Source organism: Actinomycetes bacterium (assembly GCA_036000965.1).
In the GTDB taxonomy this organism is placed as follows: Bacteria; Actinomycetota; CALGFH01; order CALGFH01; family CALGFH01; genus DASYUT01.
The window spans coordinates 1-57,240 of sequence record DASYUT010000166.1 but is presented as its reverse complement, the minus strand read 5'-3'; the positions used below and the strand labels follow the sequence as shown (position 1 = coordinate 57,240).

52 protein-coding genes and 3 pseudogenes (1 of these 55 only partly in view) are annotated in these 57,240 nt (G+C 73.3%); 43 read left to right on the top strand and 12 right to left on the bottom strand.

The annotated features are described in order from the left end of the window. The 10 genes from VG276_15270 to VG276_15225 form a co-directional block, all read left to right on the top strand. On the top strand, window positions 1–169 hold the final stretch of the coding sequence (locus tag VG276_15270; GenBank protein HEV8650718.1) for an aldehyde dehydrogenase family protein. It extends 1,301 nt beyond the left edge of the window; only the last 169 of its 1,470 coding nucleotides appear in the window; the start codon falls outside the window, past its left edge; it ends in the stop codon at window positions 167–169. A gap of 23 nt (window positions 170–192) precedes the next feature. After that, window positions 193–1,776 carry a GMC oxidoreductase gene (locus VG276_15265; GenBank protein HEV8650717.1) on the top strand — a complete coding sequence of 528 codons (1,584 nt, stop codon included), beginning with the start codon at window positions 193–195 and terminating at the stop codon, window positions 1,774–1,776. Further along, the gene (locus VG276_15260; protein HEV8650716.1) at window positions 1,764–2,960 is read left to right on the top strand and encodes a glycine betaine/L-proline ABC transporter ATP-binding protein; all 1,197 of its coding nucleotides are present in this window, start codon (window positions 1,764–1,766) and stop codon (window positions 2,958–2,960) included. Before VG276_15265 ends, VG276_15260 begins: the two co-directional genes overlap by 13 nt. Then, complete coding sequence (locus tag VG276_15255; GenBank protein HEV8650715.1) at window positions 2,957–4,912, top strand: ABC transporter permease subunit; 1,956 nt, start codon at window positions 2,957–2,959, stop codon at window positions 4,910–4,912. The genes VG276_15260 and VG276_15255 overlap by 4 nt, the downstream gene beginning before the upstream one ends. 62 nt (window positions 4,913–4,974) lie before the next feature. Continuing rightward, window positions 4,975–5,940, top strand: coding sequence for an ABC transporter substrate-binding protein (locus VG276_15250; GenBank protein HEV8650714.1), 966 nt, complete (start codon window positions 4,975–4,977; stop codon window positions 5,938–5,940). A gap of 173 nt (window positions 5,941–6,113) precedes the next feature. Beyond that, window positions 6,114–6,695, top strand: a complete 582-nt coding sequence (locus VG276_15245) for a hypothetical protein (GenBank protein ID HEV8650713.1) — start codon at window positions 6,114–6,116, stop codon at window positions 6,693–6,695. Window positions 6,696–6,934: 239 nt separating this feature from the next. Continuing rightward, the gene (gene gatC / locus VG276_15240; protein HEV8650712.1) at window positions 6,935–7,231 is read left to right on the top strand and encodes an Asp-tRNA(Asn)/Glu-tRNA(Gln) amidotransferase subunit GatC; all 297 of its coding nucleotides are present in this window, start codon (window positions 6,935–6,937) and stop codon (window positions 7,229–7,231) included. Continuing rightward, a complete protein-coding gene (gene gatA / locus VG276_15235; protein ID HEV8650711.1) occupies window positions 7,228–8,766 on the top strand; it encodes an Asp-tRNA(Asn)/Glu-tRNA(Gln) amidotransferase subunit GatA in 1,539 nt (512 codons plus the stop codon). The genes gatC and gatA overlap by 4 nt, the downstream gene beginning before the upstream one ends. Continuing rightward, window positions 8,763–10,256, top strand: coding sequence for an Asp-tRNA(Asn)/Glu-tRNA(Gln) amidotransferase subunit GatB (gene gatB / locus VG276_15230; protein HEV8650710.1), 1,494 nt, complete (start codon window positions 8,763–8,765; stop codon window positions 10,254–10,256). Before gatA ends, gatB begins: the two co-directional genes overlap by 4 nt. Window positions 10,257–10,267: 11 nt before the next feature. Next, window positions 10,268–11,581: a glycosyltransferase family 4 protein gene (locus tag VG276_15225; GenBank protein HEV8650709.1), complete on the top strand. Its 1,314-nt coding sequence runs from the start codon at window positions 10,268–10,270 to the stop codon at window positions 11,579–11,581. Window positions 11,582–11,657: 76 nt separating this feature from the next. On the opposite strand, the gene rsgA is transcribed toward VG276_15225, so the two are convergent. The 5 genes and pseudogenes from rsgA to VG276_15200 all read right to left on the bottom strand — a co-directional run bounded on the left by rsgA (window position 11,658) and on the right by VG276_15200 (window position 17,167). Beyond that, on the bottom strand, window positions 11,658–12,788 hold the full coding sequence (gene rsgA, locus VG276_15220) for a ribosome small subunit-dependent GTPase A (GenBank protein HEV8650708.1): 1,131 nt from the start codon (window positions 12,786–12,788) through the stop codon (window positions 11,658–11,660). Between the two features lie 1,206 nt (window positions 12,789–13,994). Beyond that, window positions 13,995–14,462 (bottom strand): DUF3592 domain-containing protein, encoded by a 468-nt coding sequence (locus VG276_15215; GenBank protein HEV8650707.1) that lies wholly within the window; start codon window positions 14,460–14,462, stop codon window positions 13,995–13,997. 364 nt (window positions 14,463–14,826) lie between these two features. Next, window positions 14,827–15,197 (bottom strand): annotated as a pseudogene (ssb, locus tag VG276_15210) (single-stranded DNA-binding protein). A gap of 311 nt (window positions 15,198–15,508) precedes the next feature. Continuing rightward, window positions 15,509–16,300 (bottom strand): methyltransferase domain-containing protein, encoded by a 792-nt coding sequence (locus tag VG276_15205; GenBank protein ID HEV8650706.1) that lies wholly within the window; start codon window positions 16,298–16,300, stop codon window positions 15,509–15,511. 12 nt (window positions 16,301–16,312) lie between these two features. After that, the gene (locus tag VG276_15200; GenBank protein ID HEV8650705.1) at window positions 16,313–17,167 is read right to left on the bottom strand and encodes a GntR family transcriptional regulator; all 855 of its coding nucleotides are present in this window, start codon (window positions 17,165–17,167) and stop codon (window positions 16,313–16,315) included. Between the two features lie 128 nt (window positions 17,168–17,295). Here VG276_15200 and VG276_15195 point away from each other — a divergent pair, with 128 nt between their 5' ends. From VG276_15195 to VG276_15155, 9 genes are all read left to right on the top strand, one after another. Next, the gene (locus VG276_15195) at window positions 17,296–17,619 is read left to right on the top strand and encodes a hypothetical protein (GenBank protein HEV8650704.1); all 324 of its coding nucleotides are present in this window, start codon (window positions 17,296–17,298) and stop codon (window positions 17,617–17,619) included. Between the two features lie 138 nt (window positions 17,620–17,757). Next, window positions 17,758–18,051, top strand: coding sequence for a hypothetical protein (locus tag VG276_15190; GenBank protein HEV8650703.1), 294 nt, complete (start codon window positions 17,758–17,760; stop codon window positions 18,049–18,051). Continuing rightward, on the top strand, window positions 18,048–19,475 hold the full coding sequence (locus VG276_15185; GenBank protein HEV8650702.1) for an FtsK/SpoIIIE domain-containing protein: 1,428 nt from the start codon (window positions 18,048–18,050) through the stop codon (window positions 19,473–19,475). Before VG276_15190 ends, VG276_15185 begins: the two co-directional genes overlap by 4 nt. Beyond that, a complete protein-coding gene (locus VG276_15180; protein HEV8650701.1) occupies window positions 19,472–20,944 on the top strand; it encodes a replication initiator in 1,473 nt (490 codons plus the stop codon). The genes VG276_15185 and VG276_15180 overlap by 4 nt, the downstream gene beginning before the upstream one ends. A gap of 30 nt (window positions 20,945–20,974) precedes the next feature. Further along, window positions 20,975–21,190 carry a helix-turn-helix domain-containing protein gene (locus tag VG276_15175; protein HEV8650700.1) on the top strand — a complete coding sequence of 72 codons (216 nt, stop codon included), beginning with the start codon at window positions 20,975–20,977 and terminating at the stop codon, window positions 21,188–21,190. A gap of 2 nt (window positions 21,191–21,192) precedes the next feature. Beyond that, on the top strand, window positions 21,193–22,377 hold the full coding sequence (locus VG276_15170; GenBank protein HEV8650699.1) for a tyrosine-type recombinase/integrase: 1,185 nt from the start codon (window positions 21,193–21,195) through the stop codon (window positions 22,375–22,377). A gap of 41 nt (window positions 22,378–22,418) precedes the next feature. Next, window positions 22,419–23,816 carry a 3' terminal RNA ribose 2'-O-methyltransferase Hen1 gene (locus VG276_15165; GenBank protein HEV8650698.1) on the top strand — a complete coding sequence of 466 codons (1,398 nt, stop codon included), beginning with the start codon at window positions 22,419–22,421 and terminating at the stop codon, window positions 23,814–23,816. A gap of 2 nt (window positions 23,817–23,818) precedes the next feature. After that, window positions 23,819–26,695 carry a polynucleotide kinase-phosphatase gene (locus tag VG276_15160; GenBank protein HEV8650697.1) on the top strand — a complete coding sequence of 959 codons (2,877 nt, stop codon included), beginning with the start codon at window positions 23,819–23,821 and terminating at the stop codon, window positions 26,693–26,695. 592 nt (window positions 26,696–27,287) lie between these two features. Beyond that, window positions 27,288–27,947 (top strand): DUF998 domain-containing protein, encoded by a 660-nt coding sequence (locus VG276_15155; GenBank protein HEV8650696.1) that lies wholly within the window; start codon window positions 27,288–27,290, stop codon window positions 27,945–27,947. Window positions 27,948–28,074: 127 nt separating this feature from the next. Here VG276_15155 and VG276_15150 read toward each other — a convergent pair whose 3' ends face one another. Further along, entirely contained in the window at window positions 28,075–28,314 is a 240-nt protein-coding gene (locus VG276_15150) for a VOC family protein (GenBank protein ID HEV8650695.1), read from the bottom strand. 297 nt (window positions 28,315–28,611) lie between these two features. Here VG276_15150 and VG276_15145 point away from each other — a divergent pair, with 297 nt between their 5' ends. The 3 genes and pseudogenes from VG276_15145 to VG276_15135 all read left to right on the top strand — a co-directional run bounded on the left by VG276_15145 (window position 28,612) and on the right by VG276_15135 (window position 31,456). Further along, the gene (locus VG276_15145) at window positions 28,612–29,973 is read left to right on the top strand and encodes a phosphoesterase (GenBank protein HEV8650694.1); all 1,362 of its coding nucleotides are present in this window, start codon (window positions 28,612–28,614) and stop codon (window positions 29,971–29,973) included. Between the two features lie 213 nt (window positions 29,974–30,186). Further along, a pseudogene (locus VG276_15140) lies at window positions 30,187–30,633 on the top strand (CoA transferase). 13 nt (window positions 30,634–30,646) lie between these two features. After that, window positions 30,647–31,456, top strand: a complete 810-nt coding sequence (locus VG276_15135; protein ID HEV8650693.1) for a CoA transferase — start codon at window positions 30,647–30,649, stop codon at window positions 31,454–31,456. Window positions 31,457–31,733: 277 nt separating this feature from the next. Here the strand turns inward: VG276_15135 and VG276_15130 are convergent, their stop codons facing one another. Continuing rightward, on the bottom strand, window positions 31,734–32,690 hold the full coding sequence (locus VG276_15130) for a zinc-binding dehydrogenase (GenBank protein HEV8650692.1): 957 nt from the start codon (window positions 32,688–32,690) through the stop codon (window positions 31,734–31,736). A 386-nt stretch (window positions 32,691–33,076) separates the two neighbouring features. Between VG276_15130 and VG276_15125 the strand changes: the two genes are divergently transcribed. From VG276_15125 to ilvA, 15 genes and pseudogenes are all read left to right on the top strand, one after another. Next, window positions 33,077–34,831, top strand: coding sequence for an acetolactate synthase large subunit (locus tag VG276_15125; protein HEV8650691.1), 1,755 nt, complete (start codon window positions 33,077–33,079; stop codon window positions 34,829–34,831). 120 nt (window positions 34,832–34,951) lie between these two features. Then, on the top strand, window positions 34,952–35,473 hold the full coding sequence (gene ilvN, locus VG276_15120) for an acetolactate synthase small subunit (GenBank protein HEV8650690.1): 522 nt from the start codon (window positions 34,952–34,954) through the stop codon (window positions 35,471–35,473). Between the two features lie 148 nt (window positions 35,474–35,621). Further along, window positions 35,622–36,680, top strand: coding sequence for a ketol-acid reductoisomerase (gene ilvC / locus VG276_15115; protein HEV8650689.1), 1,059 nt, complete (start codon window positions 35,622–35,624; stop codon window positions 36,678–36,680). Between the two features lie 9 nt (window positions 36,681–36,689). Then, window positions 36,690–38,315, top strand: coding sequence for a phosphoglycerate dehydrogenase (gene serA, locus VG276_15110; GenBank protein ID HEV8650688.1), 1,626 nt, complete (start codon window positions 36,690–36,692; stop codon window positions 38,313–38,315). 136 nt (window positions 38,316–38,451) lie between these two features. Next, a complete protein-coding gene (locus VG276_15105) occupies window positions 38,452–40,002 on the top strand; it encodes a 2-isopropylmalate synthase (protein HEV8650687.1) in 1,551 nt (516 codons plus the stop codon). After that, on the top strand, window positions 39,999–40,187 hold the full coding sequence (locus VG276_15100; GenBank protein ID HEV8650686.1) for a hypothetical protein: 189 nt from the start codon (window positions 39,999–40,001) through the stop codon (window positions 40,185–40,187). The genes VG276_15105 and VG276_15100 overlap by 4 nt, the downstream gene beginning before the upstream one ends. A gap of 68 nt (window positions 40,188–40,255) precedes the next feature. Beyond that, window positions 40,256–41,065 (top strand): annotated as a pseudogene (locus VG276_15095) (3-isopropylmalate dehydrogenase). Window positions 41,066–41,128: 63 nt separating this feature from the next. After that, window positions 41,129–41,521: an isocitrate/isopropylmalate family dehydrogenase gene (locus tag VG276_15090; protein ID HEV8650685.1), complete on the top strand. Its 393-nt coding sequence runs from the start codon at window positions 41,129–41,131 to the stop codon at window positions 41,519–41,521. A gap of 66 nt (window positions 41,522–41,587) precedes the next feature. Continuing rightward, entirely contained in the window at window positions 41,588–42,508 is a 921-nt protein-coding gene (locus VG276_15085) for a branched-chain amino acid transaminase (GenBank protein HEV8650684.1), read from the top strand. 238 nt (window positions 42,509–42,746) lie between these two features. After that, window positions 42,747–44,381 (top strand): citramalate synthase, encoded by a 1,635-nt coding sequence (cimA, locus tag VG276_15080; protein ID HEV8650683.1) that lies wholly within the window; start codon window positions 42,747–42,749, stop codon window positions 44,379–44,381. 73 nt (window positions 44,382–44,454) lie between these two features. Beyond that, on the top strand, window positions 44,455–44,658 hold the full coding sequence (locus VG276_15075; protein HEV8650682.1) for a type II toxin-antitoxin system HicA family toxin: 204 nt from the start codon (window positions 44,455–44,457) through the stop codon (window positions 44,656–44,658). Then, complete coding sequence (locus VG276_15070) at window positions 44,655–45,203, top strand: type II toxin-antitoxin system HicB family antitoxin (GenBank protein ID HEV8650681.1); 549 nt, start codon at window positions 44,655–44,657, stop codon at window positions 45,201–45,203. The genes VG276_15075 and VG276_15070 overlap by 4 nt, the downstream gene beginning before the upstream one ends. A 119-nt stretch (window positions 45,204–45,322) precedes the next feature. Continuing rightward, a complete protein-coding gene (locus VG276_15065; protein HEV8650680.1) occupies window positions 45,323–45,880 on the top strand; it encodes a hypothetical protein in 558 nt (185 codons plus the stop codon). A gap of 134 nt (window positions 45,881–46,014) precedes the next feature. After that, complete coding sequence (locus tag VG276_15060; GenBank protein HEV8650679.1) at window positions 46,015–46,644, top strand: OmpA family protein; 630 nt, start codon at window positions 46,015–46,017, stop codon at window positions 46,642–46,644. A 134-nt stretch (window positions 46,645–46,778) separates the two neighbouring features. After that, on the top strand, window positions 46,779–48,023 hold the full coding sequence (gene ilvA, locus VG276_15055) for a threonine ammonia-lyase (GenBank protein ID HEV8650678.1): 1,245 nt from the start codon (window positions 46,779–46,781) through the stop codon (window positions 48,021–48,023). Between the two features lie 209 nt (window positions 48,024–48,232). Here ilvA and VG276_15050 read toward each other — a convergent pair whose 3' ends face one another. The 3 genes from VG276_15050 to VG276_15040 form a co-directional block, all read right to left on the bottom strand. Then, window positions 48,233–48,868 (bottom strand): DUF1684 domain-containing protein, encoded by a 636-nt coding sequence (locus VG276_15050; protein HEV8650677.1) that lies wholly within the window; start codon window positions 48,866–48,868, stop codon window positions 48,233–48,235. 198 nt (window positions 48,869–49,066) lie between these two features. Continuing rightward, the gene (locus VG276_15045) at window positions 49,067–49,804 is read right to left on the bottom strand and encodes a methyltransferase domain-containing protein (protein ID HEV8650676.1); all 738 of its coding nucleotides are present in this window, start codon (window positions 49,802–49,804) and stop codon (window positions 49,067–49,069) included. 218 nt (window positions 49,805–50,022) lie between these two features. After that, on the bottom strand, window positions 50,023–50,694 hold the full coding sequence (locus VG276_15040) for an HAD family phosphatase (GenBank protein HEV8650675.1): 672 nt from the start codon (window positions 50,692–50,694) through the stop codon (window positions 50,023–50,025). 129 nt (window positions 50,695–50,823) lie between these two features. Here VG276_15040 and VG276_15035 point away from each other — a divergent pair, with 129 nt between their 5' ends. Then, entirely contained in the window at window positions 50,824–51,267 is a 444-nt protein-coding gene (locus VG276_15035; protein HEV8650674.1) for a hypothetical protein, read from the top strand. A gap of 94 nt (window positions 51,268–51,361) precedes the next feature. Here the strand turns inward: VG276_15035 and VG276_15030 are convergent, their stop codons facing one another. Then, entirely contained in the window at window positions 51,362–51,817 is a 456-nt protein-coding gene (locus tag VG276_15030; GenBank protein HEV8650673.1) for a DUF4383 domain-containing protein, read from the bottom strand. 402 nt (window positions 51,818–52,219) lie between these two features. Between VG276_15030 and VG276_15025 the strand changes: the two genes are divergently transcribed. The 5 genes from VG276_15025 to VG276_15005 all read left to right on the top strand — a co-directional run bounded on the left by VG276_15025 (window position 52,220) and on the right by VG276_15005 (window position 56,831). Beyond that, a complete protein-coding gene (locus tag VG276_15025) occupies window positions 52,220–53,404 on the top strand; it encodes an acyl-CoA dehydrogenase family protein (GenBank protein HEV8650672.1) in 1,185 nt (394 codons plus the stop codon). Further along, window positions 53,401–54,231: a bifunctional 2-polyprenyl-6-hydroxyphenol methylase/3-demethylubiquinol 3-O-methyltransferase UbiG gene (gene ubiG, locus VG276_15020; protein ID HEV8650671.1), complete on the top strand. Its 831-nt coding sequence runs from the start codon at window positions 53,401–53,403 to the stop codon at window positions 54,229–54,231. Before VG276_15025 ends, ubiG begins: the two co-directional genes overlap by 4 nt. Then, complete coding sequence (locus tag VG276_15015) at window positions 54,228–55,265, top strand: type III polyketide synthase (GenBank protein HEV8650670.1); 1,038 nt, start codon at window positions 54,228–54,230, stop codon at window positions 55,263–55,265. The genes ubiG and VG276_15015 overlap by 4 nt, the downstream gene beginning before the upstream one ends. A 30-nt stretch (window positions 55,266–55,295) precedes the next feature. After that, window positions 55,296–55,955 carry an HAD-IA family hydrolase gene (locus VG276_15010; protein ID HEV8650669.1) on the top strand — a complete coding sequence of 220 codons (660 nt, stop codon included), beginning with the start codon at window positions 55,296–55,298 and terminating at the stop codon, window positions 55,953–55,955. Between the two features lie 90 nt (window positions 55,956–56,045). Then, window positions 56,046–56,831, top strand: a complete 786-nt coding sequence (locus VG276_15005) for a fumarylacetoacetate hydrolase family protein (GenBank protein HEV8650668.1) — start codon at window positions 56,046–56,048, stop codon at window positions 56,829–56,831. A 135-nt stretch (window positions 56,832–56,966) separates the two neighbouring features. On the opposite strand, the gene VG276_15000 is transcribed toward VG276_15005, so the two are convergent. Continuing rightward, window positions 56,967–57,240 (bottom strand): glycosyltransferase (locus VG276_15000; GenBank protein HEV8650667.1); only part of this gene is annotated, 274 nt, incomplete at its 5' end.

The window sequence follows — 57,240 nt, the reverse complement described above, 5'->3', positions numbered from 1 at the left end:
CGTGTGGATCAACGACTACCACCCCTACCTGCCCCAGGCCGAGTGGGGCGGGTTCAAGCAGTCGGGCGTCGGGCGCGAGCTGGGGCTGACCGGTCTCGGGGAGTACCGGGACGCCAAGCACATCTACCAGAACATCGACCCGAAGCCGCTGCGCTGGTTCGCGGGCTGACCGCAGCCGCGAGGAGGCTCCTCATGGCAGACGACAGGGACGGGCCAGTCCCCGAGCACGACGTCGTGGTCGTGGGCGGGGGCACCGCGGGCGCGGTCGTGGCCGCCCGCTTGACCGAGGACCCGGACCTCACCGTCTGCCTGATCGAGGGCGGGCCGAGCGACGTCGGTGACGAGCGCGTGCTGCGGCTGCGCAACTGGATCAACCTGCTCGGCTCCGAGCTCGACTACGACTACCCGACCGTCCCGCAGCCCCGCGGCAACTCCCACATCCGCCATGCCCGGGCCCGCGTGCTCGGCGGCTGCTCCTCCCACAACACCATGATCAGCCTGCTGCCGCTGCCCGACGACCTCGACGAGTGGGAGGCGCTCGGCTGCACCGGCTGGGGCTACGACGCCGTGACCGGCCTCTGGGACCGGGTCGAGTGCCGCATCGCCCCGGTCGCCGAGCGGGACCGCAACCCCGTGGCCATGGACTTCGTGGCGGCTGCGAGCGCCGCCCTGGGCGTGCCGGTGGTCGACGACTTCAACGCCAAGCCGTTCGGCGCCGGCGCCGGCTTCCTGCCGGTCGGCTACGACCCGGACACCGGCCACCGCTCCTCGTCGTCGGTGGCCTACCTCCACCCCAACCTGGGCCGCCCCAACCTCACGCTGCTGCTCGAGACCTGGGCCTACCGCGTCCTGGTGGACGCCAGGGGCGACGCCCGTGGCGTGGCCGTGCGCCGGGCCGACGGGACCACGCAGGTGATCCGGGCCAGGCACGAGGTGGTGCTGTGCGCCGGCGCGGTGGACACCCCGCGGCTCCTGCTGCTCTCCGGCATCGGGCCGGCCGGCGACCTGCGCCGGCTCGGCATCGAGGTGGCGGCCGACGTCCCCGGGGTGGGGGAGCATCTGCTCGACCATCCCGAGTCGGTGATCGTCTGGGAGACCACGGGGCCGCTGCCGCCCATGTCGGCGATGGACTCCGACGCCGGCCTGTTCGTCCGCCGCGACACCGCCGATCCCCGGCCGGACCTGATGTTCCACTTCTACCAGGTGCCGTTCTGCGTCAACACCGAGCGGCTCGGCTACCCCGTGCCCGAGCACGGCGTCTGCCTGACCCCCAACGTCCCTCGCCCCCGCAGCGTGGGCCGGCTGTGGCTGCGCAGCGCGGACCCGGACGCCAAGCCCGCGCTCGACTTCGGCTACTTCACCGACCCGGGCGGCTACGACGAGCAGACGATCGTCGACGGCCTGCGCATCGCCCGCGAGGTCGCCGCGGCCGTGCCGCTCTCGCAGTGGCTCGTCCGCGAGGTGGCGCCCGGCCCGCACGTCACCAGCGACGAGGAGCTGTCGGCCTACGGACGGGCAGCCCACCACACGGTCTTCCATCCGGCGGGCACCTGCCGGATGGGCCCGGAGCGCGACCCGCTGGCCGTGGTCGACCCGCGCCTGCGCGTGCGCGGCGTCGGGCGCCTGCGGGTGGCCGACGCCGCGGTGTTCCCAGCAATGACCACGGTGAACCCCATGGTCACCGTGCTCCTGATCGGCGAGCGGGCCGCGCAGCTGGCCGCCGCCGACCTGTCCGCAGACGCCGAGCCCAGGAGGGCGGACGCATGGCCGACGTGATCGAGGACCGCCAGGCCGCTCTCGCCGCCGCCGAGGAGGGCGGCGGCGAGGCGACCATCTCGGTGCGGGGGCTCTGGAAGATCTTCGGCCCGCGCGAGCACCGCATCATCGGCACCCCCGACGCCGAGCTGGACCGGGCCGAGCTGCGCCGCCGGACCGGCTGCACCGCCGCCGTGCGCGACGTCAGCTTCGACGTGCGCCCCGGCGAGGTGTTCGTGGTCATGGGGCTGTCAGGCAGCGGCAAGTCCACCCTGGTGCGCTGCCTCAGCCGGCTGGTCGAGCCCACCAGCGGCGAGATCCGCATCGACGGCGAGGACGTGCGCAGCGCCAGCCCGCGGCGGCTCCGCGACCTGCGCAGGCACAAGATCGCCATGGTGTTCCAGCACTTCGGCCTGCTGCCGCACCGCCACGTGATCGACAACGTCGCCTACGGCCTGGAGATCCAGGGCATCGGCAGGGCCGAGCGGCACGCCCGGGCCCGCGAGATCCTCTCGCTGGTTGGCCTCGAGGGCTACGACGAGGCCTATCCCGACCAGCTCTCCGGTGGCATGCAGCAGCGCGTCGGCCTGGCCAGGGCGCTCGCCGTCAACCCCGGGCTGTTGCTGTTCGACGAGCCGTTCAGCGCGCTCGACCCGCTCATCCGGCGGGACATGCAGAACGAGGTGATCCGGCTGCACCACGAGGTCGGCAAGACGATGCTGTTCATCACCCACGACCTGGCCGAGGCGCTCAAGCTCGGCGACCGGATCGCCATCATGCGCGACGGCGAGGTGGTCCAGCTCGGCCGTCCCGAGGAGCTGGTCGGTGCGCCGGCCGACGACTACGTGGCCGACTTCGTGGCCGACGTGCCCAAGGGCAACGTCCTCACCCTGCGCTGGGCGGCCAGGGCGCCGGCGCCCGGGGAGCCGCTCGACGGGCCCGAGCTGCCGCCGGGCACGGTGATCCGGGACGCGGTGCAGACCGCCCTCGGCACCGACAAGCCGATCAGGGTCGTGGAGGGCGGCCGCCTGCTCGGCGTCGTGGACCGCACCCAGCTCCTCTCCGTGCTGGCCGGCCAGCAGGAGGCTGAGGGGACATCGCCAGCTCCGGAGCCCGAGGCGGCGCCGGCTCCTGAGCCTGGGGGGACGCCGCCGGCTCCGGAGTCTGGGGGGACGGCGCCGGCTCCTGAGAGGGTTTTTCCGTGAGCGCGGTCCCGGTCGCCGTCGGCCGGCGGTTCGCGTGGCCGTGGCAGCGGGTCGCGGCCGCGGCCACGGTCCTCGGCGTCGCCGTGTTGTACCTCGCCTTCCGCGGGCAGTACGTGCTGCCCCACGACGACGACGCCGGCGTGTTCCGGGCGTTGAACACCGTGCGCGACTGGGTGGACGACAACCGCAACTCGAGCCCGGTGTTCCTGTTCTTCGTCAACCAGATCCGGCTCGGCGTCGCCGTGCTCTTCGACACCTTGCAGGCGGTCCTGCAGGGCATCGGCTGGCTCGGCGTCACCGGGGCCGTCGGCGCGCTCGCGCTGGTGCTCGCCGGCTGGCGCACCGCGCTCCTGGCCGTGGCCGGCTTCCTCGCCTTCGGCATCCTCGGCCTGTGGGAGGAGAGCATCGACACCCTGGCCCTGACCCTTACCGCGGTGCTGCTCTCGCTGGCCATCGGCGTGCCGCTCGGGATCCTCGCCGGCCGCTCGGCCCGGTTCCGGCGGCTGATCACCCCGGTGCTCGACGTCATGCAGATCATGCCGACGTTCGCCTACCTGGCCCCGATGGCGTTGTTCTTCCTCATCGGGGCTCCCGCGGCGGCGATCGCCACGCTCATCTATGCGATCCCGCCGGCGATCCGGATCACCGCGCTCGGCATCCGGGAGGTGCCCCACGCCTCGGTCGAGGCGGCCACGTCGATGGGCTCGACCCGCTGGCAGCTGCTGCGCAAGGTCCAGCTCCCGATGGCCAAGCGCACGATCGTGCTCGCGGTCAACCAGACCATCATGATGGCGCTGGCCATGGTCGTCATCACCGCGCTGATCGACGCCCCCGGGCTGGGAGAGCCCATCATCCAGGCGCTCGAGCGGGTCAACGTCGGCGGCGCGTTCGACGCCGGCCTCGCCATCGTGATCATGGCGATCGTGCTTGACCGGCTGACCGTGCGGGCCAGCCAGCGGGTCGACACGCGCAATCAGGAGGGACGAAGCTCGTCGGTGACGCGCCGCCGGGCGCTGGTGCTGGGCGCCACGGCCGGGGCCGGCCTCGCCATCGCCGCCGGCGCGGCCACCCCGCAGGGCCGGGACTTCCCCGAGTCGTGGTTCTTCTCGTTCGCGCAGCCGGTCAACACCGTGGTCGACTGGGTCGAGACCAACCTGTTCGCGGTGACCGACGCGGTCAAGAACGCGCTCACCGCGTGGCTGCTCAACCCGATGCAGCACCTGCTCACGACCGCCCCTTGGTGGCTCGTGGTCGCGGTCGTCTTCGGCCTGGGGCTGCGGGTGAGCGGGCTGGGGCCGGCCTTGACCGCCGCTGCCTGCCTGACCGCGGTGGCCGCGCTCGGCCTGTGGCAGCACGGCATGGAGACGCTCACCACCGTACTGGTCGCCGCCGCGATCACCCTTGCCGTCGGGATCGTCCTCGGCGTCGTCGCGGGCCGGTCCTCCCGGTACGCCGCGGTCCAGCGCCCGTTCCTGGACGCGGCCCAGACCATGCCGTCGTTCGTCTACCTGCTGCCGGCGGTCGCGCTGTTCGGCGCCACCCGGTTCACCGCGATCGTCGCATCGGTGATCTACGCGGCGCCGCCCGTGATCCGGCTGGTCGAGGAAGGCATCCGCGGGGTGCCGCCCACGGTGGTCGAGGCGGCCACCGCCGCCGGCTCGACAAAGGGCCAGCTGCTGTGGAAGGTGCAGCTCCCCATGGCCCGGCATGCGCTGCTGCTCGCGGCCAACCAGGGCATCATCATGGTCCTCGCGATGGTGGTGGTGGGTGGGCTGGTGGGCGCGGGTGCGCTCGGCTACGACGTCGTGGCCGGCTTCGCGCAGCGCGAGGACTTCGGCAAGGGCCTTGCCGCGGGCATCGCGATCGTGCTGCTCGGGGTCATGCTCGACCGGATCACGCAGGGCGCCGGTGGGCGCTCCGCGGCCGAGCAGGCCGCGCGGCACACCGGGTGAGGTGCAGGTGGCCCGTTGCCCCTCTGGCGGCGGGCCGGTCACGAAGGAGAGGGAGGGATGGGATGAAGGGCAGCACCAGGGCACGCGTCGTCGCGGGCATGGCCGCGCTGGGCCTGCTCCTCGCCGCGTGCAGCGGGGCGAAGACCGAGACCGGCGGTGGCGGGTCGGCCGGGGGTGCCAAGGGCACGGTCAAGATCGCCATCAACCCGTGGGTGGGGTACGAGGCGAACGCCGCCGTGGTCGGCTACCTCCTAGAGAAGGAGCTCGGCTACAAGGTCGAGAACAAGAACCTCAAGGAGGAGGTCTCCTGGCAGGGCTTCGAGACCGGCGAGGTCGACGTGATCCTCGAGAACTGGGGCCACGACGACCTCAAGAAGAAGTACATCGAGGAGAAGAAGGTCGCCGTCGAGGTGGGGCCGACCGGCAACCAGGGCATCATCGGCTGGTACGTGCCCGGCTGGATGGCCGAGCAGTACCCCGACATCACCAAGTGGCAGAGCCTCAACAAGTACGCCGACCTGTTCAAGACCTCGGAGTCGAGCGGCAAGGGCCAGCTCCTGGACGGCGACCCGTCGTTCGTCACCAACGACCAGGCGATCGTCAACAACCTCAGCCTGAAGTACAAGGTCGTGTACTCGGGTGGCGAGGCCGCGTCGATCAAGACCGCCGAGCAGGCCGCCAGGCAGCGCAAGCCGCTGCTGTTCTACTTCTGGGAGCCGCACTGGATCCACTCGCAGGAGAAGTTCGTCAAGATCGACCTGCCCGCCTACAAGACCGGGTGTGACGCCGACCCCAAGAAGGTCGCCTGCGACTACCCGCCGTACGTGCTCGACAAGATCGCCAGCAAGAAGTTCGCCGACACCGGCGGGAAGGCCTACCAGCTGATCAAGAACTTCAAGTGGACGAACGAGAACCAGAACGAAGTCGCCAACGCCATGACCAACGACAAGCTCCCGGCCGAGCAGGCGGCCAAGAAGTGGGTCGACGCCCACAAGGACGTCTGGCAAGCCTGGATCCCCACGAGCTGAGCCACCCTGCGGCGACGCGTCCCGGGCCCGCCCAGCTGCGGGTCCGGGACCGGGCCGGCCTCCCAGCTGCGGGCCCAGGGTCGCGCCCGGCCCACAACGGCGGATCCGGCCTCCAGCTGCGGGTCCGGGGTCGCGCCCGGCCTCCGGGTCCGGCCGTGCTACCGTCGATCGAGATGACGCAGTTCCTGGATCCCTGGGACCCGGAGGGTTTCCGCCCGCCCGGCGCGGCAGGGGACGAGCAGGGGCCCGACCCCGAGCCGATCGTGCGCTCGGTCCGGGTCGGCTTCCTGCTCGCCGGGGTGATGGTGGCCGCCATGGTCAACGCCGGGCTGCACGGGGTCCGTGGCGATGCGGGCCTGGGGCCGAGCCTGATCGTGACCGGGATCGCCGGTGCGGTCGTGCTGGCGGCCATGGGCGTTGCGGTGTGGGCGCTGCGCCCGGCCCGCCTGCTGGTGGTGGGCAAGCGCGCCCTGGACGCGCCAGACCCGCGGGAGCGGCGGCCCCGGGCCGAACGGGCCCGGGCCATGGGCTTCCGTGGGCTCGCGATGACCTGGGCCGGCCAGGCCATGGTGCTCGGCTTCCTGCCGGTCGTGGTGGGCCTGATCCTCGAGTCGCTGCACGGCCACAGCTGGGAGCTGCTCGCGTTCGCCGGGATGAGCCTGCTCTCGGGGTTCGTGTTCCAGCGCGAGGTGAGCGACGCGGTTCGCCTGGCCGTGGACGACCCGGAGCTGCGGGCCACCTACGGTCCGAGGTGACCGGCCATCAGGCGTGACGCCAGTGTCATGAGGCGTGCCGGCCGGCCGACCACCATGACCCACCCTTTGACGTCCGGGCACCGGCAAGGTCGCAAATGCGGAGGCGAACGCCCGTCCGGCTTGGGTAGACTCGGCTGTCCGCCGAACCGCTCGCCAGGTGCCGCCCGCACCCTGGCCGCCCCGCACCGGGCGCCGGGAACACCCGAGGCCGTGCCGGGCGGCATCCCCGAAGGAGCAGCATGCCGATCAGCCGCGCCGACGTGCAGCACGTCGCCCGCCTCGCCCGCCTCGCCCTCACCGACGAGGAGCTCGACCGCTTCCAGCCCCAGCTCTCGGTGATCCTCGACGAGGCCGAGAAGGTGAAGCGGCTGCCCACCGAGGGCGTGCCGCCCACCTCGCATCCGCTGCCGCGGGTGAACGTGTGGCGCGACGACACGGTGGGGGAGTGCCTCAGCCGGGAGGACGCGCTGTCCACGGCACCCGAGGTGGAGCAGGACCGCTTCATGGTGCCCCGCATCATCGAGGAGGGGCCATGACCACGGTGCCGCTGCCCGGCCTCACCGCGAGCGAGCTGGCCGGGCGGCTCGCCCGCGGCGAGACCACCGCGGTCGAGGTGACCGAGGCCGCACTGGATCGTATCCGGGCGACCGACGACTTCCTGCACGCCTTCCTCACCGTCACCGACGAGCAGGCCCTGGCCGACGCCCGCTCGGTCGACGAGGCGCGGCGGCGCGGCGAGCCGCTCGGGCCGCTGGCCGGCGTGCCCCTGGCCCTCAAGGACGTGCTGGTCACCAAGGGGGTGCGGACGACCGCCGGGTCCCGCATCCTCGAGGAGTTCCGGCCGCCCTACGACGCGACCGTGGTGGCCCGGCTGCGCCGAGCCGGCGTGATCGTGCTCGGCAAGACCAACATGGACGAGTTCGCCATGGGCTCGTCCACCGAGAACTCCGGGTTCGGGCCGACCCGCAACCCGTGGGACCCGACGCGGGTGCCCGGCGGTTCCAGCGGAGGGTCGGCCGCGGCCGTCGCGGCCGGGCAAGCCGTGCTCGGGATCGGCACCGACACCGGCGGCTCGATCCGCCAGCCGGCCGCGCTGTGCGGCCTCGTCGGCGTGAAGCCGACCTACGGGCTGGTCAGCCGGTACGGGCTGATCGCGTTCGCGTCCTCCCTCGACCAGGTCGGGCCGTTCGCCCGCGACGTGCGCGGCGCCGCCACCCTGCTCGAGGCCGTCGCCGGCCACGACCCGCTCGACTCGACCTCCATCCCGGACGCCCCCAGCGACGTCACCTCCGGGCTCGAGCGGGGGATCGAGGGGATGCGGATCGGCCGGGTGGCCGAGCTGTTCCCGTCCGAGGGCACCGAGCCGGGGGTGCTCGCCCGGGTCGGCGAGGGCGTCGACCGCCTCGAGCGGCTCGGCGCCCGGGTCGAGGAGTGCTCGCTGCCGTCGTTCGAGTACGCCTTGAGCGCCTACTACCTGATCGCCCCGGCCGAGGCGTCGTCGAACCTGGCCCGCTACGACGGCGTGCGCTGGGGCCTGCGGGTCAAGGACGCCACCGACGTGGTCGACATGATGCAGCGCACCCGCGAGGCCGGCTTCGGGGCAGAGGTGAAGAGACGCATCATGCTCGGCACCTACGCGCTCTCCGCCGGCTACTACGACGCCTACTACGGCCAGGCCCAGAAGGTCCGCACGCTGGTGCTGCGCGACCTCGAGCGGGCCTTCGAGCGCTTCGACCTGCTGGTCGGCCCGACCACGCCGACGGTGGCGTTCCCGCTCGGGGCTCGCGTCGACGACCCGCTCGCGATGTACCTGTCGGACGTGTTCACCGTCCCGGTCAACCTGGCCGGGAACGCGGCCGTGTCGGTGCCGGCAGGCCTGTCCGACGGCCTGCCGGTCGGGCTCCAGCTCATCGCGCCCCCGCTCGGCGAGGCCACCATGCTCCGTGCCGCCTGGGCGTTCGAGCAGGACCTCGGCTTCGCCGAGCGGCCCCGCGAGATCATCATCGACGACCGGGTCCAGATCGCCCCCAACGGCGACAGCCCCGACGCCATCAGGGAGGTGCGGCCGTGACGTCCTCCGTGGCCGAGGAGACCACCGCCCGTCACTACGAGACCGTCATCGGGATCGAGACCCACTGCGAGCTGGCCACCGCCACCAAGATGTTCTGCGCCTGCCCGACCGCGTTCGGGGCCGGGCCGAACACCCAGGTCTGCCCGGTCTGCCTGGGCGAGCCGGGCTCGCTGCCGGTGGTGAACGGGCGGGCCGTCGAGTTCGCCGCCCGCATCGGCCTAGCCCTGAACTGCCGCATCGCCGAGCGCTCCCAGTTCCACCGCAAGAACTACTTCTATCCCGACATGCCCAAGAACTACCAGATCAGCCAGTACGACGAGCCGTTGTGCACCGGCGGGCACCTCGATGTGGAAGTCGACGGCGAGCTGCGGCGGATCGGCATCACCCGCGTGCACCTCGAGGAGGACACCGGCAAGACCCTGCACGTCGGCACCACCGGCCGCATCCACGGGGCCGACTACTCGCTGGTCGACTACAACCGGGCCGGCATCCCGCTGGTCGAGATCGTCTCCGAGCCGGACCTGCGCAGCGCCGAGGAGGCCCGCGCCTACGCCGAGGAGCTGCGGGCGGTGCTGCTCGCCCTCGAGGTCTCGGACGCCAAGCTCGAAGAGGGCTCGATGCGCTTCGACGTCAACATCTCGCTGCGGCCGGTCGGGCACGCCCAGCTCGGCACCAAGGTCGAGCTGAAGAACCTCAACTCCCTCCGCAGCCTGTACCGCGCGGTCGGCTACGAGGCCGAGCGGCAGCGCCGGGTCCTGGCCGACGGCGGCCGGCTGGTGCAGGAGACCCGGCACTGGGACGAGGGCACGGGCCGCACCGAGCCGATGCGCTCCAAGGAGTTCGCCACCGACTACCGCTACTTCCCAGAGCCCGACCTGGTGCCGGTCGAGGCGACCGCCGACTGGGTCGACGGGATCCGCGAGATCCTGCCCGAGCTGCCCGCCGAGCGCCGGCGCCGCCTGGCCGAGGCGACCGGCCTCGGCCCCAAGGAGGTCGGCTGGCTGGCCCGCGACACCGAGGTGCTCACCTACTTCGAGCGGGTGGCCAAGGGGAGGGACCCGGGGGTGGTGGCCGCCTGGGTGATGGGAGAGCTGCAACGCAACCTGCGCGAGTTCGAGCGGGCCATGGCCGACAACCCGGTGGGCCCGGAGCGCCTCGGCGAGCTGCTCGACCTGGTCGCGGCGGGGACGGTCTCGGCCACCGCGGCCAAGGAGGTGCTGGCCGAGATGTTCACCTCCGAGGCCGGCCCGGCGACCATCGTCGAGCGCAAGGGCCTGGCCCAGATCTCCGACACCGGCGAGCTGGAGGCGGCCGTCGCGGCGGTGGTGGCGGCCAACCCCGACCTGGCCGAGAGGTACCGGGGCGGCAAGCAGGGCGTGCTCGGCGCGCTGGTCGGGCAGGTCATGCGCGAGACCCGGGGCCGGGCGAACCCCAAGCTGGCCAACGAGCTGCTGCGGCGCGCCATCACCACGACGGGGGAGCGGCCATAGCCGTCGTCGGGATGGTGTCGACCCGGTTCGCCGGGACCGACGGCGTCACCCTGGAGGCGGCCAAGCTGGCCGAGGTGCTGGAGGCGGCCGGTCACCGGGTCGCCTGGTTCGCGGGCGAGCTGGGCGAGCGCTTCCAGCCTGGCCTGCTGCACCCGCCGGCGCACTTCGAGACGCCCGCCAACCGGGCCCTCGAAGCTGCCTGCTTCGGGGTGCGCACCCGCTCGCCGGCAACCACGGCCACGATCCGCGAGCGCACCGAGGACCTCAAGACGGCCCTGCGGGCGTTCCTGGCCGGCCACGGGGTCGAGGTGGTAGTCGCCCAGAACGTCCTCTGCCTGCCGATGCAGCTCCCGCTCGGACTCGCCCTGACCGAGGTGCTGGTCGAGCAGGACATGCCGGCGCTCGCCCACCACCACGACTTCTGGTGGGAGCGGGAGCGGTTCGCGCCCAACGCCGCCGCCGACGTCCTCGGGGCCGCGTTCCCGCCCATCCTGCCCGGCATGGAGCACCTGGTCATCAACTCGCTGGCAGCGGCCGAGCTGACCCGGCGGCGCGGGGTGGCCGCCACCGTGCTCCCGAACGTCATGGACTTCGAGCGCGGCCCGGAACGCCCGGGCGACCCCGACCGCTTCCGCCGGGCGGCCGGCCTGGCCGGCGACGACGTGCTGCTCCTGCAGCCGACCAGGGTGGTGCCCCGCAAGGGCATCGAGACCACCATCGACCTGGCCGCCGCCCTGGACGGCCCGGTCAGGGTGGTGGTGACCCACGCCGAGGGCGACGAGGGAGTCGAGTACGGCGCCCGGCTCCGGGAGCAGGCCGAGCGGCTCGGGGTCGACCTCCGCTTCGTCCCCGTCGAGGCTGGGGGCGCAGACGGGCCTGCCCCGGAGCCCCGGTCGGCGCCCCGGTCAAGGACCCAGGTCGCGCGGCTGTCCGGCTCCCTGCCGGCCCGGCGTGCTCGACCGCGACGCCAATACCTGACCAGCGCTCTGGCCGGCGCCTACGCCGCCGCCGACCTGGTCTGCTACCCCTCGACCTGGGAGGGGTTCGGCAACGCGCTGCTCGAGGCGTTCTTCCACCGGCGGCCGGTGCTGGTCAACCGCTACGCGGTCTACGTCGCCGACATCGCCCCGGCCGGCGTGCGCTGCATCGAGCTGGACGGCGGCCTGACGCCCGAGACGGTCGGGCGGGTGCGGAGGCTACTGGCCGACCCGCAGCGCTGGCGTGAGACGGTCGAGGCCAACTACGAGGCCTGCCAGCGCCACTTCTCCTACGCGACCGTGCGCGAGCGGGTGCTCCCCCTGCTCGACCGGGTCGCCGCCACCTGAGCAGGGGATCCGAGGCTCAGGCGGCGGGAGCGGTGCCAACGGCTCGGCCGCCGCTCGACTTGCTGGGGCGGGTCGCCTACTGGGTCCGCTTGGCGTGGTCCCGCATGGCCTTGTTCACCACCCGCCAGCGGCGGCGCTGCTCGGCCCGGGCCCGCTGGTCGTGGCGGATCTCCAGGGCGCGCAGCTCGCGCTGCAGCTTGTGCCAGCCGGCGAGCCGGTCGGCGGGCAGCTCGCCGTCCTCGACCGCCCGGCGCACCGCGCAGCCCGGCTCGGCCTCGTGCCGGCAGTCTGAGAAGCGGCAGCCGGCGGCCAGGGTGTCGATGTCGTCGAACGCCTCCCGGGCGCCCTCCTCCGCCGACCAGAGCTGCAGCTCGCGCATGCCAGGGGTGTCGACGAGCATGCCGCCGCCGGGCAGGCGGAACAGCTCGCGGTGGGTGGTGGTGTGCCTGCCCCTTCCGTCCGCTCTGACCTCCGCGGTGGCCAGCACCTCCCGTCCGAGGAAGTGGTTGACCAGCGTCGACTTGCCCACGCCGGACGAGCCGAGCAGGGCGACGGTCTGGCCGCCCTCGAGGTGGCCGGCCAGCTCGTCGAGACCCTGGCCGGTGACCGCGCTGACGGCGTGGACGTCGACGCCGGGGGCGACCTGGGCCGCCTCGGTCAGCTGCTCGTCGACCGCGTCGCTCAGGTCGGCCTTGGTCAGGACCACCACCGGGGTGGCGCCGCTCTCCCAGGCCATCGTGAGGTACCGCTCGAGCCAGCGCGGCTTCAGGTCGCCGGTGAGCGCGACGACCAGGAACACGACGTCCACGTTGGCGGCCACCACCTGCTCCTGGGTGGCCTTGCCGGCCTGGTGGCGCGAGAACGCGGACCGGCGGGGGAGCACGGCCACGACCGAGGCCCGGCCGCCGTCCGCGCCGCCCTGCAGGCAGACCCAGTCGCCCACGGCGGGGAGGTCGGCCGGCCCGGCCGCCTGGTGGCGGAGCCGGCCGGTGACCGCGGCGGTCACCTCGCCGTCCCCGATGGCAACCACGTAGGCGCCCCGGTGGGCGGCGACGACCCGGCCGGGCCGGTGTCCCTCGCGAGCGTACGGCTCGAAGCTGGTCGCGAAGAACGGGCCCCAACCGAGCGCCTCAAGTCCTGGCGTGAAGTTCCTCCTGTGCCGCTGCGTGATCCCCGCCAGTGTGGCCGCCACGGTGGCCGGGCGCATGCGATTTTCCACGCGCCCACGTCGTCCGGGTCCGGTCGTCCGGGTCCGGTCGGCCGGGTCCGGTCGTCCGGGTCCGCTCGGCCAGGGTCTGCAGCGTGACGCGGGTGGCGCGCTCGGCGGCCTCCCCCCGGACAGCGGCCGCTCGCTCCACGACCGTGATGAAGCCTTCATAGTCCATGGCGGGCTCTTGGCTGGCTCGTCGCTGTCCCACACTGTACGCCCCGCTGTTCGACGGCCCGGACAGCGCCGGTCATACCGCGGCCGCCTGGCGCTCGGGCACCGGTGGGACCGCAAATCGCGTTGCCAGCGTGCTTGGCAGGGCTAGGATCAGGCCAAATGCTGCTCACCCTCACGACGACCCATCGGCCGGCGACCGACCTCGGCTACCTGCTGCACAAGCACCCCGGAGGAGGGAGATGACCTTGGGGAGATCGTGGGATGACCAGCTCAGGCGGCGTCCCGGTGACCGCCGTTGTCCGTGACGGACTGCTGAAGGCTGCTGCGACTGGCACGCCGATGGCACGGCCAGCGAGAACACGAACGTGCCTCGGGCCCCGGCAGCGTTGGGTATCCGGTCCCGTCCGGGCGCGGACGCCTCTTGGCGCTCCGGTCCTCCGCGACCAGGGACCGGATCGGCCGGCCGGGCACGGCAAGGCCGATCAAAGCCCGGAGAACCACGAGCTTGGGAAGCACTGTCGGGCTGCCCATCAGCGGCCGGCGGCGAAGCTCAGCGGGCCGAACGGCTGACCGCGGTTGACCGTCGGTGACCGTTGCGAACCGCTGCTTGGGGGCACGCCAAGGGCACGGCCGGCGAGGACGAACGTGGCTCGGACCTGGTAGCGATGGTCACCAGCTCGCGTGGCGGTGGGGTTCGTCCTGGCGACCACTGCCTCGTTTGGCAAGCCGCCGGAGGTGGCGCGGCAGCCCGGACCTCATCCTTATCAGGTGTGTTCCGGTCATGCGGTCAATGCTGCGAGAGCGGGTGAGGCCAGCTCAGCGGTGGGGCGGATGTGACCGTGGTTGTCCGCTCGATACCAGGTTTGCCCGTCCGTTGTGGCACGCGGGTGGCACGGCCGGCGAGGACGAACGTGGTTCGGGCCTGTCGGCGGCAGCATCAGCTCGCGTGCGGGGCGAGGCCCGCCGAGGGCGACCACCTGCCTTGTTGGCGATCTGCCGAAGGCTGCAGCAGTTGGGTAGGTGCCCTACTTACCAAGGGCGTAACAGCAGATATACCGCGCCACTCATGACGAGTATCCCGAGTCCGGCACCCCACAAGGCGAGAGGTCCGGCCCAGCGGTTGCCCCACTTGTCCAGTCGCGCATGTCGCGGGTTGGCCGGGTCGTAGACGACGTTGACTGAATCGCCGACTCGGAGCGAGCCGTCGTCGGCCTGGAATCGCGCGACTTGCTCGTAGGCGGTGCGGAACTCGACGATCGGAAAGCGCCGAGTCACATCGACCCAGCGGGCGTTGTCGCCTGACCCCCTCCGCTCGCTTACAACGGCTTCGTCGACCCTGACAACGACGCCCTTTGCGGGTTCGGCGGTTGCCAGGAAGCGCCGGGTATCGGCCCACATCTTGAAGCCGAAGCCCACCAGGACCACACCAAGCAGCATCATCGCGATCAGGACGACCCGCAGCACGCTCAGGTCGCCCCACCTCACCCGCGGCTTCATGGTGATCCTTCCTCAGCCGCCCCGCCAGCACCGCCCAAGGGTCGGGCCGGCTGCTTGCCTTACAGGATCTCACCCCCCATACTCGCGCCACCACCCCGACGTTGATCCTGACGACAGGCGCGCGGTCCGGATGAAGCGCCGGCCAGCCCCTGCGGCGCAGATGGCAGGAGGGCAGGTCGCAGCTCCCGTCGCTGTGCTGCCGGCCGAGGACGGCCGCCGCAGGCGGCCGCCCGCAGGGCCGGCCTTGAGGGGGTAGAGAAAGTACTCACAGCCACCCTCACCAGCACGGACACGACGGAGCGGGACGCCGGCATGCTGCTCGCCCACCAGCGTCCCTGCTCCGCCGCATCGCTGCTCGACGTGGCTACCTGCTCGTGCTCCTCGTCGCCCTGGTCATGGTCGCCGTCGCCCACCGCAGGCTCGGCCCCAGCTCCTCGGCCACGACCTCGACCACCGACCGGGCGCTGCGGTCCTCGGCCTGCCACGACCGCTGCACCAGCCGGCCCACGACCACGACCCGGCTGCCCCTGCCAGCGACTCGGCCGCATGCTCGGCCTGCTCACGCCACACAACGACCGCGTAGGACGACGGCTCCCCGTCCTTCCACCTATCACCGTCGCGGACCTGGCCAGTCACCGCCACCCGGAACGTCGCCTTGGCCGTGCCGCTGGGGGTGTACCGCAGCTCGGGATCGTCGGTCAGGTTGCCGGCAAGCGCCACGCTCGTCTCGGCCATGCTGTGCCTCCTCTGTGCTCCTGGCCGGGCGGTGCTGCCCTGCCCTTGGAACGGGGGCACGGTGGCTACCGAGGCATGCCGAAGGCCGCCAGGGGCAAGCCGCGGAGCGAACGAACCCGGCCCGCTCGATCGAGGCTGCCGGCCCGTGGCCGCTCGGGTGCCGGGTTGGTTCGGGGAGCGGCTTGCGGCTGGCGGGTCGGGCATGCCATCTATCGTCCGGCCAGATCCCTCCACCCTGGGCGCGGTGGGAGATCGAGGCTCACATCGCGAGAGCCGCTCGCGGCCCGTCCCAGGCGCCGTGCTGGATGCGGCTACCGGCTTGCGAGGAACAGGTAGCGGTTGAGGCTGAAGAAGTACCGCCCTTCCCACCCGAGCCAGTGGAGGTCCTGGGTCCAGGCGTCGGCTTCGTCGCGGGTGAGGCTGCCCCGGGCGACGGCGAAGTCGGCCATGATTTCGCCGTTGGCCACGCTGTAGGTGTTGGGGTCGTACTCGGGGTTGAGCAGCACCAGCACCTCGGGGTGGTCGACCTGGAACCCGGCGTCACGGAGCCGGCGGGCCAGGGTACGGGGCAGGTGCGGGTCGGCGAACCGCTCCATCCACGCAGCCAGGAGCCGCCCCATCCGCTCGGCGTCGGTGGCGTGCCAGACGATGGAGTCCCAGTCGGTGTCGAGGATCAGCGCCCGCCCCCCAGGCCGCAGCACCCGATGAAGCTCGGCCAGCGCCGTGGGCAGGTCGCCGACGTACTCGTAGACCTGGGTGGACACCGCCACGTCGAAGGTCGCATCGCCAAATGGCAGGGCGGTGGCGTCGGCCTTGACGAAGCTCACCCGCCCGGCCCCAGCCAGGTCGGCGCTGCGGCGTTGTCCGAGGGCGAGCATGGCATCGCTGACATCGAGGCCGGTGACGTTCCCGGCCGGGCCGACCTCCTGGGCCATCTCGGTGGCCAGCAGGCCCGGCCCGGAGCCGACATCGAGGACGCGCTCGCCTGGCCGCAGCGCCAGCGCCCGCAGGGTCGCGCGTCGCTGCTCGACCACGTCCGGAGTCAGGTAGGCGGCTTCGAGCTTGCGGGAGGCGGTGGCATCGAACACGGACTCGGCGGTCATGGCGGCTCCCTCTCACACGCCGGCAGCCGTGGCGGCACCAGACACGCCGGCAGGCTCGTCGTCGTCGCCGTCCGACCCTTCGTAGGTCTCGAACACGATCACGTTACCGGTGGCCGGCCGGACGCTGACCAGGGCCTCCAGCGCTTCGTCCTGGGCGCCGTAGGTACCGTGCGTGATCTCGATGACGACCCGGCCGTCAAGCGGTTGCAGGCCCGGGTCGGGGCCGAAGGCGCGCAGCTCCTCGTCGGCGGCCAGGCGCGAGCGGGCCTCGTTGTAGGTCCGCAGCACGCGATAGCCGGCGCCTTCCAGGACGCCCACCACCCCACCAGGCGGGAAGTCGCCTGGCGCCATCAGGGCGGTGCCCTCGGCGACGGCGGCCGGGAAGTAGCTGATGCTCAGCTCGGCGACCCGGCCGTCGATCAGCAGCTCCCGCGCCCGCGCCCAGACCCGGTCGCCTGGGTCCAGGCGTAGCAGCGCCGCGACCGGCTCGGGCGCGCCGGTCCAGCCGGCATGGACGGTTCGCTTGAGGACCTGGCGGCCTTGCATGTCGCCGCCGAACACTAGGCCGCGGGCCTCGCGGGCGCGGGCGTAGCGGCGGTTCATGGGCCAGCGGTCCGGACGCTGGGCGCGGGGCACGACCACCGGGCGTAGGCCGGGTCGGCCGATCACAAGCCCTTCGCTGATGAGCTGTTGGACGGCACGGGCGGCGGTCTTGTCGCTGACGCCGTACTGGCTGCCGAGTTCGGTGGCGCCGGGTAGCTCGTCGCGGGTGGGGTCGTCGGGGCTGGGCTCGTAGGCGCCAGCGAGGATGTCGGCGCGGATGGCATCGGCGATCTGGCCGTAGGCCGTCTGCCGGGAAAAGGGCACGAAGTCGCCTCCCAAGGGAGTTCAAAGCGGGACCGGCTCGGGCGTGATCCTAGCGGGTTCGGAACCTGGTGGACAGGAACGTAGGAACGTAGTACCGTGCCTCCACCCTACCTGAGAGGAGGAGCCTCGTGAAGCTCCCCGTGGACACCTCGGCGATCGCGTTCCTGTGCGCGATGCCGCCCGAGCCGGTGATCGACTTCGAGACCAAGCGCCCAAGGGCCGACGACAACGGCGAACCCCTGTTCGCCGTGCAGCTGGTCGCCCTGGCCGAGGGCTCGGCCGAGATCATCGCGGTCAAGACCGCCGGGACCGCCCCAGCGGTGCGCCAGGGCCAGCCGGTCAAGGTCGTGGGGCTGGTCGCCCAGCCCTGGACGATGGGCGACCGCTCCGGCGTGGCGTTCCGCGCCCAGCGCGTCGAGCCCGTCGCCGCCCAGGCCGCACGCGCGAGCTGACCAGAAGGGAGGGATGCCCTAGACGCTTCGCGCGAGGGAGGGGACCGGCGACACCGCGTGGACACGGCCCGGTCCCCTCCACCCACACACAGCCGGGCGCTGCTAACGCCCGGCCTTCGCATCAAGGAGTGGAGCCCCATGACGCCCGCCCATCCTCGCCGACCCTCGGCGCTGCACGCCACCCTCCTCGCCCAGCCCGGCACCGACTACCAGCCCGACGCCTGGCCGGCCCACGATGGGACCTGGCAGGGCTCGGTCCGCTACGACGCCGGCCCGCTGTATGTCACCGTGCAAGGTCCCTCGGCTGCGCTGCGGGAGCTGGCCGCCGCCCTGGTGGCTGCCGCCGACCAGGCCGACCAGCACACCGCCACCCCTCCTGCTGCGCCCGCGACCGACGACCCGGACCCGATGCCCGAGGGGGTGGCATCGTGACCTGGGGCCACCCCAACGACCGCTATCGGCATCCGGTGGGCTGGGGCGCCTGGACCGAGACACCCCCGGTCATCACCGAACCGGTCATCCGCCACCGCCCGGCGGACTGGCTGTTCACCGGCCTGGCGCGCCCCGCCTGGGCCTATCGGGTCGAGCTGACCCTGATCGGCCTGCTCGCGGTCGCCTACTTCTGGCTGGTCGGCCGCGTCGGCTGGGCCGCCGACGCGATCATCCTGGCCGCCGCCGTCATCGTGGCGGCCGTGCCGTGGACGCGGGAGCACCTGGCCCGGCTGCTGTACCGCGCCCACCTGCGCCGCCGCTGGGCGCTGGCCTGCCGCCACGCCGACCTCGCTACCCGCAACGACCGCGTCCCCCGCGTCACCGGCTGCACGCTCACCCGCGCCGGCGAGCAGCTCCGCGTCCGCATCCCCGCCGGCAGCCAGGTCCCCGACGTGGAGCAGGCCGCCGAGCGGATCGCGGCGTTCCTGTCGGTGCGGGAGGTCCGGGTCACCCGGGCGCCGGAGAGCGCCCGCTACGCCCGGGTGGTGGTGCTGCGCCGCGACCCGCTCGCCGACCCCCGCCCGATCCCCTGGCCCTGGACGGCTCGCGAGTCGTGCTCGCTGTGGGCGCCGGTCCCGGTCGGGCTGGACGAGGACGGCACCCAGGTCACCGTCACCCTGCCCTACCGCAACCTGCTCCTCGGCGGGGAGCCCGACGCCGGCAAGTCCTCCATCCTCCAACTCCTGATCGCGGTCGGCGCGCTGGACCCTGGCGTGCGGCTGACGCTGTTTGACCCGAAGCTCGTGGAGCTGGCGGTGTGGCAGGGCTGCACCGCCCGGCTGGTGGGGCCCAACGTCGACGAGGCGATCGACGTGCTGCGCGCGCTGCTGGCCGAGCTGGACGACCGCTACCTGACCTTGCTCGCCAACCAGGCGCGCAAGGTCACCGAGGGCGACGGGCTGGCGCTGCACCTGGTCGGGGTGGAGGAGCTGGCCTTCTACACCAACGGCCCCAACCGCAAGGCCAACGCGGAGTTCTCGGTCCTGCTGCGCGACTTCGTGGCCCGGGGCCGCGCCGGCGGCATGGTCGCGGTGGCGACGACGCAGAAGCCCTCGGCGGATGTGGTGCCGAGCTACCTGCGGGACCTGTTCGGGTTCCGCTGGGCGCTGCGCTGCTCGACCCCCGACGCCTCCGACACCATCCTCGGGCGCGGCTGGGCGAGCCAGGGCTACTCGGCGGCGACGATCGACCCGGCGATCCGCGGGGTGGGCTACCTGCTGCAGGAGGGCGGCGTGCCGACCCGGCTGCGGGCCTGCTACCTCGACGACGAGCAGCTCGCCACCATCGCCCGCCGCGCCGAAGCCCTCCGCGCGCCTCGGCCGGCGGAGCGGCCGACGCTGCGGATCGTGGACGAGCCCGCATGACCGAGCCGGTCGCGATGGGCGAGGTCCTGCCTGGGGTGCTCGCTGAGGTCATCGACCGGGCCGGGCCGGGCTACCAGCGGTGGGCCGAGCTGGTCGCCCAGGCCGGCTACTGCTCGCATCCCATCCGCCTGGCCGGCCGGGTCGAGCACGCCGACCAGCAGACCGGCGAGGTCCGCCAGGTCTACTCCACCGATGCCGAGCCGGACGGGGTGCTGCTCAAGGCGTGCGGGAACCGGCTCGCCTCCCGCTGCCCCTCCTGCTCGGCGGTCCATCAGGCCGACACCTACCACCTGGTGAGCGCCGGCCTGGCCGGCGGCAAGGGCGTCCCCGCCACCGTCGCGGCGCATCCCCGGCTGTTCGTGACCTTCACCGCCCCCAGCTTCGGGCGGGTCCACACCCGGCAGACCCAGGGCCGGCTCGTACTGCCCTGCCACCCCTACCGGCAGGGCCGGGTCTGCGCCCACGGCCGGCGGGCGGGCTGCTGGCACCGTCACGAGGCCGAGGACCAGGCCCTCGGCGAGCCGATCTGCCCGCAGTGCTACGACGGGGAGGGGCAGGTGCTGTGGAACGCGCTCGCCCCGGAGCTGTGGCGGCGCACCACCGAGTACCTCCGCCGCGCCCTGGCCCAGCTCGCGGGGCTCACCCTGGCTGAGTGCAACGCCACCGTCCGACCGGCGTTCGTGAAGGTGGCCGAGTTCCAGCGCCGCGGGGCGATCCACCTGCACGCCGTCATCCGCCTGGACGCCGCGCCCCCGGAGGACGACCCCGGGCGGGTCGCCCCACCCCCACCCGGATTCACCGCCGACCTGCTCGAGCAGGCCGTCAGGCAGGCCGCCGCGCGGGTGTTCGCGCCTGTGCCGCCCCTCGGCGATGACTCCGCCACCCCCATGCGGGCGGCCGTGTGGGGCGACCAGCTCGACCTCCGGCGGCTACCCGCGCCGAAGCCGGGGGAGACCAGCGCCGAGACGGTCGCCGGCTACCTCGCCAAGTACGTCACCAAGAGCACCGAGGCCCTCGGCGCCCGCCTAGACCGCCGCCTCGGCCCCGACGACCTCGACCGCCTCGACGCGCCCGCCCACGTCGCCGAGCTCGTCCACGCCGCCTGGCGCCTCGGCGACCGCCCCGGCCTGGCGAAGCTCCGCCTTCGCCAGTGGGCGCACCTGCTCGGCTTCGGCGGCCACTTCGCGACCAAGAGCCGCCGCTACTCCACCACGATGACCGCCATCCGCCGCGCCCGCGTTGCCTACGCGCTCCGCCGGCGCCGGCGCGACCTCACCCCCCTCGGCGACCACGACCAGGACGCCGCCGAGGATGCCGCCGTGGTGGTGCTGGCGACCTGGGCCTACGTCGGTGCGGGCTACGCCACCGAAGGCGAGACCTGGCTCGCCCTGTCGGCCGCCGCCCGCGCCAGGGAGCGGCGCCGCATCGCCCGCGAGGAGCTGTACACCACCACGCCGACCGCCGCCTGACCGTTCGCCCGCCGGGGGAGGACACCGAAGTTGGACACGCTGTTGACCGTCGAGCAGGCCGCCGAGCGCCTGGGGACCTCGACGCGCTTCGTCCGCCGCCTGATCTTTGAGCGGCGCATCGCCTACGCCAAGCTCGGCCGCCACGTCCGCATCGCCGAGCACGACCTCATCAACTACGTCGCCGCCGGCCGCGTTGAGCGGATGGTGCTGCCAGCGCCGGCCCGCTCCTGGCGTCGGGGAGCCTAGCAATGGCCGCCAAGCGCGAGCGCCGAGTGTTCGGCTCGGTCCGCCGGCTGGCCTCCGGGCGCTGGCAGGTCCGCTACCGCGACCTGCACGGCACGCCGCATACCGGCCCGAACACGTTCACCACCAAGGCCGACGCCACCCGCTACCTTGCGCTGGTCGAGGCTGACCTGACCCGGGGCGCCTGGGCCGACCCGAAGCTCGGCCGGGTCACCTTCGCCGAGTGGGCCGAACGGTGGGAGCAGACCATCACCACGCTGCGCCCGACCACCCGCGACCTGTACGCCTACCTGCTGCGTCGCTTCCTGCTACCCACGTTCGGGGCGACATCGCTGGCCAGCATCGACCTGATGGCGGTCCAGACCTGGCTGGCCGAGCTGCGGGTCGCCGGCAAGTTGAGCCCCAACACAATCGCCAAGGCGTACCGGCTGCTGAGCCGCATCCTCGCAAGCGCGGTGCAGGGCGGGTATCTCCCGCACAACCCCTGTGTCATCAGGGGCGCGGGCAGCGAGCGCGCTCCGGAGATGAAGTTCGCCACGGTGGCGCAGGTGGCGAAGCTGGCTGACGTGGTTGCTCCGCGCTTCCGGGCGCTGGTCCTGCTGGCTGCCTACGGCGGGCTCCGCTGGGGCGAGCTGGTCGGCCTGCGTGTCCAGCGCGCCGACCTGCTGCACCGGACCGTCACCGTGGCCGAGCAGGTCACCGAGGTCAACGGCCATTTCATCGTCGGTCCGCCGAAGACCCAGGCCGGCAGGCGCACCGTGACCCTGCCCGACGTGGCCGCCGCCGCCCTCGCCGAGCACCTTGACCACCACGCCCAGCCGAATCCTGACGGGCTCGTGTTCACGAACTCCACCGGCGGGTTCCTCGATCACAGCCACTTCTACAACCGGGTCTGGATGCCCGCGACGCTGGCGGCCGGCGTGCCGGGGCTGCGCTTCCACGATCTCCGCCACACCGCCGCGACGCTCGCGATCGCCGCTGGGGCGAACACCCGGGAGCTGATGGAGCGCATGGGTCACACGTCGGTCACCGTGGCCCTGCGCTACCAGCATGTGATGGGCGGTCGGGACGCGGCCATCGCGGCAGCCCTGGATCGGTTGGTCGAGGCGGCTGCGCTCGGCCCAGAGGATCCGGCGGCCGGGCGTAGTGGCACGGGGGTGGCACGACGGCGACGTGGGCGGAGCGCGTAATCTCGTTGCCAGCGTGCTTGGCAGGGCTAGGATCAGGCCAAATGCTGCTCACCCTCACGACGACCCATCGGCCGGCGACCGACCTCGGCTACCTGCTGCACAAGAACCCGGCCAGGGTGCAGTCGGTCGAGCTGTCCTTCGGCGCCGCCCACGTGTTCTACCCGGAGGCGGAGCCCGGGCGGTGCACGGCCGCGCTCCTGCTCGACGTCGACCCGGTCGGCCTGGTGCGGGACCGGACCGGGCCGGCAGGCAACGACCTGCTGCTGGCCAGGTACGTCAACGACCGGCCCTACGTGGCCTCGTCGTTCATGAGCGTCGCGCTCGCGCGGGCGTTCGGCACCGCCATGGGTGGGCGCAGCAAGGAGCGCCCGGAGCTGGCCGCCACCCCCATCCCGCTCCGGGCCGAGCTGCCCGTGGTGCCCTGCCGGGGCGGCGAAGGCCTGGTGCGCCGCTTGTTCGAGCCGCTCGGCTACGCCGTCAGCGCCAAGCCGCTCCCACTCGACCCGCGCTTCCCGGCCTGGGGTGCGAGCAGCTACGTGCGCCTGGCCTGCCAGGCCACGGTCCGCCTGGCCGACCTGCTCGCCCACCTGTACGTGCTGCTGCCGGTGCTCGACGACGACAAGCACTACTGGGTCGGCGCGGACGAGATCGACAAGCTGCAGCGGCGGGGTGGCGAGTGGCTCGCCGCCCACCCGGAGCGCGACCTGGTGGTGCGGCGCTACCTCGTCCACGACCGGCGCCTGACCCGGGAGGCCCTGGCCCGCATCACCGACGAGGACCAGGCCGACCCGGACCGGGTCGAGGCCCAGCACGACCGCGCCGAGGAGGAGGTCGAGGAGCGCATCAGCCTGGCCGAGCAGCGGCTCGGCAGCGTCGTGGCCGTGCTCAGGGCCGCCGGCGCCCACCGGATCCTCGACCTCGGCTGCGGCTCGGGCAAGCTGCTGGCCGCGCTGCTCCGCGACGGGCAGTTCACCGAGGTCCTCGGCGTCGACGTGTCGTTCAGGGCGCTCGAGGCGGCCGCCAGGCGCCTGCACCTGGACCGGATGGCGCCAGCCCAGCGGGCGCGGGTCCGGCTCGAGCAAGGCTCGCTCACCTACCAGGACGAGCGGCTGGCCGGCTGGGACGCCGCCGCCGTGGTCGAGGTCGTCGAGCACCTCGACCCGGGCCGGCTCGCCACCTTCGAGCAGGTCCTGTTCGGCGCCGCCCGGCCACCCACCGTGGTCGTGACCACCCCCAACGTCGAGTACAACCCCCGCTTCGGGCTGCCAGCCGGCACCCTGCGCCACCGCGACCACCGCTTCGAGTGGACCAGGGCGGAGTTCCGCGCCTGGGCCGAGGCCGTCGCCGCCGGGCACGGCTACGCGGTCCGCTTCCTGCCCGTCGGTCCCGAGGACCCGGAGGCCGGCCCGCCCACCCAGATGGGGGTGTTCCAGCGGTGAGGATCGCCGTGCCCGAGCTGTCGCTCGTACTGCTGGTGGGCGCCTCCGGGTCCGGGAAGTCGACCTTTGCGGCGCGGCACTTCAAGCCCACCGAGGTGCTCTCCTCCGACGCCTGCCGGGCGCTCGTGGCCGACGACCAGAACGACCAGGCCGCCACCCCGGACGCGTTCGACGTGCTCCACTACGTCGCAGGCAAGCGGCTGGCCGGCGGCCGGCTCACCGTGGTGGACGCCACCAACGTCGAGCCCGAGGCGCGCCGCTCGCTGGTCAGGCTCGCGCGCGAGCACCACGTCCTGCCCGTCGCGATCGTCTTCGACCTCCCCGAGCGGGTGTGCGTGGAGCGCAACGCGGCCCGGCCCGACCGCGACCTGCCGGCCCGGGTGATCCGCCGGCAGCGGGCCGTGCTGCGCCGCTCCCTCGGCTCCCTCCAGCGGGAGGGCATCCGGCGGGTGTTCGTGCTCCGCAGCCCCGAGGACGCCGAGCAGGCCGTGGTCGAGCGGGAACGGTCCTGGAGCGACCGGCGAGACGAGCGCGGGCCGTTCGACCTCATCGGCGACGTGCACGGGTGCGTCGGAGAGCTCGCCGCCCTGCTCGCCAAGCTCGGCTACGAGCTGGCCGCCGGGCCCGGCGGCGCAGCGACCGGCGCCAGCCACCCGCATGGCCGCCGTGCGGTGTTCCTCGGCGACCTGGTCGACCGCGGCCCCGACACGCCGGGGGTGCTCCGGCTGGTCATGGGCATGGTCGCCGCCGGCGACGCCCTGTGTGTGCCCGGCAACCACGAGAGCAAGCTGCTGCGCGCCCTGCAGGGCCGGGACGTGCAGAAGACCCACGGCCTGGCCGAGTCCCTGGCCCAGCTCGAGGCCGAGCCGCCGGAGTTCGTCGAGCAGGTCAAGGCGTTCCTTGACGGGCTGGTCAGCCACCTCGTGCTGGACGGCGGCAGCCTGGTCGCCGCCCACGCAGGCATGCGTGCGGAGATGCAGGGCCGGGCATCGGCCGCGGTCCGCTCGTTCGCCCTCTACGGCGAGACCACCGGGGAGACCGACGAGTACGGCCTGCCCGTCCGCTACCCGTGGGCTGACGACTACCGCGGCCGGGCGCTCGTCGCCTACGGCCACACCCCGGTCCCCGAGGCCCGGTTCCACAACAACACGATCTGCCTGGACACCGGCTGCGTATTCGGTGGCCGGCTGACCGCCCTGCGCTGGCCCGAGCGCGAGCTGGTCGACGTCCCGGCCGCCCGCACCTGGTACGAGCCGGTCCGGCCGCTGCTCCCGCCCGGAGTGGCGGACCCGGGCGACCCCCGGGCGGTCGCGCCGGAGCCGGCCTGGCGCGCTTCAAGCAGCCCGGCCTCCGGCGCTTCCGGCAGCCCAGTCTCCCGCGCTTCCGGCAGCGTGGCCTCGCGCGCTTCCGGCAGCCCGGCCTCCGGCGATGCCGGCGGGCCGGCCTGGCGCGCTTCAGGCAGCGTGAGCGCCGGCCCCCTGCTCCGGCTCGGGGACGTGCTCGGCAAGCGGATCGTGACCACCCGCCTGATCAGCTCGGTGACCGTCCGGGAGGAGCACGCCCGCGCCGCCCTGGAGGTGATGAGCCGCTTCGCCGCCGACCCGCGCTGGCTCGTCTACCTGCCGCCGACCATGGCCCCGACCGCCACCAGCCAGGCTCCCGGGCTGCTCGAGCACCCGGCCCAGGCGTTCGCCGCCTACCGGCACGACGGGGTGGCCAAGGTGGTGTGCGAGGAGAAGCACATGGGCTCGCGGGCCGTGGTCGTCTGCTGCCGGGACCCCGAGGCCGCCCGCCGCCGCTTCGGGGTCGCCGGGCCTCCCGCGCTTCAGGCAAGCGGGCCTCCCGCGCTTCAGCCAGACGGGCCTCCCGCGCTTCAGGCGGAGTGGGACCGGGCCGGCATCGTCCACACCCGCACGGGTCGCCCGTTCTTCGCCGACCAGGCGCTCGAGGCCGCGCTGCTCGAACGGGTCCGGGCCGCGCTCACTGCGAGCGGCCTGTGGGACGAGCTCAGCACCGACTGGGTCTGCCTGGACGCGGAGCTGATGCCGTGGTCGGTCAAGGCCGAGGAGCTGCTCCGCCGCCAGTACGCTGCGGTCGGAGCCGCCGCCACGGCCGGCCTCGCAGCCAGCGTCGAGGCGCTCGAGGCGACGGCGGACCGGCTCGCGACCGCCTCACGGGACGAGCCCGCGGCGGAACGGCGCGCGAGCGCCCCACGGGACGGGCCGCCGGGCCCGGTCGCCGGGCCGGAGGCCGAGGCGGTCGCCGGGCTGCTCGGCCGCCAGCGCGAGCGGGTGGCCCTGGCCGGGCGCTTCGTGGACGCGTACGGCCGGTACTGCTGGCCGGTGGCGTCAGTGGACGACCTGCGGCTTGCGCCGTTCCAAGTCCTGGCCGGCGAGGGCCGGCTCCACGCCCAGCGCGACCACGGCTGGCACCTCGACGTGCTTGGCCGTCTCGCCGCCGCGGACGGGCGGGTCGTGGTGCCCACCCGCGCGCTCGTGGTCGACACCACCGACCCGTCGTCGCAGTCCCGAGGCGTCGCGTTCTGGGAGGAGCTGACCGCGGCGGGCGGCGAGGGCATGGTGGTCAAGCCGTTCGACGGCATCGTCCGCGGTCGCCGCGGCCTCGCGCAGCCCGGCGTGAAGTGCCGCGGGCCCGAGTACCTGCGGATCGTCTACGGCCCCGAGTACTCGGTGCCTGCCAACCTCGACCGCCTCCGGGCCCGCAGCCTCGGCCACAAGCGCTCCCTGGCCCTGCGCGAGTTCGCCCTGGGTATCGAGGCCCTCGAGCGCTTCGTGCGCCACGAGCCCCTCCACCGGGTCCACGAGTGCGTCTTCGGCGTCCTCGCCCTCGAGAGCGAGCCGGTCGACCCGCGCCTCTAGCCCTGCATCCTGGCCGCAGCCAGGGACCCCGCCGGTCGGTCTGCGACGCCGACAGGTCCTGGGCGTCAGTGGTGGAGGGTGCAGGACGCTTCAAAAAGCGATCATAGGCCGGGCACAAGTCTCTCGACGCTACCTCACTCGGCTGCTGCAGGTGGGCGGGTGCCGGTCACGAACCGATCATAGGCCGGGGCGTGGGCCTCTCGACGTTGCCTCACCCGGTCCTGCAGGTAGGGCGGGTGCCGGCCGGCCGGATGACTCCCGTTGGACATGAATCTGGGAGGGCCGACGTCTTCAAGTGCCGAGGCGGTCGCCCGCGGCGCTGCGCCGAACATGGATCAAGTGGCGCAGGAAGAACCACAGCAAGCTCTTGACAGGCGAGATTGCTCCGTTCAGGCTCGGTTGTCCAGCTCTGGGCGGGTGTGACCGAACAGGGTGTCATCGGACAGGGTGTGCCGAGGCGGCCGCGTCGGCATCCAGCCAGCGCGTCAGGGGTTCGAGTCCCCGCACCCTGACCAGGCCGCGGGCGCGTGCCGCGCCCGCGGCGGCATCCCGCGCCCGCGGCGGCATCCCGGTCCCGCGGTAGCATCCCGGTATGGACGCCGCCGGGTTCCGCCTCCGAGCCGCCTGCGGGATCGCCGGGCCGGTGGCCTTCACCGCGGCCTGGGTCACCAGCACGCTCCGTCAGAGTGGCTACTCCATCGCCGGGGAGCACCTGAGCGGGCTGGCCGCGCCCGACGCCCGTGACCCGGAGATCATGCTTGCCGGCTTCCTCGCCCTCGGCGCCTGCACGACCGCATTCGGCTCCGCCCTCGCGGAGGCGCTCGGCGGGCCCGGGCGGTCCGGGCCCGGACCTTGGCTGGTCCGCTGCGCCGGGCTGGGCACGGTCGCGGCCGGGCTGCTGCGCCGGGACCGCATGCTGCTCCACCCGCCCGGCGCCGCCGCCGGGCAGTCCTGGCACAACCACGGGCACGACCTGGCCAGCGGGATCGTGTACGCGGCGCTCCTGGCCGCCCCGCTGCTGCTGGCCAGACGCTTCGCCGGCGACCCGGACTGGTCGCATCTTCGCGGCCCGGCGGTGGCCGCCTCGCTGGCCACCGCCGCGCTGCTGGCCGTGTTCTGGTCGGAGGTGCTCGAGCCCTGGAACGGCATCGTGCAGCGGGTCGCGGTGACCGTGCCGTTGGTGTTCACGGCCGTCCTGGCCGGGCGGCTGCTGGCCAGACCCTCGGCGCCGCCGGCCAAGACACCGGCCTGACCCGCGGCCGATCAGCGCCGCCGCGTGCGGCAGCCCGGGAAGCTCGCGGTCCAGGATCGGCCGCACCGCCGCCTCGTAGGTCGCCCTGGCCAGCGCAGTCCCGGGAAGGAAGCTCGGCATCGCCCAGTCAGCTCCGGTCGTGGTGGACAGCCTCGACGTTGTTGCCGTCGGGGTCGAGCACGAAGGCGGCGTAGTAGCCCGGGTGGTACTCGGGGCGCAGGCCGGGCGGGCCGTTGTCGCGGCCGCCGTTGGCCAGGGCTGCCGCGTAGAAGGCGTCGACCGCGTCCCGGCCGGGGGCGGCGAAGGCCACGTGCGCGCGCTGGTGCCGGACGTGGCCGTGCCCGGTCGCATGACACCCAATCGTGATCGTTGAGCTGTTTGGGGCCGTAACCGTCCAGGGGGTAGGGTTGCGGCTGCAGCAGTCGTTCGACTGCAAGAGTATGGGTTCCTGCGGGAGCCGTCCCGCAGACGTCGATCAGCAGTGCAAGGAGGTTGAGTAGCAACCGAGCGTCGGTTGCCCCGGTCCTACTCCCATCCGGCTGGCAACGCCTGCCGGCACGACCTGAAGCGGCCCTGCCGCCACCCGTGCGGCCAAGCCGCCTTCCTTGCCCCGCCCGCGTCGCGCGGGCGGCCTTGGCGTTGCCGCTCCTCGAAGGAGCTGACGATGAGCCGAACCACGGTCGTGGCATGGAACCGTGCTGCCCTGCGCGCGATCCGCGCCACCCGGCCCGGCCCGCCGATCGCCGCCCGCGCCCTCGCCATCCTGCACACGGCCATCTACGACGCCTGGGCCTGCTACGACGACGTCGCGGTGGGCACCCGCCTGGGGGGCTTGCTGCGTCGGCCCGACGCGGAGCGGACCGACGCCAGCCGCGAGCAGGCGCTCAGCTTCGCCGCCCACCGCGTCCTGGTCGACCTGTTCCCGTCCGAGGCGCCAACCTTCGACGAGCTGATGGCCCGGCTCGGCCACGACCCGGCCCAGGTCGACGACGACACCACGCCGAGCGGCATCGGCGACTTGGCGGCGCGCACGGTGCTCGGCTTCCGCCACGGCGACGGCACCAACCAGCTCGGCGACCTGCACCCTGAGCCGTACGGCGACTGGACCGGCTACCGGCCGGTCAACGACCCGGACGTCGTCCGTGACCCCAACCGGTGGCAGCCGCTCCGGGTGAGCGACGGACGGGGCGGGATCGTGGTGCAACGCCACCTCGCTCCCCACTGGGCCCTGATCACCCCGTTCGCGCTCGCCTCGGGCGCCGAGCTCCGCCCACGGCTCGGCCCCAAGCAGCATCCTGGTCCCGGCTTCCTCCGCCAGGCCGAGCAGATCCTGGCCGACAGCGCGGAGCTCCACGACGAGACCAAGGTGATCGCCGAGTACTGGGCGGACGGTCCCGGCTCCGAGCTGCCGCCCGGGCACTGGTGCCTGTTCGCCCAGTACGTGTCGGAGCGGGACGGGCACGGGCTCGGCGACGACGTGGTGTTGTTCTTCTCGCTCACCGGCGCGCTCCTCGACGCCGGCATCGCGGCCTGGGACGCCAAGCGGAGGTTCGACTCCGTCCGCCCGATCACCGCCGTGCAGTTCCTGTTCGCGGGAGAGAAGGTGGCCGCCTGGGCCGGTCCCGGCCAGGGCACCCGGCTGGTCAAGGGCGAGGAGTGGCAGCCCTACCTGGACACGCCCCCGTTCGCCGAGTACGTGTCCGGGCATAGCACCTACAGCGCGGCCGGAGCCGAGATCCTGGCCAGGTTCACTGGCCGCGACGTGTTCGACGCGTCGGTGACGGTCCTGGCCGGCAGCTCCCGGGTCGAGCCCGGCCTGGTGCCGGCCGCCCCCGTCACCCTGTCCTGGCCCACCTTCACCGACGCCGCCGACCAGGCCGGACGGTCACGCCGTTACGGCGGCATCCACTTCCGGGACGGCGACCTCGTCGGCAGGGTGCTCGGCCGCCTGGTGGCCGCCCGAGCCTGGCGGGCGGCCTCGTCCTACGTCAACGGGATACCTCGGGAGCGACAGCGCGTACGGTGACGCCGCCGGGCTGGCGGAGGCCAGCCCGGCGGGCCGAGGACCGATCGGCACCGCGGGACAAGGGCTGCCCGCCGGCAGGCCGGTCCTGTCCGCCGGCAGGCCGTCCCGTCCGCTGGCGGCCCGGTCCCGTCCGCCGGCAGGCCGTCCCGTCCGCTGGCGGCCCGGTCCCGTCCGCCCGGCAGGCCGGTCCCGTCCGACCACAGGAGGATCACCGTGAGCGACGAGCGTCCCGCCTGGCCGGCGCCGCCGCCAGCACCGCCGGCGGCACCCCGGGCGCTCGACGGGGTGCGCGTGCTCGACTTGTCCCGGGTGCTGGCCGGGCCGTACGCAACGATGGTGCTCGCCGACCTCGGTGCCGACGTCATCAAGGTCGAACGGCCCGGGACCGGTGACGACACCCGCAGGTGGGGGCCGCCGTTCCGGGGCGACGACGCCGCCTACTTCCTCAGCGTCAACCGCGGCCGGCGGTCGGTCGTGCTCGACCTTGGCCGACCCGACCACCGGGAGGCGCTCGACCGCTTGCTGGCCGGCGCCGACGTGGTGGTCGAGAACTTCCTGCCCCGCCACCTCGAGCGGCTCGGGCTCGACCCGGACGTGGCCCTCGAGCGGCACCCCGGCCTGGTCTGGGCGTCGATCCGCGGCGCGGGGTCGGGCGGGCCGAGCGCCGACCTAGGTGCCGCTGCTGGAGACCACCATCGCCCTGCTCGCCAACCAGGCCGCCAACTACCTGATCGGCGGCTCGGTACCGGAGCCGATGGGCAACCACCATCCCAACATCGCCCCGTACGGCGCCTACGCGTGCGCCGACGGGGCGATGATGATCGGCGCCGGCAACGACGCCCAGTTCCGCCGCCTCTGCGCCGTGCTCGGTCGGGACGACCTGGCCGACGACCCGCGCTTCGCCGACAATGCGAGCAGGGTCGGCCACGCCGTCCAGCTCACCCGAGCGCTCGAGGAGGCCCTCGCGGCAGAGCCGGCGGCGCACTGGCAGGCCGAGCTCGAGCGCCAAGGCGTGCCCGTGGCCCCGGTCAACACCGTCGACCAGGTCTTCGCCGACGCCCACGTCCGCGAGGTCGGGCTGGTCGCCGAGGTCGACCACCCGACCGGCCCGCTGCCCCTGGTTCGCTCCCCGGTCACGCTGTCGGCCACCCCGGCCGCCCTGGGGCTGCCGCCGCCCTGCTCGGCGAGCACACCGAGGCCGTGCTGGCCGAGCTCGGCTACACCGGGGACCGGCTCGCCCGCATGCTCGAGCGCGGGCCGGGACGCGGCGACCCTGAGCCGGGACGGGGCGGCACCACCGAGCCGGGACGGGGCAGCCCGTCTGGCACCGCTGCGGGGCCGTCGCCCTCCTGACCGCGGCCTGCAACCGATCCCGCCCGGCACGTGTTCCTGGGGCGAGGGACGCTCGGGTGGTCCGGCGCCATGGCAGCGCAATGGAGGAGGCCTCCCCGTAGCTTCCAGCGCAAATCCACGATTGGCCTAGCCGGCGGTGAGAGGGCGGGGCGGTGAGCGCGTCCGTTCGGGGATCCCTGTGCGTACGGATTCAACTCCTTCTGGCGAATGACAGGTCGCATGCGGCGAGGGCTCGGCGAAGTTGCTCAATGGCCTTCGGGCCTACGCGAAACGGCCGCTGCACGAGGAGGGGGCTCGCTGGACCCGGATTGACCAGCTGCAAGGCTTGCCACCGCTGGTGAGCGACGGCGGCAGGACGGCGACCGTCTGGACCTCGGAGCCTGCAGGTCGGCGACGCCGAGCTACCCTCACATGGACGGAGGACTGCCGGTTGAGGGGTTTCCGGTGATGACCACCTTGCCGGTCACCTTGCGGTCGTAGAGGTCGCGTACCAGACCGAGCGCGTCGGCCAGCGGCGCGGTCGCCTGCACGCGCACGTCGAGCTTGCCGGCGACCACCTGGTCGGCCAGGTTGGCCAGGTCCCGCACGGCCTGGTCGGGCGCGACGCTGGCGAAGATCCGGAAGCCGGAGATCACGACCCCCTTGCCGTAGAAGTCCTCGACCCGGAAGGTGGACTCGGCGTCGGCTGAGTTGCCGTAGACCACCACCCGACCCCTGGGCGCGGTCGCGCGCAGCAGCGGGCCGAGCATCGGCCCGCCGATGCCGTCGAGCACGACGTCGAACTGGCCGTCCACGTCCGACCCGTCGCCCGGGTGGACGAGCGTCTCGGCGCCGGCCTTGCGGACCGCCGCGGCGCGCTCCTCGCTCCCGGCCTGGCCGGTGACGGTCGCCTTGGCCTCGCGGGCGAGTTGTACGGCGAGCTGACCGACTCCGCCGGCCGCGCCGGTGATCAGCACCCGGTCGCCGGCGTGCACACGGGCCAGGCGGAGGATGCCTACGGCGGTGATTCCGGCCACCGGCAGGGTCGACGCGAGCACCGGGTCGCACGCGTCGGGTAGCGGCGCGGTCCACTCGGCGGGGAGCGGGACGAGCTCAGCGAACGCGCCGCCACGCTCGTTGAGGCCGACGACCCGCTGGCCGACGTCGAACTCGCGCACGCCTTCGCCGAGCGCGGCCACCGTCCCGGCCACGTCCCAGCCGATCACGGTGCCGGGCGGCTGCCGGCGGGCGCTGCGGATCTCGCCCCGGTTGATCGAGGCGGCCTCCATCCTGACCAGGACCTGGCCCGGGCCCGGGGACGGCTCGGGCACGTCGTCGAGCTTGAGCGCGGGGGAGGCGGAGGGATCGGCGACCAGTGCGCGCATCGGGCGGCTCCTTTGAGGCGGGCGGGACGGGAGGTCGGCAGGACGGCGGATCGGCGGGTCGGTGGGGCGGGGTCGGCCGTACGGCATGGGGGGCGGCGTCCTGGCCTGCGTGGCTGGGACCCCGGGGCTCCAGATCGTGCCCAATCGTGCCCAAGAGTTCACGCCAGCGCCAGCGGCCTGGGTCCCCACGAGGTTGACAGGTCAGGTACCATGCCAAGCAGTGCCGCCGACCAGTGCAGAGGCCCGGATGCCCTGTCAGCTGAACCTCGTACTTATCACCTAGCGCGGACCCAACGCCGGGTCCGCGCGAAGCCTCCTACGCCAATGTGGCAGGAGGTTTTTTTCTTGCCCAAGGAAGCCGTCCCACCAGCGACTGGAGTCGAGCAGTGAAGGTCACCGGAGCACAGGCCCTCATCCGCAGCCTGGAACGATGCGACGTCGACGTCGTGTTCGGGCTTCCCGGGGGCGCCATCCTCCCCGCCTACGACCCGCTGCGCGAGTCCTCGGTCCGCCACATCCTGGTCCGCCACGAGCAGGGCGCAGGCCACGCCGCCGAGGGGTACGCCTGGGCGACCGGGCGGGTCGGGGTCTGCATGGCCACCAGCGGGCCGGGCGCGACCAACCTGGTGACTGCGCTCTGCGACGCCTACATGGACTCGGTGCCGCTGGTGGCGATCACCGGGCAGGTGCCGAGCGGCAACATCGGCTCGGACGCGTTCCAAGAGGCCGACATCACCGGCATCACCATCCCGGTGACCAAGCACAACGAGCTGGTGACCGACCCGGCCCGCATCCCGGGGGCGGTTGCCGAGGCGTTCTACATCGCCTCGACCGGGCGGCCCGGACCGGTCCTGGTCGACCTGCCCAAGGACGTGCTGCAGGCCAGCACTGAGTTCACCTGGCCGGAGTCCATCGACCTGCCCGGCTACCGGCCCACCGTCCGTCCGCACGCTAAGCGGGTGCGCGAGGCGGCCGCCATGCTCCGCCAGGCGCGCCGGCCCGTCCTGTACGTGGGCGGCGGCGTGATCAAGGCGGGCGCTCACGAGCCCCTGCGCGAGCTGGCCGAGGCGGCCCAGGCCCCGGTCACCACGACGCTGATGGCCAGGGGCGCGTTCCCCGACACCCATCCCCTGGCGCTTGGCATGCCGGGCATGCACGGCAACTACGCCGCGGTCGCCGCCCTGCAGGAGGCCGACCTGATCGTGGCCCTGGCCGCCCGCTTCGACGACCGGGTGACCGGCAACCTGGCCACGTTCGCGCCCAAGGCGCGGATCGTCCACGCCGACATCGACCCAGCCGAGATCGGCAAGAACCGCGCGGCCGACGTGCCCATCGTGGGCGACGTCAAACTCGTGCTCGAGGAGCTGGTGGCCGCCTACCGGGCCGTCGTGGCCGAGGAGGGGCCGGGCGACACCGGCGGCTGGCGCAGGGCCATGGCCGACTGGAAGGAGCGCTTCCCGTACCGGTATGACCAGCGGCCCGACGGCCCGCTCAAGCCCCAGTACGTGGTCGAGCGGGTCTCGGCCCTGACCAGCGGGGACGCGGTCGTCGTGGCCGGCGTGGGCCAGCACCAGATGTACGCGTCGCAGTTCTTCCGCTTCTCGCGTCCCCGCTCGTGGATCAACTCGGGCGGGCTGGGCACGATGGGGTTCGCGGTCCCGGCTGCGATGGGCGCCCAGGTGGGCCGGCCCGGCGAGCTGGTGGTCGCCATCGACGGCGACGGCTGCTTCCAGATGACCGCCCAGGAGCTGGCCACCTGCACCGTGGAGCGCATCCCGATCAAGGTCTTCATCCTCAACAACGGCCACCTCGGCATGGTCCGCCAATGGCAGGAGCTGTTCTACGACGAGCGCTACTCCGAGGTCGCCCTCGGCTTCGACGTGCCCGACTACGTGAAGCTGACCGAGGCATACGGCGGGGTCGGGCTGCGCTGCGACCGGGCCGAGGACGTCGACGCGACCCTCGAGAAGGCGCTCGGGGTGGAGGGCGTGCCCACCGTGGTCGACTTCCGGGTGGACGCCCACGAGGGCGTGTTCCCGATGGTCCCGGCTGGTCGCCCCAACGACGAGATCATCCTCGGCCCCGAGTTCTCCCCCGAGGAGCAGGCCGCCGCAACCCGCCGGGAGGTGCGCACCGCATGAGCTTGCAGCAGCGCAAGTCGCAGCCCGACGAGTCGACAGGCCGGGAGGTGCGCACCGCATGAGCTTGCAGCAGCGCAAGTCGCAGGCCGACGAGTCGACAGGCCGGGAGGTGCGCACCGCATGAGCTTCCATACCCTGTCCGTGCTGGTCGAGAACAAGCCCGGGGTGCTGGCCCGGGTCGCCGGCCTGTTCAGCCGGCGCGGCTTCAACATCGAGTCGCTGGCGGTCGGCCCGACCGAGGACGACTCGGTGAGCCGGATGACGATCGTGGTCGACTGCGCCGAGCGCCCCCTCGAGCAGGTCGTCAAGCAGCTCAACAAGCTCGTCAGCGTGCTCAAGATCGTCGAGCTGGAGCCCGGCCGCGCGGTCGAGCGCGAGCTGCTGCTCATCAAGGTCAAGGCCGACCCGGCCGTCCGCTACCAGATCATCGAGCTGGCCGAGGTGTTCCGGGGCAAGATCGTCGACGTCGCTCCGGAGTCGCTCACGATCGAGGCGACTGGCAGCCCCGCCAAGGTGGCGGCCATGCTCGAGATGCTCGAGCCGTACGGCGTGCGCGAGCTGGTCCGCACCGGCCGCGTGGCCCTCGCTCGCGGCAACCGCGGCATCACCGACCGAGTCCTCCGCGTGCCCCGGTCGGCATGATGCGAGCGGCATGCACTTCCTGTCGTCGCCGTGTGATCGGGGGGCAGAACGTGTGATCGGGGGCAGAAAGCCCCCCCGGACCCCCGAGCGAGCACCCGAACCCACCCGGCGAGCACCCGAACCCACCCGACGAACACCCGGAGGTTCACTGATGGCCACCATCTACTACGACGACGACGCCGACCTCGGCCTGGTGCAGGGCCGCAAGGTCGCGGTCCTCGGCTACGGCTCCCAGGGCCATGCGCACGCCCTCTCGCTGCGGGACTCCGGCTGCGAGGTCCGGGTCGGGCTCGGCGAGCGGTCGGCATCCAGGCCCAAGGCGGAGGCGGCCGGGCTCGCGGTCACCTCCCCGGCCGAGGCGGCCGCCTGGGCCGACCTCGTGATGGTGCTGGTGCCCGACACCGTCCAGCGCCACCTCTACGAGACCGACATCGCCCCCAACCTCAAGCAGGGCGACGCGCTGTTCTTCGCCCACGGGTTCAACGTCCACTTCGGCTACATCACCCCGCCACCCGGGGTCGACGTGGCCATGGTCGCTCCCAAGGCGCCCGGGCACCTGGTCCGCCGCCAGTTCGAGGAGGGCCAGGGCACCCCGGTGCTGGTGGCGGTGGCCCAGGACGCCAGCGGCAAGGCGTGGGACGTGGCCAAGAGCTACGCGCGCGCCATCGGCGGCACCAAGGCCGGCGCGCTGGTCACCACCTTCCAGGAGGAGACCGAGACCGACCTGTTCGGCGAGCAGGCGGTGCTCTGCGGCGGCACCTCCGCGCTCGTCCAGGCCGGGTTCGAGACCCTGGTCAAGGCCGGCTACCAGCCCGAGGTCGCCTACTTCGAGTGCCTGCACGAGCTGAAGCTGATCGTCGACCTGCTCTACGAGGGCGGGCTGTCGTGGATGCGCCACTCCGTCTCCGACACCGCCGAGTACGGCGACTACACCCGCGGGCCGCGGATCGTCACCGACGAGACCAGGGCCGAGATGGGCCGCATCCTGGCCGAGGTCCGCTCGGGCGAGTTCGCCCGCGAGTGGATCGCAGAGGACGACCAGGGCCGGCCCAACTTCACCCGCCTGCGCGAGGCCGGCCGCGACCACCAGATCGAGCGGACCGGCCGGCCCCTCAGGGGCATGATGTCCTGGCTGCGGCGGCCCGAGGAGGGTCCGGGGGCCCAAGGAGCCGAAGGCGGTAGCCCCCGGGTCGGGGATTCGGGGTAGTCTGACTCGATGGTCCGGATCCTGATCGCCGAACCGCTGGCCGAGGCCGGCGTCGAGTTGCTGCGCGCCCACTACGAGGTGGACGTCCGGGCGGCCATGACCCGGGAGGAGTTGCTCGGCGAGGTCGCCGGTGCCGACGCGCTGGTGGTGCGCTCGGCCACCCGGGTCGACGCCGAGGTGCTCGAGGCGGGCCGCAACCTCAAGGTGGTCGGCAGGGCCGGGATCGGCCTGGACAACGTCGATGTGGCTGCGGCCACCCGCCTCGGGGTGCTGGTGGTCAACGCGCCCCAGTCCAACGTGATCTCGGCTGCCGAGCACACCGTCGCGCTGGTGCTGGCCCAGGCCCGCAACATCCCTCAGGCCCACGCCCGGCTGCGTGAGGGCCACTGGGAGCGGTCGCGCTTCCAGGGCGCCGAGCTGTACGGCAAGACGCTCGGGATCGTCGGCCTGGGACGGGTCGGCGCGCTGGTCGCCCAGCGCCTGAACGCCTTCGGCATGCGACTGATCGCCTATGACCCGTACGTCTCGCGCGACCGGGCCGCCCAGATGGGGGTGGAGCTGGCCAGCCTGGCCGAGGTGCTGGCCCGGGCCGACATCGTGACCATCCACCTGCCCAAGACCCCGGAGACGACCGGGCTGATCGGCGACCGCGAGCTGGCCGCCATGAAGCCGGGCGCGCGCCTGGTCAACACGGCCCGGGGCGGGATCGTCGACGAGCTGGCGCTGGCCAAGACGGTGGAGGCCGGCCACCTGGCCGGCGCCGCCCTGGACGTGTTCGTGGAGGAGCCGACCACCCAGAGCCCGCTGTTCGAGGTCGACGAGGTGGTGGTCACGCCCCATCTCGGGGCGTCCACCGCCGAGGCGCAGGACAAGGCCGGCCTGGCAATCGCCGAGCAGCTCATCCTCGCGCTGTCGGGCCAGTTCGTGCCCAATGCGGTCAACGTGGACGCGGGACCGGTGCCCGACGCCCTGCGCCCGTTCCTGCCGCTGGTGGAGAAGCTGGGCCGCCTCTACACCGCCTTCACCGGCGGGGGCCCCGGGGGCCGGGCCCTGGTCGTCGGCGGCGGCCGGGTCACCGTCGAGTACGTCGGCAAGCTCGCCGACCACGACACCCGGGTGCTCAACCTGGCCGCGCTCAAGGGCATGTTCACCCCGGTCGTGCACGAACCGGTGACCTACGTGAACGCTCCGCTGCTGGCGGCCGAGCGCGGCATCGAGGTGGCCGAGATGCGCACCGGCCAGAGCCGCGACTGGGTCAACCTGGTCACGCTCTCCGGCGACGGCCCCAGGGGCCCGGTGAGCGTGGCCGGGACCACGGTCGGCCCGCGGGACGCCGAGCGCTTGGTCTCGGTCAACGGCATCGAGCTCGACATGGCCCCCAGCGAGCACATGGCGTTCCTGTTCTACGAGGACCGCCCGGGTGTCATCGGCCGGGTCGGCACGATCCTCGGCGCGGCCGGCGTGAACATCGCAAGCATGCAAGTTGGACGACGCAAGCAGGGCGGCGAAGCCCTGATGGCGCTCACCGTGGACGCTGGCATACCCACCGGCGTCCTGGAACGGGTGGTGGACGAGATCGGCGCCCACGACGGCACCTTCATCCACCTCCCAGCCGAACCAGGAGCAGGGGCGTGATCCGGACGACCTCCGTGCACAGCCGCAGCCTCCTCATCCTTCGCTGCCGTGGGGCGGCCTTGTGCCGGCTGCCTCACGGAGACCCCCACGGCGCGACAGGAGACGGAAGCGGAGCACGCACTGGAGGGATTCGGCAGTGGCCGAGCGGATCACGATCTTCGACACGACCCTGAGGGACGGCGAGCAGTCCCCGGGCATCAACCTCAACGCCAAGGCGAAGCTGGAGATCGCCGAGCAGCTGGCACGGCTCGGCGTGGACGTCATCGAGGCCGGGTTCCCGGTCGCGAGCCAGGGCGACTTCGAGGCCGTACGGGGCATCGCCCGCACGGTCAAGGGGTCGACTGTGGCCGCGCTCTCGCGCACCCAGCTGGCCGATGTGGACCGCTGCTGGGAGGCGCTGCGCGACGCCCAGCAGGCGCGCATCCACGTGTTCATCTCGACCAGCCCGAGCCACATGGAGCACATGCTGCGCATGACCCCGGCCCAGGTGGTGGCCGAGACCCGGGGCGGCGTGGGCCGGGCCCGGGAGCACACCGACGACGTCGAGTTCAGCCCCCAGGACGCCACCCGGACCCCGGTCGACTTCATGCTCGAGGTGCTGCAGGCGGCGGTGGACGCCGGCGCCACCACCCTGAACATCCCCGACACGGTCGGCTACGGCATCCCCTGGGACTTCGGCACCCTCATCCGGCACGTACGCGAGCAGGTGGCCGGCGACTACGTGGTCTCCTGCCACTGCCACAACGACCTGGGCCTGGCCACCGCCAACTCGCTCGCGGCCGTGCAGGCCGGCGCCCGCCAGGTCGAGGTGTGCGTCAACGGCATCGGGGAGCGCGCCGGCAACGCCGCGCTCGAGGAGGTCGTGATGGCGCTGCGCATCCGCCCCGACCAGTTCCCCGGGGTGGAGACCGGCGTGCGCACCGAGGAGCTGGCCCGGGCCTCCCGGCTCGTGTCCCGCCTGACCGGCTACCCGGTCCAGTACAACAAGGCGGTCGTGGGCAAGAACGCGTTCGCCCACGAGTCCGGCATCCACCAGCACGGCGTGCTGGCCGACAAAGGCACCTACGAGATCATCGACGCGGCCGCCGTCGGCCAGGAGGGCAGCCAGATCGTGCTCGGCAAGCACTCCGGTCGCCACGCGGTCGACGACGCGCTGCGCCGGCTCGGGTTCGAGCTGGACCGCGAGGCGCTCGCCCGCGCCTTTGCCCGCTTCAAGGAGACGGCCGACCGCAAGACCCGCATCACCGACGTGGACCTCGAAGCCATCGTGGCCGACGAGGTGCTCGCCGACGAGGAGGCGTGGGGCTTCGTCGGCCTCCAGGTGGCGGGCGGCACGGTCATGTCGCCGACCGCGACGGTCCGGCTCAGCCACGACGGCCGGGTGGCCGAGGAGTCGGCCGTGGGCGACGGCATGGTCGACGCCGCCTGCGCCGCGATCGCCAAGGCGGTCGGGATCGACGCGGTGCTGGTCGAGTTCCACGTCTCGGCCGTGACCGGGGGGACCGACGCCCTCGGTGACGTCACCGTGCAGGTCGAGACGCCGCAGGGGAACCGAGTAACCGGGCGCGGCGTGGCCACCGACATCGTGGAGGCCTCGGCGCGCGCCTACCTGCAGGCGGTGAACCGGCTCGCCCGCACCGCCCCGTCCCGTCCCCAACCGGTCAGCACCCAAGGAGTGCCAGCATGACCCGCCAGCCCATCGCCACGCGGCACGCGCCCGCGAGCGAGACGCATGCCGCCCTGGCCCGCGTGTTCGCCGTGCGCGTCGGCCCCACCGACGCGGCCGCGCACGACTCGACCGCTCCCGACCCGGCCGACGAGGAGCGCGAGCGCCGGGCCGCCCTCGGCCGCGTGTTCGGCACGGAGGCCTGATGGGCGCTTCGCGCGAACCCGCATGGAGCCCGCCTGCGGGGGACGCTCCAGGCATCCACGGCGACGGCCTGAGCCGGCCGTCGCGCTCCCATGTGGTGGCCGTGCTGCCCGGGGACGGCATCGGCCCCGAGGTGGTCGCCGAGGCGCGCAAGGCGGTCGACGCCGCCGGCGCGCGCCTCGGCTTCGGGGTCGACTGGGTCGAGTTCGACCTGGGCGCCGACCGGTACCTCGCCACCGGCGAGGTCCTCCCCGACACCGTGCTCAAGGAGCTCGGGCAGGTCGACGCCATCCTCCTCGGCGCGGTCGGCCGGCCCGACGTCCCGCCCGGGGTGCTGGAGCGTGGCCTGCTGCTGCGGCTCCGGTTCGAGCTCGACCTCTACGTGAACCTCAGGCCGGTAAAGCTCTACCCAGGGGTCGCCTCACCACTGGCCGGCGCCGGGCCGGACGACATCGACCTGCTGGTGGTGCGCGAGAATACCGAGGGCGCCTACGTCGGGGCTGGCGGCACCGTCCATCAGGGCACCCCGGCCGAGGTCGCCACCGAGGAGTCCCTGAACACCCGCTACGGGGTCGAGCGCTGCCTGCGCTACGCGGCCGGCCGGGCCCTGGAGCGCGACGGCGTGCTCACCCTGGTGCACAAGACCAACGTGCTCACCCACGCGGGCGGGCTGTGGGCGCGCACGGCCCGCGAGGTGGCCGGGGAGACCGGGGTGCGGCTCGAGTATGCCCACGTCGACGCGGCCTGCCTGTACCTGGTTACCGACCCGGGCCGCTTCGACGTGGTGGTGACCGACAACCTGTTCGGCGACATCCTCACCGACCTGGGCGCGGCCGTCGCCGGGGGCCTCGGCACCGCCGCCAGCGCCAACCTCAATCCGGGCGATCGGGAGGCCGGGCGGAGGGCCGCCACGGGGTCCGAGGAACTCAAGCACAGCCCCCCGGTGGGATCAGGGGGGTCCGGGGGGCTCAAGCCTGGCTCCCCGGTGGGATCAGGGGGGTCCGGGGGGCTCGGGCCTGGCTCCCCGCAGGGTCGGGGCCCGTCGCTGTTCGAGCCGGTGCATGGCTCGGCCCCGGACATCGCCGGGACGGGCCGGGCCAACCCGGTCGCCGCCGTGCTGTCGGCCGCCCTGCTGCTCGACCACCTCGGCGAGGCGCAGGCAGCCGCCGCGGTCGAGGCGGCGGCCGTGGCGGTCCTTCCAGGTGCTGGGCGATACTTGACCCGAGAGCTTGGGGACCAGATCGCCGTGGCGGTGGAGCGCGAGGTACCCGCCCCGCCCAGCAACGGTGACCGGGAGGCTCCCCGAGAGCCGACCATCCGGACCACGACACAGTGACCTGCAACGATGCAGGGTCGCGTCGCCTGAAGCGCGCGAGGCCCTTTGGCTCTTAGGGAGGAACCCATGCCGATCGAGGCGACCAGCAAGATCTGGATGGACGGCGAGTACGTCGACTGGGACGCCGCCCGCGTCCACGTCCTGACCCCGTCCCTGCACTACGGGTGGGGGGCGTTCGAGGGGATCCGCGCCTACGAGACGGTGTCGGGGAACTCGGCCGTGTTCCGGCTCACCGACCACATGAAGCGGCTGTTCCGCAGCGCCAAGATCTACCACATGGAGCCGCCCATCTCGCTCGAGGGGTCGGTCAAGGTGGTCAAGGACCTGGTGGCGATGAACGGGGTCCGGACCTGCTACATCCGCCCGATCGTCTACCTCGGCTACGGCGAGATCGGCCTCAACCCGCTCGTGTCCACGGTCCGCATGGCCATCGCCTGCTGGCCGTGGGGCGCCTACCTGGGCGAGGACGCGTTCGAGACCGGCGTGCGGGTCAAGATGAGCTCGTGGCGGCGGCTCGACCCGAACATCATCCCGCCCGCGGCCAAGGCCACCGGCCAGTACCTGAACTCCTCGCTGGCCAAGGCCGAGGCGATCAAGGCCGGGTACGACGAGGGCGTCCTGCTCAACCCCAACGGCTACGTGACCGACGGCTCGGGCGAGAACCTGTTCATCGTGCGTGACGGCGCGCTCTGCACCCCGCCGCTGGCGGCCGGGTGCCTGGCCGGCATCACCAGGGACAGCATCATGCGCATCGCGGCCGACGAGGGGCTCGACGTGCACGAGACCGACCTCGTGCGCACCGACCTCTACCTGGCCGACGAGGCCTTCTTCACCGGGACGGCCGCCGAGGTCGTGCCCATCCGGGAGGTGGACGACCGGGTCCTCGGCGACCCGGGCCCGATTACCCGCCGGGTGCAGGAGGTCTTCGTCGCCGCCACCCGCGGCCGGGACGAGCGCTACACCGACTGGCTCGAGTTGGTCGAGTAGCCCGCAGCCCCGACCTTCCGCACCCCCTCCCGCCAGTACCGGCGCCGACGCCGGTCCCTGCCCTGTCGCCCGTGGTACGACAGGCCCGCCTGCCGCCTGAGACGCGACAGGCCATGCGCTGCCTCCTGGAGGGCTACCCGTGACCTTCGACATCCCAGAGACCGACTCCGGCCCGCGTGTCCCCGAGACCGACTCCGGCCCGGGTTCCGTACCGGCGCCCGCCCGGGACCCCGAGCGGGTGGAGACCTACGACACGACCCTGCGCGACGGCTCCCAGCAGGTCGGGCTCAGCTTCACCGTGGCCGACAAGCTGCGCGTCACCCAGCTCCTCGACGACCTCGGCGTCGACGTCGTCGAAGGGGGCTGGCCGGGCTCCAACCCCAAGGACGCCGAGTACTTCACGCGCGTGCGCGACCTGCGCCTGCGCCACGCGGTGCTGTCGGCCTTCGGCGCGACCCGGCGGCCCGGGCGGGGCGTGGATGACGACCCCAACCTGCTGGCCCTGCTCGACTCGGGCGCGCCCGTGGTCGCGCTGGTCGGCAAGTCGTGGACCCTGCACGTCACCGAGGCGCTGCGCACCACCCTGGACGAGAACCTGGCCATGGTCGCCGACTCGGTCGCGCTCATGGCCGCCGAGGGGCGGCGGGTCGTGTTCGACGCCGAGCACTTCTTCGACGGGTGGGCCGCCGACCCCGCCTACGCGCTGGCGGTGGTGCAGGCCGCCGCCGAGGCCGGCGCGGACACCGTCGCCCTGTGCGACACCAACGGCGGTACCCTGCCGACCACCGTCGCCCAGGTGGTCGCGGAGGTCGCCCGCGCCCTCCCCTGGGTCCGGCTGGGCGGGCACTTCCACGACGACGCGGCCTGCGCCGTTGCGAACTCTCTGGTCGCGGTCGCCGGCGGGGCCCGCCAGGTCCAGGGCGCGGCCAACGGCTACGGGGAGCGGTGCGGCAACGCCGACCTGTTCGCGGTGGTGGCCGGGCTGGAGCTCAAGGAGGGACGGAAGGTGCTGCCACCGGGTCGGCTGGCCGCGCTCACCACCACCGCCCACGCCATCGCCGAGCTGGCCAACTTCGTGCCCGACGCGCGCCAGGCCTACGCCGGCTCGTCAGCCTTCGCGACCAAGGCCGGCCTGCACGCCTCCGCGATCGCCCGGCGGCCCGATGCCTACTCCCACGTCGACCCGGCCGCGGTCGGCAACCGCATGCGGGTGCTGGTCAGCGAGCTCGCCGGGCGGAGCAACGTGCTGGCCAAGGCGGGGGAGCTCGGGCTCGACCTCGAGGCCGACACCGCCCTGGGCGCCCGGGTGCTCGACCGGGTCAAGGAGCTGGAGCACCGGGGCTACGCGTTCGAGATCGCCGACGCCTCCTTCGAGCTGCTCGTCCGGCGAGAGGCAGGCCAGCTCCGGCCGCCGTTCGAGCTCGAGGGCTACCGGGTCCTGGTCGAGCGCCGCCCCGACGGCACCGACGTGAGCGAGGCGACCGTCCGGTTGCTCCTCCCTGACCAGGGGGCTGACCTCGAGCCCTCCGGAGCCCCTGTCGGGGACCGCCGTACCGTGGCGGTAGGGGAGGGGGTCGGGCCGGTCCACGCCCTGGACCAGGCCCTGCGCCGTGCGCTGGCCGACGACCACCCCGAGCTGGAAGGCGTCCACCTGGTCGACTACAAGGTGCGCATCCTCGACGGGCGGGCCGGCACCAAGGCGGTGACCCGGGTGCTCATCACCTCGGCCGACCCGGCCGGCGAGTGGACCACGGTCGGCGTCTCCGACGACATCGTCACCGCCTCCTGGGAAGCCCTGGCCGACGGCATCCTCTACTTCCTGAACGTCCGCCTTCCCGCCCTTCAACCGCGGCTGGAGATCGGAGCGTCTTGAGCCTCCGACCACTGTCCTTCTCGATTGTCTAGTTGATTGGACAGTCTGGCGTCTAGCTTCCTAGACCGGCAGAATGACCGGCAAAGACGTGGTCCGCAGAATCCGCGACCTCGGTGGTGAGGTGCTCAGACAGTCAGGCTCGCACGTGCGCATACGCCTTGACACATGCCAAACCACTGTTCCTGTCCATGCCGGACGGGATCTGCCACCGGGCACCCTGCGCGCGATCGAGCGGCAACTCGCGCCATGCGTCGGAAGGGCAAGGTGGTTGACATGAGCGGGGGCCTTGAGGTTGGCCAGGGTCACTACACGGCGGTCTACGAGCGCGACGAGTCGGGCGTCTGGACGGTGCACGTGCCAGAGGTGCCGGGTTGCCACACCTGGGGCGAGACACTCCGCCAGGCCCGCTCGAACCTTCGCGATGCGCTCAGCCTGTGGGTGGACGACGCCGCGACGGCTGAGATCGCCGACCGGGTCGAGCTGCCCCGTGCGGTCGCTGCCGCGGTCGAGCGGTGCAAAGCCGCTCGGGCGCGGCTCGAACGTGACCAGCAGGAGGCAAGTCGGAGCACCGAGGAGGCCGCACATGTCCTGGTCGACGAGCTGGGCATGGGACTCCGCGATGCTGGCGACCTGCTGGACTTGAGCTTCCAACGAGTCCAGCAGGTCGTGCACTCCCACAAGCGGCGCGCAGGCTCCAACCAGCGCGCGTCATCCGGTCGGGCGGCCGCTACAGCCCGCCGGGTTGCGGCCAAGCGCGGGGATGCCACCAAGGCGGCCAAGCCTGCTCCCGACGCCGAGCGCGGCTCCAGGCGGAACCCCTAGCGTCGATCCGCGCTGGCGCAGCCAGAGCCCGGCACCGGGCGTGCCGGCGGGTTGGCAAGGTTGGGTGGGGCCGCGACAATCGTCGCTCTGCCATTGTCGCTCCGGGGAGGTGCTCGCCCGTGGCCCGGGTCCGCTGGGGTCGGTCCGCCATGGTGCTCTGCGCCGTGGCGCTGGGGTTGGCCAGCACCGCCTGCCAGGCCGGTGAGCGCCCCGCCCCGGCGCCCTCGACCACGGCGGCGCCCGCCCCGGGCGGGCCCGACACGAGCGCCCCGGCCCCGTCCACCCGGGCCACCGGGTTCACCGCGCCCCTCGACCGCTCTGTCCGGCACGCGAGCGGGCTGTCGCTGAAGCTGACCGCGATCGCGGTCGCCGAAGACTCGATCAGCCTCGAGGTGGTGGTCACCAATGGTGCCAAGCTCGACCTCAGCCTGAACAACGCCGACGACCTCGTGCTCGTCGACGACAGGGGCGCCAGGTACACCGTGTCCCCGCCCGGCGACAACCGGGCGGTGACCGTGCGCCGCGGTACCACCCTGCGTGGCCGGCTCGTGTTCGTCGGGCAGCTCGACCCCGAGACCACCTCGCTCACCCTGGTGGCCAACTCCACCTCGCAGGGGGACCCGAAGTACTCCGCCCACCCGAAGATCGAGCTGCCCGGCATCCCAGTGCGACGATGAGCATGGCGGGCGGCGATGAGCACGGCTGGCGGCGGCGATGAGCATGGCGGGCGCATCCAGCGCAGCGCGCGGCACGAGGTGCGGCGATGAGCCCGGGAAGCGTCCCCAAGGGGCGACCCCATGACTCAGGAGGCATGACGCAGGAGGGTAAAGCCATCAGCGTGCTGCGACGGCCGCTCCTGCTGGCCGCGGCCCTCGCCGTGGGCGTCCTCGCGGCCTGCACCGGGCCGTCGCGGCCGGCGCCGCCCCCGCCCTCGGCGGCGCCGGCCAGGCCGGTCTCGGAGCTGTTCACCACCGACCTGCCCGTCTCGGTGCTCGAGTCGGCCGGCGTGGCCAGCTCCAAGCTCCGCGAGGTGCGCGCGGTCCTCACCGAGCTCGGGGCCGAGCAGACCACCCGGGGCGTGGTCATCACCCTGCCAGAGCGGGTGCTGTTCGACTTCGACCAGGCCGAGCTCCGGCCCGACGCCGGGCCCGTCCTCGACAAGATCGCCAGGGTCCTCCGCTACTACGCCAAGGCCCCGGTGAAGATCGGCGGGCATACCGACAGCCGGGGCGCGCCCGAGTACAACCAGCGGCTGTCCGAGCGCCGGGCCGAGGCGGTCGCCGCCGCCCTCGCCGCTCGCGGGATCGACCCGCGCCGCCTGGACGCGTCGGGCTTCGGCGAGACCCGCCCGGTCGCGCCCAACCAGCGCGTCGACGGCACCGACGACCCGGCCGGCCGGCAGCGCAACCGCCGCGTCGAGGTGGTGGTGGCCACCGGCTGACCCGCCCCCGGGCCCTGCCCGGGGAGCTGGCCGCGGCCGCCGCCGAACGCGATGGTCGGGCACTGCCAGTGCGGTCGCCGGCCCGTCCGAGCTCGGCCGGTGCGCCGGCCCGTCCGAGCGGCTATCGTCAGGGCATGCGATCGCGTGCACCGGAGCACAGCCCGGCGGGAAGCGACCCCGTCCTGGTCACCCTGGAGGAGGTCCAGGAGGCAGGCCGGCGGGTGGCCGGCGTCCTGCGCCCCACGCCGGTCGACCGCTCAGAGACGCTGAGCCGGCTCGCTGGCCGGCTGATCCTGCTCAAGCCTGAGCACCTGCAACGCACCGGCTCGTTCAAGATCCGCGGCGCCTACAACCGCATCTCCCGCCTCGACCCGGGCTGCGCGGTGGTGGCCGGCTCGGCCGGCAACCACGCCCAGGGGGTGGCCCTGGCCGCCTCGCTCACCGGCCACCATGCCACCATCTTCATGCCCGCCTCCGCGCCCCTGCCCAAGGTCGAGGCGACCAAGTCGTACGGCGCCGAGGTGGTGATCGGGGGCGACGCGGTCGACGACTGCATCGAGCGGGCGAAGCGGTTCGCGGCGGAGCGGGGCGCCGTGTTCGTGCCCCCGTTCGACGACCCGCTGATCATCGCCGGCCAGGGCACGGTCGGGCTGGAGCTCGCCGAGGAGGCGCCCGAGGCCGAGACGGTGGTCGTGTCGGTCGGCGGCGGCGGCCTGATCTCGGGCATCGCCACCGCCCTGGCCGGCCTCCGGCCCGAGGTGCGGGTGGTCGGCGTGGAAGCGGCCGGCGCCGCCTCCATGCGCGCCTCGCTCGAGGCCGACCGCTGCGTCCGCCTCGACCGCCTGGCCACCATGGCCGACGGGATCGCCCTCAAGTCGCCCTGCCCCCTCACCCTGGCCCACGTCAAGGCGCACGTGGACGACATGGTCACGGTGACCGAGGAGGAGATCAGCCAGGCCGTCGTGCTGCTCCTCGAGCGGGCCAAGGCGGTCGTCGAGCCCAGCGGGTCGGCCACGCTCGCCGCGGTCCTCAGCGGCAAGGTGCCCGGCTCCGGGCCGGTCGTCACCGTGCTCTCCGGCGGCAACGTCGACCCGCTCCTGCTCATCAAGCTCATCGACCACGGCCTGTCGGCCGCCGGCCGCTACGTGGTCCTGCGCGTCATCGTCGACGACCGGCCGGGCAGCCTGGCCACCCTCACCGCTGAGATCGCCCGCCTCGGCCTCAACGTCCTGCAGGTGGAGCACCACCGCTCTGGTCTGGACCTCGACGTCGCCAAGGTCGAGATTCGCCTCACCCTCGAGACGCGCAACTCCATCCACCGCGATGAGATCGTCGCCGACCTCGAGAAGCTCGGCTACCGGGTCGAGCCGTTGCACTGACCTTGGCCGCGCTCGCCGGGTCTGCCCGAGGCCGGCCGGTGCAACCGATCGGGCGCGGGTCCTCGCCCGGCGCCACAGTCGCGCCCTGATGAGCCAGCGCGAACCTGCCTGCGTCATGGTTGCGTCACCGTCCGCCAAGAGGAACTGACGCCAGCGTCTCCCACTGGTACACGCGCGCATCGCGGTGGATCACGATCAGCGAGGCAGCCTCAACCGTGATGGCGATCGAGGCCCGCGGGATGGGGGAAGACCAGTTCCCCGGCCCGGACCGGCGCGTCCAGGCGGTTCTCGGGCGGAGGCAGCGGGCAGGCCCAGCGCGGGTTGTAGGCGCACGAAGGGTTGTAGGCGTAGTTGAAGTCGAGCACCACGCGATCGCCGTCGACCGCGAGACCGCGGCCGAAGGTGCCCTTGATCGTGTCGGTCAGGTAGCGTCCGGCCCCGTAGGTCTCCTGGCCGGCGGTCGCGTCCCGGAACGGCAGGAACAGGCCGCCCCCATAGCCGAGCGTCCAGAACAAGGTGAGGCCGCCGTAGGGCGTGGCCAAGCGCCCGACCCGGCGGTACCGCACCACCCCGTCCTCGCTCCCGGTGTCGATCACCAGCTCGTCGCCCTCGTCGACCGGGCCGAGCCGGGAGACCAGCCAGGCGTCTGGCTCGTACGGGAAGTACGGCAGGCCGGGCACGGCCTCGCGCTGCTCGACGGTGAGCGGCGACTGGGGGTGCTCGAGGAACAGGCGGTCGCGGCCGCGCCGGAACGCCGCCAACCCGGCCTCCCCCTCCGACGGCTCGGCCAGGTAGAGCCGGGCGACCCGCTCCCGGTAGTCGGCCAGCTCCAGGGTCCCGCCCACGACCGCCTCCTCTGCTCGGGGCCTCGCGCCAAGCTACCGTGGCCTGCGCTCATCTGAGTTCCTTCTCCCTACGGGCCCGTAGTTCCCAGGCGTGGACAACCCGGGACTGGACGAGGTCCAGGTGGACCCCATGGGGCGAGCTGGAGGCGGTGTTGCGTTGGCCAAGCCCCCGGACCAAGGGCATGATGTCGCCGGCGGTCAGGGCGACCGTTCGTAGACGCTCACGTGCTTCTCGGCGGACGCCGTGAACGGCTCCCGCCGCCAGCCCGCCCAGCGGTCGCGGAGGCGGAGGCCGGCCAGGCGGGCCATCAGGTCCAGCTCGGCCGGCCAGGCATAGCGAAGGAACGTGGGCTGCAGCCGCATCCCCTCCGGCCACACCAGCACGATCTGGGAGTCGATCCGCTGCGCGACCGGATCGTGGACGGCAAGGTCGAGCCGGACCTTCTCGGTGCCGAGCTGCCCCACCGACACCGCCTGTCCCCGCCTGAAGCGCCCGAGGTCGGGCACGAACGCCTCGACCACGAACACCCCGCCCGGGGCGAGCCGGGCAGCAACGTTGGCGAAGCAGGCGACCTGGGCGTCCTGCGACAGCAGCATGAACAGGGTGTTGTAGACCAGGAACACGAGCCGGTACGAGCCCTCGACGGCGACCTCGGCGAAGTCGCCCATCGTGACCGGGATGTCCCGGCCCCCGGGCTTGGCTCGCAGTCGCTCCACCATGCGCTCGCTGGCGTCGATGCCGTGGACCTCGACGCCTGCGGCGGCCAGCGGCAGCGCGACCCGGCCGGTGCCGATGGCCAGCTCGAGGGCGGGCCCGGGGCCGGCCAGCTTGGCCAGCCGCTCGACGCAGGCCTGCGTGTCGGGCAGGTCTCCGTGCCACTCGTCGTAGACGTCGGCCACCTGGTCGCCGTAGGTCCCCGGTCCATACGCGTCCATCTTCGTATTTGAGCAGGTTCGCCCAAGTAGGTCACGGGAGATTCGGTGACCCGGTCGGTGGGCGCGTGTTTCCGGCGGGCCGGTCCGTCGCCCCGGAGGTTCCTGGGCGGGTGTCCCGGCGGGATGTCCCCGGCCGGGGCGGTCCCGGCGGCGCGCCGCAGCAGCCCGAGGACCCGGCCGTCCCCGGGCGCTGCCGTCGACGCCGGCCCGCCACCGGGTCACGACCGGAGCGGGACGCCGAGCAGGATCTCCAGGGCTGCCGCGGTCCGCGCCGGGTCGGTGTGATGGACGGTGGCCATGCCGAGCGTCCGCGCCGGCTCGAGGTTGTGGGGGAAGTCGTCCACGAAGACGCAGGCATCCGGCTCCACGCCGATCGACCGGGCGCCCAGGGCGTAGATGGCCGGGTCGGGCTTGCGCAGCCCGACCTCTCCGGAGATGACCACGCCGTCGAACAGCTCGCCGAACCGGTCGCGGTCGTAGCGGCCGGCCCCCCACGAGTTGGAGAGCAGGCCGGTGCGGATCCCCGCGCGCCTGGCCGCGAGCACCACACCCGGCATCTCCGGTTCCGGGAGCATACCGGCGAACAGCCGGTCGATCAGGCCGTTCGCCTGCACGCCGAGGGCGGTGGCCAGGCCCGGCTCGAACGCCGCCTCGTCGATCCGCCCGCACTCGAGGTCGACGACCAGCTTCCGTGCGACGGGATCGGCGACCAGGCGTTCGAAGATGGCGTCCGCGGCCAGCCCCTCGCTCTCGCAGAACGCTTGGAACGACCCGATCACGCTGCTCGTCAGCACCCCGCCGAAGTCCACGAGGAGCCCCCGGTACCGGCCGGGGTGGGTCCTCTGGTCGTCACGGGTTCCGTCCGCTGAGCGCGCGCCATCTCCGTCCATCGTCCCCTACCGTAGCCGAGTCGCGCGCGCCAGGCACGGGACGTTCTTGCGAACCCGCGGTGACGGCTCGACACCCGTCCGGCCAGTATGCTTGGCGGTGATGACAGGGGCGGACCGGCCGGGTGCGCGATGAGCGTCCTGCAGTACCTGCGGGGCTCGGTCCCGCGTGGGCGCTGGACGTGGCTGTGGGTGCAGACCGCCGCCGGCCTGGTGCTCACCCCGCTCGAGGTGTTCGGCCTGGCCGCCGGCAACGTCGCCTTGGCCGAGGCGTCGCTGCTGCTGTGGGGACCGTTCTTCATCCTGGCCCCGTGGACCTCGGTGCTGGTCACCCACGTCCAGGCCGGCGTGCTCCCGGACGACCTCGCCGGTCCGGTGGCCAAGGTGCTCCGCAGGCTGTCGGCCTGCTGGCTGGGCGAGTCGGTCGCGGCCGCCGCGCTCAGCGGCCTCTCGGCCGGGCGAGGCCATTCCGGCCGCGCCTTGCTCCACGCGTTCATGGTGCTGCTCGCGTTCTGGTGCACCTGGCTGACCTGGGGCGCCATGGCCCGCCTCCGCCAGCGGCACTCGGCCCGGTAGACGACGGACCGCCAGCCCGCGCGTGACCGTCGCCTCGGTCCGTGCATCCAGAAGCGCAGCCGGCTCGAGGGTGTCGCCAAGTCGTGCTCGCCGGTCACGGCGGCGAGCTGGATGCCACACCGCTTGCGGTCTGCCCCCGGGCGGGCCGGGGTGCACCCCGTCCAGGCGGCTGCCCGGGGACGTCGCGGCCTGCCTCGCCTGTGCGCGGTACGGCCACGGCGGCGAGCAGCGCGAGCACGGCGACGGCCGCGTGGAGCACGCCGTCCGGCACGTTGGCGGCGAGCGGGACGAGCGGCGCGCCCTCCGGGCCGAGCAGGCCCCGCAAGGCGATCGTCGCGCAGACCGACCCGGCCAGCAGCCATGGTGCGGGCCTGACCGCGGCACCGGTCCTGGCCGCCTGCAACAGCAGCGCGCCAAGCACCAGGTGGATGATGCTCTGCGCGGCGTCGACCCGGAAGGCGAGGAGCATGCCGCCGCGGGCCCCCAGCAGCGGATGGACGCCGCCCACCACGAACCCCAGGATCCCGAACGTCACCAGGAACATGCCCAGGCCGGCCGCGAGCCGGCCGCGCCGGCTGCGCGCCGCGGCTGCGAGCGCCCTGGCTGGCCCGAGCAGCGAACGGCGGCGTGGCGCGGCGCTCGTTCACGCTCCGCCTACGTCGAGCGGCTCGAACCAGGCACGCCGCTGACCTGGCCGGTCGCCGCCGTGACCTGTGCGGAGCTCCTGGATGCGCCATGACGTGCACTGGTGCCGGAGACCGGTAAGATCGGACCTCGTGTCTCTCGGCCTCTGACCGCCGCTGCCTCGCGGTTGGACGGCCAGCCGGCACGCCGGTCCAGGTTCGCGGGCCGGGCAGGGCCCGACGAGGAGGCGAGGCGTTCGCGGCTGATTCGTGGAGGGCTGGCCGGATCCGCCTGACCGGCCGTCGGGAGCGCAGAGGAGCCAACGCCAATGGACCAGTCCGACCGTCCAGCAGCCCCCCGGCATGAGGTCGTCGACCTCGCGGCGCGGCTGGTGCCGGCCCTGGCCGAACGGGCCGCCCGCTACGACGAGGCCGATGCGTTCGCCCACGAGGACGTCGACGAGCTCGTGGCCAGCGGCTACACCGCCATCACGGTCCCGCGCGAGCTGGGCGGCCTCGGTGCGAGCGCCCTCGACCTGGTCGCCGCACAGAGCCGGCTTGCCGAGGGCTCACCGGCCACCGCGCTGGCGGTGAACATGCACCTGCACGGGGTCGGGATCCTCGCCGAGGGGCTGCGGGACAGGGTCGAGCCGTTCCTCAAGCTGGTCGCCAGCGACGGTGCGATGCTGGCGGGCGGGTTCTCCGAGCCAGAGTCCGGGGGGAACTGGTGGTACCAGGCGTCGACCGCGGTGCGGGTGGACGGCGGCTACCGGCTGTCGGGGATGAAGACGTTCTTCACCGGGTACCCGCGGGCCACCCACCTGTTCCTGTCCGCCGCGGTCGAGACCGAGACCGGCCGGGAGCCGATCGGCTTCCTGGTCCCCAAGCCCGACAAGGGCGTACGGGTGGTGGGGGACTGGAAGGCGATGGGCATGCGGGCCACCGGCAGCCACGTGCTCGCCATCGACGACCTGTTCATCCCCGACGAGCACGTGGTGGATCAGGGCTTCGCGGTGGCGGCCAGCTTCCTGACCGGCTCGCACTGGTCCTGGCCGTCGTTCGCGAGCGTGTTCCTGGGCGCGGCCGAGGCGTCCTACCGGCATGTCGTGCACGGCCTGCCCAGGCGGCGCAACGAGGGGCTGGCCCAGACCCTGTCGGAGCTGCCCGGGGTCCAGCAGGCGGTCGGGGAGATGCGCATGCACCTCGACGCGGCCCGGGCGACCCTCTACGCGGCGGTGGGCCGGGCGCCCAACCCCGACCCGGTCGCCCACTACGGCGAGATGGCAGCCGCCAAGCTGTTCGTCTGCCAGGCGGCGGTGCACGTCTGCTCGCTCGCCCTGCGGACCGCCGGAGGCACCGCGTACCTGCGGTCCGGGCCCGTCGAGCGGCTGCTGCGCGACGCGCACGCCGGACTGCTGCTGCCGCCCTCCCACGACGCCACCCTGCAATGGGTGGGCCGGGTCGAGCTCGGCGGTGGCTCACCCGCTTCAGGCGAGCGAGGAGCCCTTCCGTGAGGACGATCGACCGGACCCGCCCGGTGCCGCCGGCCCGGTACGAGATCGACCTCGAGCACTACGCCGAGTTCCACGAGCTGTGGTGGAACCCCAACGGCCCGGCCGGGCTGCTGCACGCCATGAACGGGCCGCGCCTCGAGTTCTACCTGCGCGAGCTGGGCGACCCGGACGGGCGCCAGGTGCTCGACGCCGGCTGCGGCGGCGGCCTGGTCGCCAAGGGCCTGGCCGAGGCGGGGGCGGTCGTGACCGGCCTGGACCTGTCACCCGCCTGCCTGCTGGTGGCGCGCCGGGCGGTGCCGGACGGCTTCCGGCCGGCCGCTGGGCGGATGGAGCGGCTGCCGTTCGCCTCCGGCAGCTTCGACGCGGTGGTGGCCGCCGACGTCCTCGAGCACATCCCGGACCTGCCCGCCGTGGTGGAGGAGGTTGCCAGGGTGCTCCGCCCGGGCGGGAGCTTCCTGTTCGACACCATCAACCGCACCGCCTGGGCCTGGTTCACCGCCCTGTTCGGGGCCGAGCGGCTGCTCGGCTTCGTGCCCAGAGGCACGCACGACTGGCGACTGTTCATCCGCCCCCGGGAGCTCGACCGCCTGCTCACCCGGGCCGGCTTCGAGGCGGTGGCCACCGCCGGGCTGGCTCCCCGGATCGGGCCGGCCGACATCGTCCGCGGCCTGACCCGGCGCAGCCTCCCGCTGCCCGAGTTCGCCACCGGCCGCGACCGGCGCGCCTCCTACCTCGGCCACTACCGCAAGGCGCCCGCGGGTGGGCACCGAGGCCACGACCGCAAGGCGCACGCGGGCGGGCACCCACCCGGAGTGAGCGCTCCGTGACCGCGCGGCTGCAGGCTGTCGGCACCGTGGTGCCCGAGCACGTCTACAAGCAGGCCGACATCGTCGACGCGTTCTTCGCCCGGCTGCCCGGCTGGGACCCGGCGTGGGCGGAGGTGTTCGAGGCCAGCGGGGTGGAACGGCGGGCCGCCGTCATCGACGTCGACGCGTTCTACGCGAACATGCCGACGACCGCGGACCGGATGCGGGCGTTCCCGCCAGCCGCCCGCCGGCTCGGCGCCGAAGCCGCCCGGCGCGCCCTGGGCCGGCTCGGGCCGGAGGCCCTGGCCGGCGTCGGCGACCTGCTCGCGGTCTCCTGCACCGGCTACGCAGGTCCCGGCCTGGACGTGCACCTGGCCGCCGACCTCGGGCTCGGCCCGAACGTGCGCCGGCTCGCGATCGGGCACATGGGCTGCTACGCGGCGCTGCCCGCGCTGCGGACGGCGGCCGCCCTGGCCGGGGCGTCCGGCGACCAGGCCCTGGTCGCCTGCGTCGAGCTGTGCAGCCTGCACCTTCAGCCGGCTCGGAGCCGGGAGGACGCGGTCTCGCAGGCACTGTTCGGCGACGGGGCAGGCGCCGCGGTGGTCGGCGTGGACGGGCCCGGCCCGGCGATCCTTGGCGCCCGCACGGTGACCGTGCCCGGGACCGAGAACCGCATGGGCTGGACGGTCGACGACGACGGCTTCCACATGTCGCTCTCCCCGCGGGTGCCTGCGCTGGTCGAGCGCGGGCTGGCCGGACTCGTGGACCAGCTGCTGGCCAACCGGGGCCTGAAGCCTGGCGACGTGCCCCACTGGGTGGTCCACCCGGGCGGCCCGGAGATCCTCGAGCGGGTGCAGCGCCGCCTCGGGCTGGCCGAGGAGCAGCTCGCGCGGTCCTGGGAGGTGCTGGCCGACGGCGGCAACCGCTCCTCGGCGACCGTGCTGTTCATCCTGGAGTCGCTGCTCGACTCGGGCGTGCCGCGGGTGGGGGAGTGGGTGGTGGTGCTCGGCTTCGGCACCGGCCTCACCATGGAGGCCCTGCTGCTGCGGGCGTAGCCCGCGGGGTGGTCCGGCATACTGGGCGGCATGCAACCGCTCCGGGCCGTGCTGTTCGACGTGGGTGACACCCTGTTCGAGCGGCGCGGTGGCAGCGGGGCGATCGTCGACGCGGCCCGGGAGCTTGGTGTCCGGGTGGACGGGGCGGTCGCGGCGACCCTGTGGAGCGACATCCAGGCCCGGGCCCGGACCCCTGAGGAGCTGGCCAGGGGCCGCGACCTGTCGCCGGAGGCGCACCGCTCGGCCTGGACCGACCTGTACCGGCCGGCCGAGGCGCTTGCCGAGGGCCTGGCCGGGGCGTTGTACGAGCGGGAGATCGGACCTGACCACTGGTCGCCGTTCCCCGACGCCGCCCCCACCCTCGAAGCTCTGGCCGAACGGGAGGTGCCGGTCGGGGTGGTGAGCGACGTCGGCTTCGACCTGCGGCCGTTCTTCGAGCGCTGCGGGCTGCTCGACCTGGTCGGGTCGTTCGTGCTGTCGTACGAGCACGGGGCGGCCAAGCCGGCCCGGGTGCTGTTCGAGACGGCCTGTGCGGAGCTTGGCGTGGCGCCGGAGGCGACCGTGATGGTGGGCGACAACCCGCTCACCGACGGCGGTGCGGTCGGCGCCGGGCTCGCCTGCCTGCTGCTCCCCCCGGTCCACCCCGGCCGGCCGCGCGGGCTGGAGCGGGTCCTGGGCCTGCTCGATTGACGGCCGGCGAGCCAGGGGAGGCAGGATGCAACGGGCCGCCCGGAGCAGCGGCCCGGCCGGTGGCCGACTACGAGCGCGCAGGAGAGGTCGATGCGAATCGTCCGCTACAGCCATGACGACCAGGTCGAGTTCGGGATCCTGGAAGGGGAGGAGATCGAGCCGATCAGCCCGCACCCGTTCGGGCCGTTCCACTACACCGGCAAGCGGGTCCCGGCCGGCGCCGCCAAGCTGCTCGCGCCGGTGCTGCCGACCAAGGTGGTCGGCGTGGGCCGCAACTACGCGGCCCACGCCCGGGAGCTGGGCAACGAGGTCCCGTCCGCCCCGATCATCTTCCTCAAGCCGTCGACCGCGGTGATCGGGCCGGACGACCCGATCGTGTACCCGGGCGGCGTGGACCGAGTCGACTTCGAGGGCGAGCTGGCGGTGATCGTCGGCAAGGTCGGCCGCCGCCTGCGGGAGGCGGACGCGCTCCAGGGAGTGCTCGGCTTCACCTGCGCCAACGACGTGACCGCGCGCAACCTGCAGACCGCCGACGGGCAGTGGACGCGGGCCAAGGGGTTCGACACGTTCTGCCCGCTCGGCCCGTGGATCGAGACCGACCTGGACTCGAGCGACCTGGCCCTGCGCACCCTGGTCAACGACGAGCCGCGCCAGTCGAGCCGCACGTCGCTGATGGAGCGGGGCGTGGCCAGCCTGCTCGCCTTCATCTCCTCGGTGATGACGCTGCTGCCCGGCGACGTGGTCCTCACCGGTACCCCGGCCGGCGTGGGCCCGCTCGCGGTCGGCGACCGGGTCGAGGTCGAGGTGGAGGGCGTCGGCGTGCTCGCCAACCAGGTCGTGCCTGAGCCACCGGCACCCGGGCGGGCACGTCCCTGACCTTGCGTGGGCGGGGCGCCAGTCCCTGGGCGGGCGCGTCCCCGGCCTCGCGTGGGCGGGCGGGGCGCCAGTCCCTCGGTGGGCGCGTCCCGGCCTCGCGTGGGCAGGCCTCAGTCCCTTGCGGCGGCCTCAGCCTCAGCTCGCCCTGGCGCGCCTGGCGCGGAGCAGGCGCCGGTAGACGGCCTCGTACCCGGCGGCCATGCGGGGCAGGTCGAACCGGGCCGCGACGTGCTTGCGGCATGCCTTCGGGTCGAGCAGGTGCGCCCTGTCGATCGCCTCGGGCAGCTCCGCCAGGTCGTCTCGGACCCAGCCGGTCACCCCGTCGACGACCACCTCGGGCACCGAGCCGCGGCGCAGGGCCACCACCGGGGTGCCGCAGGCCATCGCCTCGACCATGACCAGGCCGAAG

Excerpts from the sequence above, each read along its gene's own strand:
- VG276_15215 (HEV8650707.1), bottom strand. The coding sequence starts at position 14,462 with ATGAAGCCGCGGGTGAGGTGGGGCGACCTGAGCGTGCTGCGGGTCGTC.
- rsgA (HEV8650708.1), bottom strand. The coding sequence starts at position 12,788 with ATGCGCCCGGCCACCGTGGCGGCCACACTGGCGGGGATCACGCAGCGG.
- VG276_15075 (HEV8650682.1), top strand. The coding sequence starts at position 44,455 with ATGACCGGCAAAGACGTGGTCCGCAGAATCCGCGACCTCGGTGGTGAG.
- VG276_15025 (HEV8650672.1), top strand. The coding sequence starts at position 52,220 with ATGGACCAGTCCGACCGTCCAGCAGCCCCCCGGCATGAGGTCGTCGAC.
- VG276_15170 (HEV8650699.1), top strand. The coding sequence starts at position 21,193 with ATGGCCGCCAAGCGCGAGCGCCGAGTGTTCGGCTCGGTCCGCCGGCTG.
- VG276_15260 (HEV8650716.1), top strand. The coding sequence starts at position 1,764 with ATGGCCGACGTGATCGAGGACCGCCAGGCCGCTCTCGCCGCCGCCGAG.
- VG276_15060 (HEV8650679.1), top strand. The coding sequence starts at position 46,015 with ATGACGCAGGAGGGTAAAGCCATCAGCGTGCTGCGACGGCCGCTCCTG.
- gatA (HEV8650711.1), top strand. The coding sequence starts at position 7,228 with ATGACCACGGTGCCGCTGCCCGGCCTCACCGCGAGCGAGCTGGCCGGG.
- VG276_15045 (HEV8650676.1), bottom strand. The coding sequence starts at position 49,804 with ATGGACGCGTATGGACCGGGGACCTACGGCGACCAGGTGGCCGACGTC.
- VG276_15180 (HEV8650701.1), top strand. The coding sequence starts at position 19,472 with ATGACCGAGCCGGTCGCGATGGGCGAGGTCCTGCCTGGGGTGCTCGCT.
- VG276_15040 (HEV8650675.1), bottom strand. The coding sequence starts at position 50,694 with ATGGACGGAGATGGCGCGCGCTCAGCGGACGGAACCCGTGACGACCAG.
- VG276_15100 (HEV8650686.1), top strand. The coding sequence starts at position 39,999 with ATGACCCGCCAGCCCATCGCCACGCGGCACGCGCCCGCGAGCGAGACG.
- VG276_15155 (HEV8650696.1), top strand. The coding sequence starts at position 27,288 with ATGGACGCCGCCGGGTTCCGCCTCCGAGCCGCCTGCGGGATCGCCGGG.
- VG276_15035 (HEV8650674.1), top strand. The coding sequence starts at position 50,824 with ATGAGCGTCCTGCAGTACCTGCGGGGCTCGGTCCCGCGTGGGCGCTGG.
- ilvN (HEV8650690.1), top strand. The coding sequence starts at position 34,952 with ATGAGCTTCCATACCCTGTCCGTGCTGGTCGAGAACAAGCCCGGGGTG.
- VG276_15165 (HEV8650698.1), top strand. The coding sequence starts at position 22,419 with ATGCTGCTCACCCTCACGACGACCCATCGGCCGGCGACCGACCTCGGC.
- ilvA (HEV8650678.1), top strand. The coding sequence starts at position 46,779 with ATGCGATCGCGTGCACCGGAGCACAGCCCGGCGGGAAGCGACCCCGTC.
- VG276_15130 (HEV8650692.1), bottom strand. The coding sequence starts at position 32,690 with ATGCGCGCACTGGTCGCCGATCCCTCCGCCTCCCCCGCGCTCAAGCTC.
- serA (HEV8650688.1), top strand. The coding sequence starts at position 36,690 with ATGGTCCGGATCCTGATCGCCGAACCGCTGGCCGAGGCCGGCGTCGAG.
- VG276_15205 (HEV8650706.1), bottom strand. The coding sequence starts at position 16,300 with ATGACCGCCGAGTCCGTGTTCGATGCCACCGCCTCCCGCAAGCTCGAA.
- VG276_15265 (HEV8650717.1), top strand. The coding sequence starts at position 193 with ATGGCAGACGACAGGGACGGGCCAGTCCCCGAGCACGACGTCGTGGTC.
- VG276_15010 (HEV8650669.1), top strand. The coding sequence starts at position 55,296 with ATGCAACCGCTCCGGGCCGTGCTGTTCGACGTGGGTGACACCCTGTTC.
- VG276_15085 (HEV8650684.1), top strand. The coding sequence starts at position 41,588 with ATGCCGATCGAGGCGACCAGCAAGATCTGGATGGACGGCGAGTACGTC.
- VG276_15225 (HEV8650709.1), top strand. The coding sequence starts at position 10,268 with ATGGTGTCGACCCGGTTCGCCGGGACCGACGGCGTCACCCTGGAGGCG.
- VG276_15070 (HEV8650681.1), top strand. The coding sequence starts at position 44,655 with ATGAGCGGGGGCCTTGAGGTTGGCCAGGGTCACTACACGGCGGTCTAC.
- VG276_15245 (HEV8650713.1), top strand. The coding sequence starts at position 6,114 with ATGACGCAGTTCCTGGATCCCTGGGACCCGGAGGGTTTCCGCCCGCCC.
- VG276_15190 (HEV8650703.1), top strand. The coding sequence starts at position 17,758 with ATGACGCCCGCCCATCCTCGCCGACCCTCGGCGCTGCACGCCACCCTC.
- VG276_15005 (HEV8650668.1), top strand. The coding sequence starts at position 56,046 with ATGCGAATCGTCCGCTACAGCCATGACGACCAGGTCGAGTTCGGGATC.
- gatC (HEV8650712.1), top strand. The coding sequence starts at position 6,935 with ATGCCGATCAGCCGCGCCGACGTGCAGCACGTCGCCCGCCTCGCCCGC.
- VG276_15250 (HEV8650714.1), top strand. The coding sequence starts at position 4,975 with ATGAAGGGCAGCACCAGGGCACGCGTCGTCGCGGGCATGGCCGCGCTG.
- VG276_15145 (HEV8650694.1), top strand. The coding sequence starts at position 28,612 with ATGAGCCGAACCACGGTCGTGGCATGGAACCGTGCTGCCCTGCGCGCG.